We start from the raw sequence: 57,671 nt of genomic DNA, 5'->3' as shown, positions 1-57,671 counted from the left end.
CCAGTGTGTCCAACCGTGCTGATCGTATAAAAACACCGGCAGTGCTACCACAAACCACACATCCCGTGCCGAAAATAGGCAAAAGCGCGCCGCGGAGAGCACGTTAATAGCGCGCGATTTTGAGAAGATTTCGGAGAACTTGGGCTTTACTTTTTGGCGGCCTAAATCCGCCTTAAGCCTCAACAGTGAAAGCAGTAACACGCCGCCAAGCATCACCGCCATCACCAACACAGCGGCCTGGAAGCCAATCAACGTTAGCAGCAACCCGCCAACAAAAAAGCCTAGCCCCTTTAACGCGTTTTTAGAGCCGGTCAGCATCGCCACCCACCGGTAGAGTGAACTATTGGCGTTAGCACTCTCTTTTGGAACCAGCACTTTAACGGCGCTTTTAGCGCTCATCTTGTTGAGGTCTTTAGCGATCCCCGACAGCGCCTGAGCAGCCATCACCCAAGCAACTGTCAGCAGGCTAGCGGGCACCATCAGCATAGCAAGCGCAATAATTTGCAGCCCAAGTCCCACATTCATGGTGCGGTTGAGACCCAACCGCGCGCCCAACCAGCCGCCTACCAGATTAGTCACCACACCAAAAGCTTCGTAAAACAGAAACAGCATGGCGATTTCTAACGGCGAGTAACCCAGTTGATGGAAGTGCATGACCACCAGCATGCGCAGCGCGCCGTCGGTTACCGTGAACGCCCAGTAGTTGCCAGTAATCAGCATATATTGGCGCACCTCGAAAGGTAGCGCCTTTACCCGCTTTAACAACGATAAATCAGCCACGACCCACCTGCTCACCGCCTATCTGCCCACTACCTACCATCAGAGCCAACTCGGCCGTGCGGTTGGCGTAGCCCCACTCGTTGTCGTACCAGGCATAGAGTTTTAGCTGGGTGCCGTTGATAACCATGGTGGAGAGTGCATCAATGATGGAGCTGCGCGGGTCGGTGCGGTAATCAATCGACACTAGCGGGCGCTCTTCATAGCCCAAAATACCGGCAAGCTCGCCATCAGCGGCGGCTTTTAGCGTCTGATTAACCTCTTCGACACTCACTACACGCTCAAGCTCGAACACCATATCAGTGAGCGAAGCATTCGCCAGGGGTACACGAATCGCATGACCATTAAGCTTACCCGCTAACTCAGGAAAAATGGCTGTGATGGCTTTCGCGGAGCCGGTCGTGGTGGGGATCAAGCTCATACCGCAAGCACGCGCCCGGCGCAGGTCTTTGTGCGGGGCATCTAGAATTGTTTGGGTATTGGTAATGTCGTGCACTGTGGTCATTGAACCATGGCGGATACCGAAGGTATCCTGAATGACTTTGACCACCGGCGCCAGACAGTTGGTAGTGCAACTGGCAGCGGTGACGATCTTATGTTGAGTAGGATCGTAAAGGTGGTCGTTCACCCCCACCACCACATTAAGCACGCTCGCCTCTTTCATAGGCGCACTCACCACCACACGGTCGACGCCTTGATCAAGATACGCCTGCAGTTTATCGGTGGTTTTCATTACGCCCGAACACTCGATCACGATATCGCAGTTCGACCAATCGCTATCAGCAATTGCTTTATTAACGCTAAAGACGACAGTTTTTCCATCGAGAACGATAGCGTCATCGGTTGCCGAGATGCCCTTCCCTGGTGCCCAGCGCCCGTGAACTGAATCAAACTCCAGCAGGTGAGCAAAGGTTGCCGCATCGCCGCCCGGGTCGTTAATGCGTGTTATTGCTACCGCGCCAGCGTCTACCTGACCCCACAAACTGCGCAGTGCCAAACGCCCAATCCGTCCAAAGCCGTTAATGCCAATACGTAGTGCCATGAGTGCCTCCTAAGCTAACGGTTACACAATCTATTAAGAGAAAGCATAACGGCTATATACGTTAAAACATATATAAACACTTAAAAAAACGCTTACTAACAAACAGGCCCACCATCATGTAGTAGGCCTGCGTAGTAAGTATTAATTAGTAAGCTTTAATTAACCATAACGGCCAGAGATATAGTCCTCGGTCTTCTTCTGTGCCGGGGTTGAGAACATCACTTTGGTATCGTTGTACTCAATGATTTCCCCCAGGTGGAAGAACGCCGTGTAGTCCGCCACTCGCGCCGCCTGCTGCATATTATGTGTCACGGTAATGATGGTGAATTTCTCTTTCAGCTTGTCCATCAGATCTTCGATGGTGGCGGTCGAAATAGGATCAAGCGCTGAGGTTGGCTCATCCATCAAAATCACATCAGGCTGAACCGCAATAGCGCGAGCAATACACAACCGCTGCTGCTGACCACCGGACAGAGAGGTGCCTGGCTCATGCAGCTTGTCTTTCACCTCGTTCCACAACCCAGCGTCGCGCAGCGCTTTTTCAACCAATTCTTCCTGCTCGGCTTTACGGCTGACCAAGTCGTGCATGCGTGGTGCGTAAGCGATATTTTCAAAGATCGACTTAGGAAACGGATTAGGCTTTTGGAACACCATACCCACCCTGCGGCGGAGCGCCACTTCATCCATTTTAGGTGCGTTAACGTCCAACCCATCCATCTCGACCAGACCTTCGGTGCGTACGCTAGGAATCAGGTCGTTCATACGATTCAAGCAGCGTAAGAACGTCGACTTACCACACCCCGAAGGGCCAATCAGCGCCGTCACATTTTTCTGGAAAAGGTCAATATTCAGATTTTTCAACGCTTGGTTTTTGCCATACCACAGATTCAAATCGCGAACTCGGAAACTCAGGTCGTGGCACGCAGCTTCATTCCGTGTATAGGGTTGCCCAACCGCAGGTGTCTGCTGGCCGTTCATTACAGTTGCATGGCTATTCATAGAAATATCCTCTATAACGCACTGGCCTACCAGCGACGCTCAAATTTCTTACGCATCACAACGGCAAAAGCGTTGAGTGAGATGAGTATGGTGAGTAGCACCAAAATACCCCCAGCAGTTTTTTCCACAAACGCCTGCTCAGGTTCGCCGGCCCAGGTGAATATTTGCGCAGGCATCACTGTTGCCGCGTTGGTAAAGGAAACGCCCACATCGGGGATAAAGGCCACCATCCCCACAATAATCAGCGGCGCCGTTTCACCCATCGCTTGCGCCAGGCCGATAATAGAACCTGTCATAATACCCGGCATTGCTAATGGCAGAACGTGATCCCGCACTACCTGCCAGCGTGAACAGCCCACCCCAAAGCCTGCGTGACGGATGGATTCAGGCACGCTACGCAGCGCGGTACGCGTCGAAATAATGATCACCGGAAGCGTCATCAATGCCAGCGTCATACCGCCCACTAATGGGGAAGACCGCGGCACCCCGAAAAAGTTAATAAAGATCGCAAGGCCCAGCAGACCAAATAGAATCGATGGGATCGCAGCTAGGTTATTGATATTAATTTCAATAATCTGGGTTAAGCGGTTATCAGGAGCAAACTCTTCAAGATAAATAGCTGTCATCACGCCGATCGGGAAAGATATCGCCAGGGTGACGATCATGGTCATAATGGTGCCGACCACTGCCGATAAAATGCCCGCGTTCTCGGCAATTTTTGAATCACCTGAACCAAAGAAAGTGGTATTAAAGCGTAGATCCACTTGTCCAGATTCAACTCGGGCATCGAGGGCTTCCTGCTCCTCCTCACTCAAGCGATGCCGGTGCCCTTTTAAGTACTGATCCACCTCGCTATTCGCCAACACCCACTGTTCTTCGCTGGTGCCGATCATGTCAGGATTGTTGCGTAGTTCCATGGGAATCACGCGAACCACGGTGCGGCTGATTAACGGTAACAGCTCTTCGTCAAAGGCTTGTCGTCCGTCAGTCTCTGCTTCTTGTGTGTAGCTAATCTCGGTTTGTATATACGCCTGCTGGAAAGCAGGTAGACCTTTATTCAACATATCGGCAAAAAACAGCACCAGAAAAAGGCCCGCGAGACCTAACGATCCCATGGTGATCCATTTAAGGCGGGTAGACTTTCGGTGACGCCGCTTAAGCTGCTGGCTGATTTCGTCAAAAGAGTGGCTCATCGAAACAGTTCCTCGGCGTTACAGGTTATTCACGCGGTATTTTTCACGGAAACGACGGATCATCAGTACTGACACCAAGTTGAGTGCAAGTGTGATCACGAAGAGCACGAGTCCAAGGGCAAAAGCTGATAATGTTTCGGCACTCTCAAACTCCTGATCGCCGGTGAGCGCCGCCACGATACGCACAGTCACCGTGGTCATATCTTCCAGCGGATTAGCGGTTAAATTAGGCCGCATCCCCGCCGCCATAACCACGATCATGGTTTCACCCATGGCACGAGACATACCCAAGAGCGACGCTGAGATAATCCCCGGCATGGCAGCGGGCACTACCACATCGCGAATCGTTTCCCCTTTGGTCATACCCAGTGCCAGCGACCCTTGGCGCATACTATCGGGCACCGAATTGATCACATCATCAGATAGCGATGAGATAAATGGAATGATCATAATGCCCATTACAATACCGGGAGCCAACGCATTATTATAAGACGCATCGAGCCCCAGAAAACCGGCAATATTGACAATGATCGGCGCCACGGTGATGGCGGCAAAAAAGCCATAAACGACGGTAGGAATACCTGCCAATACTTCTAACACCGGCTTGGCGACGGTTCGCACTTTGCGCGGTGCAAATTCAGACATATAAATCGCTGAAAGCAAACCGATAGGCACCGCCACCAGCATAGCGATGGCAGTAATCATAAAGGTGCCGGCAAACAGCGGTACCGATCCAAACTCAGCGCCGCTACCATCACCGCGACCCGCGGATGCTAAAAAGCTCGCGCCAGGATTCCAAGTGGTGCCGGTGATGAACTCCCAGAAGCTGTGCATTTGGAAAAAGCGCAGCGCCTCGGAAATAATCGAAATTAAAATACCAAATGTCGTCAAAATGGAGATTAACGCTGCCCCAGCCAGGGTCATGCGAATGACCCGCTCAATGGCTTGACGGGCATGAAAATCGGGTTTTACTTGATTAAGACTCACCAGTAGCCCGATGGCTGCTATCACTAGGCTTGCCGCCAGCAAATAAAGCGTAGGAATGTCGGCGCCCATTAGAAGCAAAACGAAAGCGCCCAAGGCACTCACTACCACGGCCGGCCCGGCGGTGGAGAGTACTGTAAACCAAGCGTATTGGTCAGGCTGGGCGAACATCGCCGTACCCGCGCTACGTAACCGAGTGGCTTTTGAACGGCCAGCAAAAAAAGCCAGCAGCCCCAGCAGCAATAATGCACTGCAAAAAATCAGAAGAAGCTGGTTGGTCTGCATCGCATCTCTCTCACGTGGTCACCGGTTAAGAAACCTATCAACAATAACGGGTCGGCAGCTTGCGCTGCCGACCACTTTTACATCTGACCTACCAACTTACTTAAGAACGTCTGCTGTCATTGCAGTGCGGTCTGCGACAGCTTGGCGCCACTCTTCGCGCTCTTCTTCTGGCAGAACGATCAAGCCGATATCACGCAGATAGCCATCGTCACCAATCATCATTTCGCTCATAAACATGTCGACATAATCGTACATCGGTGGCACTTCTTCAGCGTGCTGGTTCTTCACGTAGAACCAAAGTGAGCGCGCGATAGGATATTCACCGGAGCTGATCGCGTCAGCCTCAGGATCGACGCCATCAATACTGGCGGCGCTGATAGTGTCAGTATTTTCTTCCAGGAAAGAGTAGCCGAAGATACCAAAGGCACCGGTGTCTTCTGAAAGGCGCTGAACAATCAGGTTATCGTTTTCACCGGCATCGATATACACACCGTCAGAGCGGATATCGGTATAGGCTTCATCGCCGTAAACATCCATTCCCTCAGACGCAGATTCCATTACCAGCTCTTCAAAAGCATCGCGGGTACCCGAAGTTGTCGGCGGCCCATAAATGGAGATTTCACGGTCTGGCAGCGAAGAGTCGATCTCACTCCAGTTGGTGTAGGGGTTTTCAACTAACTCGCCATCAACCGGTACCATGGCAGCGACTGCCATGAAGATCTGTTCGCGGGTTAAAGCAATGTCATCGTTTTCGCTTGATTGACCCAATACGATACCGTCAGAACCGATTTTAGCCTCGGTGATATTGGTAACACCGTTCTCTTCACAACGTTCAAACTCAGACACTTTCATGCGACGAGAAGCGTTAGTAATGTCGGGTGTGCCTTCACCAACACCGTTACAGAACAGACGCAAACCGCCGCCCGAACCAGTCGATTCAATAACAGGCGTCGGGTTACCAGTAGTCGCACCGAACTCTTCCGTTACATAGCTGGCAAACGGGTAAACGGTACTGGAACCAACGATTCGGATTTGATCACGGGCTTGAGCAACACCGGCAACGCTCATTACAGCAGCCGCGATAACGGTGGTTTTTAGAATACGGTTCATGCGAAATACTCCTGTTCATGTAGGGATCTGGCCTTCGCAAGGCATACCTTGCACTGGTTCTATGACAACTTCATGACAGCGAGCAAAACGTAGAAAAATTTCCGTTACATAGAGGCAACCAGGCCTCACATCACCACAAAAGCCCTAGCGCTGCGAGGGAACATAACGCCAGCGAGGCACCTTGTAGCAGGCGCCGGTCTAATCGGTGGGCTACGGTATCTGCCAGGGCGTTACCTATTAATACCGAGGGCAGGAAGGTAAGCGCGACCTGGAAATGCCAAAGCTGAATCTGGTCAGCCAAAGCGAGGGTGATTAAAGTTAACAGAGAGGTCAAGATGAAAAAGGCGGCTAGATTGCCGCGCACTCGATCAGCGGGCAAACCATGCATCAGCAGCACGATGGGCGGGCCACCAATAGCCGCAACGGTGCCAAAAATGCCAGAGAGCACCCCTGCGCCGAACAGCGTTATTCGGTTTACCGGCAACTGAAAGCGGCACAAGGTTACGAGTACCGCAAACAGGACGATGACCGCAATCAGCTTTTCTAACACAAACATGGGGGCGGCAAGTAGCAGCCAAATACCCAGCGCATTGCCGGGAAGGCGCCCCACTAGCGCCATACCAATGGAATCCAGACGCACCTCGTGCCAGTAGTGACGCACCATCATCAGCGAGACGGTAAACCCGAACAGCACCAGAGTGACCGGCACCAGGCGAGGCTCTAGCATCAACAATAGCGGTGCGCCGATAATGGCCAAACCAAAGCCGGTTGCGCGCTGCACAAAAGCACCCATTAACAGTACGGCGGAGCAAGCTAACCAAGTGCTCATTGGCATATTGACCCAAGCCAGCATGCTATCCATTCAACTTATCCATTCAACTTATCCATTCAAACTATCCATACGCCCTACCCATTTGAGAAACTATCCATCCGCAGCAGGTGCTTTAGTCAGTTTGCGTACACCGATATTGCCTAGCAACGCAGCGCCCAGCATGGTGAGCACCATGGGCCAAAGATGCTCTACCTCGAACAGCCCTACCATCACTCCCGCGAGGGCGCCGCAGGTAAACTGGATCCCGCCCAGCAACGCCGTTGCCGTGGCGCTGATATGGCCAAAATGATCCAGTAACGACGAGATCGCGTTGGGCGTGATCAGCCCGATCATACCGGTAAACAGCATAATCAACGGTACCACGATCACTAGCGACGCGATGTCCAGGGCGGTCACGGCTACCAACCCAAGCGCGGCCACCAGCTGTATAAGCAACCCTAAACGCAAATTTTGCTGAGGCATGCGCTTGCGGAGCAGATGAATATTGATCCGATTAGAGAGCGCAATAACGACAACGTTGACCCCAAACACTAGCGGATAAGTGCCGGGGGAGAGGCCAAAATAGTCGAGGTAGAGAAACGGCGAAGCGGTCACGAAGGCAAACAGGCCGGCAAAAGAAGCCGCTACCGCACAGATATAGCCCATGCCTTCACGATGCTTAAGCACGCTGGCATAGTTACGTATTACTTGCCGTGGTGAAGCTGCAGGCAGCGACATATCGCGAGTTTCAGGTAACCGCGTTCCCAGCAGCCAGAGCAAAAAGCCCGCGTAGACGGCCAGAAATACAAAAATCAGCCACCAACCGGCAATATGCAACAATAAGCTGCCCACGGTAGGCGCCACCAATGGAGCCAGCATCATGATCATCGCCATGGTGGACATCACTTTGGCGGCTTCGCGCCCGCTAAAGCAGTCGCGCACAATCGCCGCCGAGTTGACCACACAGGCCCCGCCCCCCAGCGCCTGGATAAAACGCCAGACCAACAGCGTGGGCAAGCTTTCGACCTGAGTGATAGCCAGGCTGGCGAGCATAAACACGACCAGGCCGCTCAGCAGCACGGGCTTTCTGCCCAAGCGATCCGAAAGCGGCCCAAAACATAGCTGGCCCAGTGCAAAGCCGAACAAAAACACGCTGATGGAGAGTTCAGTACGGTGAATGCTAGCACCGATACTTTCAGCGATGACCCCCATGGCAGGCAAATAAGCGTCGATAGCAAAGGGCGCCAGCGCCGTATTGGCGGCAACCAACAGTGCTACCCGGCGAGGATTCAGATCCATGGGTCTCCTTAAGGCGATAATGTACGCACTGGAATAGATAGGCCGCTAATCATAGCTGATTTTAAGGCCTTTGTCGGGATTGGAGACTATCGGTAGATAGCCCTTGGGCTTGGAAGTGACCAGGGGCTTATCAAGGAGAGGAGGAGCTTAGTGATGCGTAGTGGCGTCTTGCGACTCAAGCATGTCAACCAGTGGCTGAAACTGCTCACGGTTATGCTCGTTCATATGCATTAAAATACGGTGGGCTTCCAGGATGCGATCACGCAGCCCTTCTTCGTCTGCCGGCTCTTGGGGCAGCTCTTCAAGCTCATTGTTGAGCGTACTCGTCTGCTGTAGCGGCGCTTCCATCAGCGTGAAGAAACGCGCAAAGCCCATCACGTCCAACATCTGCCGCACATCAGGATTATCAACAATAATCGTCGGCGGCTGCTCCAGGCGCCCTTTCACCGCCATCGCGACCTTGGCCAGAAAGCCAAGTGCCGTCGAATCGACATTGGTGGCTTCACGCAGGTCAATCAATACGGCACGCAACCCCGGCGTCTCGGCAAGACGCTGGGCTTGAGTATCCAGTGTGGCACAGAGCGTCAAACGCACATCACCACACAGTTTTAGAACAAAAACACCAGAATCGAACGCCGCTTTAATGCGGCCCTCTTCAATCAGCATGACCAAATCCGCTCACCATCATGATTGTTAGATCATCGGGTAAAGCATCGCGCTCTTGGTTGGCATCAAACTCTGCATCCCCTTCGGCAAGAAGTGCATTCGTTTCTGCTAGCCGGTCGCGCAACTGCTCAAGCGTTACACTCTCGCTTACTAATTGCTCAAGCTCCTTGAGCCGCGTGTCGAGCGTTTTACCCGGCAAGCATTCCAATACTCCATCTGAGCAGAGCCATAGACGAAATTTATTCGGCAATGCACAACTCAGCGAAGGATACTCCACATCGGGGAAAAGGCCTACCGGCATTCCCTCGCCTTCTAAACGGCGTAGCTCTCCCTCTGCTGCCAACAGGGGCATGGGAAGCTGCGCGCCGAGCGAATAGTGAAGAGTATGCGCCTCGTGGTCAATAACACCGACAAATAAGGTGGCATGTTTACCAATATCGGTGCCCTGCAGCTCGCGGTTCATCGCCTTTAACCAATCAGGCGGCAGATTTTCCGGATGCTGGCCATCCCACTCACTCAGCCAGCGGTTGCATAAATATTTGAGCAGCACGGTAACAAACGCCGACGAGGCGCCATGCCCCGATACATCAGCGAAATAGAAAGCACTGTAGCGCTCGTTATAGCGCTGGTAATCGAGGAAATCACCAGACAAATAGAGCGAAGGGGCAAATACGTAGTCGTAATACACCCCGTTAATCACCTTGGGCCGCAGCGGTAACAAGCGCCGCTGGATATGCCCTCCGCTTTGCTGATCCATCCGCAGCAGCGCGAGGTGGGTCTCTAGGCTCTCGTTTAACTCCGCCAGCCGTGCATGGTCACGCTCGCGCTCCAGCGCCAAATCGTTGAGCTCAATGGCCTTACGAATCATTCGTCGCAACAGCTCGGCGTGTCGCAGCGGGTGGACAATATAGTCTACCAGCCCCACATCAATCGCTTTGATCAAGTCGGCATCCTGACGCGAGTCACTGACTACCAGTGTCGGTAGGCGTCGCGTTAGGTGTGTCCATTGCTGCCGCGGAACTGCTCGAGCATGGGCAACAATGAGCGCCGTGTCAGCGGGCAAATGCGCGATATCCTCCGCGGCAAACACCCACATGCCATCGCAGGTGATCGCTTCAGACAGCGCATCACGTTCACGACCAGGTTCGTCGATCACCGCGATCAACTGCTTAGAATGATCCATCATAAGCCTCAATCGGTGACTTCGTTGTCACCAGAGTCACTATCATCCTGACCACTGTTGTCAAAATCGCTGTCATCAAAGTCGAAGGTTTCGCTGGCAAAGGGGTCATCACCCAATTCTCCATCGCTCACCTCAAATTGGCGGCTCTGCAAGTAAGCGTCACGAATAAAACGGTAGCGATCACCACGAATTAATTCTTCCTGGTCAAGCAAACCCGCTCGAATATCGATCACATTGAGTGCAGTAAGGCTCACTCGCACAGTATCGTCTTCTACATAATTAACGGGGTTCGTTGCCATGTTAGCGGGCATACCGGTGGTATCCCTCAGCGTGCTGGGGCCAAAGAAAGGCAGCACCAGATAACGCGAATCTTCCCACCCCCACACCGCTAACGTTTGGCCAAAATCTTCCTCATCCGCAGTAATTTCCATTAGGGTGGCATAATCTAACAGTCCGCCAATGCCTACCGTGGAATTAATCAAAAAACGTGATGTGGCGAGGCCCGCGTTTGCCGGTTTACCCTGCAGCACGCTATTAAGCGCAGTACGCACTTCGCCTAAGTTGGAGAAAAAATTACCCACCCCCGTTTCCACTGGATCAGGGGTAATAGCGCGATAGCCTGTTGCCACCGGCTTGAGCGCGTAGCGATCCAACACATCGTTAAACGCAAAAACTTTGCGGTTAAAGCCTTCCCAAGGGTCTTCGGGAGCAGCATTTTCCGCCGTTTGCGTACTGGCACAGCCGCCGGTTGTGAGTAACGTCACCAGCAGTAGTGACAACCCTTTGCTACGCAGCGAAAGCGCAGGCTTCTCGTTATTAAACCACTGCCACATGACATTTTCCTTTTTCAATTCCCCTACACCTTTACAGACATTTATAAACGACGAATAACCACACTGCCCGCGCTATAGCCCGCTCCAAAGGAGCAAATCACGCCAATATCGCCCTCCACAAGCTCCTCGCGATGTAGGTGAAAGGCGATGATAGAACCCGCTGAACTGGTGTTGGCGTAACGATCCAAAATAATCGGCGCCTGTGTTTCACTCGGGTCATAGCCCAATACTTTGCGGGCAATTAAATCGTTCATATGCCGGTTAGCCTGGTGTAGCCACATGCGCTTCAGATCGCCACCGGTCAACTCTAAGGAGGCCAAATGATCAGTGATCAATTTAGCCACCATCGGGCAAACTTCTCTAAATACCCGACGCCCTTCCTGCACAAACAGCTTATCCAAGGCTAGTGGGTCACTGTCCGTTACACGGTTAAGGAACCCTGCATTATTACGGATCGCGTTGGAAAACTGGGTAACCAGACGCGTACCGAGAATTTCAAACTGCTCATCGGCCACCGCAATGGCGCTATTTTCTAGTACCACAGCAGTACAAGCATCGCCGAAAATGAAGTGGCTGTCACGGTCTCGGAAATTGAGATGCGCCGAGCAAATCTCCGGATTGACCACCAGGGCACGCTTCACACTGCCGGAGGCTATGGCGTTGGCAGCCGTTTCCAACGCAAACGTCGCTGAGCTACAGGCCACATTCATATCGAACCCGTAGCCACTTGTGCCCAAGGCCTGCTGCACTTCGACCGCCACAGCGGGGTAGGCGCGCTCCAGGTTTGAGCAGGCCACGATCACCAGCTCAATGTCAGCAGCATCTACCTTGGCAGTAGTCAGCGCCTGCTGCGCGGCAGCGGTCGCCATCTCGCACTGAGTTGAAGTTTCGTCATTGCCCCGCTGCGGCAGTTTAGGCCGCATACGCTGTGGGTCAAGGATGCCAGATGCATCGAGCACATAGCGGCTCTTAATACCGGAGGCTTTTTCGATAAATTCGCTGCTTGAATGTGCCAGCGGTTCGCTTTCGCCGCGCGCAATGGCTCCGGCATGATGTTCATTCTCGCTGTCTACCCAAGCATTAAATGCCGCCACCAGGGCCGCATTATCAATGGCGTGTTCCGGTGTATAGAGACCTGTACCGGTAATCACCACATGTGTCATGCCAATCTCCTCTAAGCGGCTTGCCGACGTGACCGGCCATCAATGTAGCGTGCGACTTACGGCGACCCCATCACGTTACTGTGTGCGTAAAATAGCGGTTTTTCCAGCAACTTTTTTCAACCCCTAGCTAAACGCTAGTGATCTCTTGCCAGCGTTTTTCAAGTCGTTTTACCGACACCACCATGTTAGTCCCCAATTGCTGCGCGAATAGCGACACCCTAAGTTCTTGCAACCACCAGCCAAAAGCGACCAATTCAGGGTCTTCCACCCTTCCACGTCGCTCGCTTTCGCGGCGCGCATCAAAGCGGGCCTCTAATGTCTGGACATCTTGCATCATCATTTGATCGCGACCGCGCTCACGGGCAGCTTTTTCAAACCGAATGAGCGCCGCCTCGGTGTAGCGCGGGTATTCGTCCAGCCAAGCGCCCGCATCGCGGATAAAGCCTGGATAGACCAGACGCTGCATCTGAGCGCTAACATCGCTATACACCAACGCCAGAGCAAAATTAAGCTTCCCTTTGAGCACCTTACTGACCGCCAGATGCCCTTTTAACGCGGCCTCTACGCGCACCAGCAGTGTTTTAGCTTCGTTTAAAAGCTGGCCTTGAGTAGCGTTCAGCCGCTGGCTAAACTCGCCTTCCGAGCGCGGCAGGGGATGCTGAGCAATCACCTGGGTAAACACCGCGAGCAGAAGATCGTCGATCAAAGCTTGTTTACTGCCCACTTTGGCGAACAGTAGCGCACACTTCTCAACACCCGGCAGTTGTTTAATCTCTTTAACCTGTTCAGGTAACTTGGCAATTGCCAGCCGGGCGATGCCCTCCTGGTGGGCAGCGTCAGCTTTTGCAGGGTGGTCAAACAGCGCCACCTTGAATTCGCTGGCGTCAATGCCGCTGGTTTTAGCATTCCTGGTTTCAGCGACCAGGGCAGGATACGCCTCTACGCGAATACCTGCCTGGGTGGTAACTCGCGAAGCTGGCAGCGGCGTCTTGGGTAGCCCGGCCACAGCTGGCTCTTGGCTAACCTGTTCAGCCAGGGCCTGGGCGCCTGCACTGGCTGCCGCTTCAAAGCGCTGCTCTAAAGCACGCAGATCGCGCCCCTGCCCTAAGGTTTCGCCCGCATGATCGACCACGCGAATATTCATGATCAAATGCGGTTCGAGCACGTCTAGGCGCCAGTCGTCGGGATGCACCCGGGTCGATGTACGGAGGCGAATAAACTCCCCCAAGGCCTCGGTTAACGGGCGCTGATCAGACACCAGAGTCTCCAGCGCCGCGTCCACCCAATCGGGAATTGGCACCACCTGGCGGCGGATGCTTTTCGGCAGCGATTTGAGCAGCGCAATACACTTTTCACGCAACAGCCCAGGCACCAGCCACTCCAGGGCATGCACCGGCACCTGAGGTAGCATGGCGGCGGGAACGGTCAGGGTAACACCATCATCCTCGGCTTCAGGGTCAAAGTGGTAGCTGGCCGGATAGGCCACGCCCGCCAGAATCAAATGATCAGGATACTGCGCCTGGGTAACGTCGTCCGCGTCGCGCGCTTTAAGTGAATCAATATCGAAATGCAGTAATTGCGGCTCTTGCTGCTCGGCCTGCTTGCGCCAGTGCTCAAAGCCCTTGCCGTTGACTATCTCCGCCGGGATCCGCTGGTCGTAAAAGTCATAGAGCGTGTCTTCATCGACCAGAATATCTCGCCGCCGAGCGCGGTCTTCCAGCGCTTCGACTTCGTCGATCAACGCGCGGTTATGGGCAAAGAAGGCACCTTTGGTGTGAAACTCCCCTTCCACCAGCGCACGGCGAATAAACAGCTCCCGGGATTCCTGGGGGGCGATAGGTCCGTAGTGCACCCGGCGTCGCGCCACAATCGGTAGGCCAAACAGCGTTACCTGCTCAAAGGCCGCTACCTGGGCGCGTTTCATTTCCCAGTGCGGTTCGCTGTAGCTGCGCTTAACTAGGTGCTGCGCCTGGGGTTCAATCCACTGCGGATCGATTTTGGCCACGGTGCGGGCAAATAGCTTAGAGGTTTCCACCATCTCGAACGCCATGATCCACTTAGGCGACTTTTTTGCCAACCCTGAGCCTGGATGAATCATAAACTTGCGATTGCGGGCGCCGAGATACTCGCGGTTCTCCACCAACGTCCCCAGATTAGAGAGTAGCCCCGAGAGTAGCGCCTGATGCACTTTGCCCGAGGTTTTACGCCGCGTTTGACGCGCCTGCTCTTCGCTCTCGTCATCATTGCGGGGCGGCGGAGCGGGCACATCGATGTCCATATCGCGCAGTAGTTGGCGCAGTTGGCGGAAGGTGTCGTGCCACTCGCGCATGCGCAGGTAGTTGATGTAGTGCTCGCGGCACCAGCGGCGCAGCTGATTACCTGAAAGCGCCTCACGGGCGTTCTCAATGCCGTGCCAGAGGTTCAGCAAGGCGATAAAGTCGGAATCCGGGTCGTGCCAGCGCTGGTGGGCCTGGTCGGCCGCTTGGCGCTTATCCGCCGGGCGGTCGCGGGGGTCTTGTATAGCGAGTGCCGAGACGACGATCAGCACATCGCGCAGGCTGCCGACTTCGGCACCCGCCAACACCATGCGCGCCAGGCGCGGGTCAATCGGCAGCCGTGCTAGTTTACGCCCGAGCGGAGAAAGACGCTGTTTTTCGTCCACCGCACCCAGCTCGAACAAGAGTCGAAAGCCGTCTTTGACGAAGCGACTATCCGGGGGGTCAACAAACGGAAAGGCCTCGATATCGCCGAGCTTGAGACCCAGCATCGAGAGAATCACCGAAGCAAGATTGGTGCGCTGGATTTCCGGGTCGGTAAAGCCGGGCCGGGAGAGAAAATCCTCTTCACTGTAGAGGCGAATGCACACGCCTTCGGCAATCCGCCCACAGCGCCCTTTACGCTGGTTGGCGCTAGCCTGGCTAACCGCTTCTACCGGCAGTCGCTGAATCTTGGAACGGTAGCTATAGCGGCTGATACGTACGAGGCCAGGGTCGATCACGTAGCGAATCCCAGGCACCGTCAGCGACGTTTCCGCGACGTTGGTGGCGAGTACAATGCGCCGGCCACGGTGCGGCGCAAACACGCGGTTCTGCTCTTCGTTGGAGAGTCTCGCATAGAGTGGCAGGATTTCAGTGCCTTTCAGCTCGGCGCGGCGCAGGGTATCGGCAGTTTCACGAATTTCGCGCTCACCAGGTAAAAACACCAGCACATCGCGAGGGCCATGCAACCAGCCTTTTTCGCGTTCAACGGCTTCAATCTCTTCCACCGCGTGCAGAATGCCCTCTTGCAGCGTGCGGTCTTCTTCATCGTCCTCATCGCGCACCAGCGGCCGGTAGTGCACTTCAACGGGGTAGGTGCGCCCGGTGACTTCCACCACCGGTGCAGGCGTCTTGGCGGTGCCGAAGTGCTTGGCAAAGCGCTCCACGTCGATAGTCGCCGAGGTAATGATGACTTTTAGATCGGGCCGCTTGGGTAGTAAGCGTTTGAGATAGCCGAGTAGAAAGTCGATATTCAGGCTGCGCTCGTGGGCTTCATCAATAATGATGGTGTCGTAGCGCAGCAGCAGCGGATCATGCTGGGTTTCGGCCAGCAAGATCCCGTCGGTCATCAGCTTGACCAGGGTCGTTGGGCTGCTCTGGTCGGTGAAGCGCACCTGATAGCCCACCTGCTCGCCCAGAGAGGCTTCCAGCTCTTCCGCCAGGCGACTGGCGACACTGCGGGCAGCCAAGCGACGCGGTTGGGTGTGGCCAATTAAGCCACGGCGGCCTCGGCCCAGTTCCAAACACATTTTAGGCAGCTGGGTGGTTTTGCCTGAGCCGGTCTCCCCCGCCACCACCACGACCTGATGATCACGGATGGCGTTGACAATATCCTCCCGGCGTTCAACCACCGGCAATTCTGGCGGATAGTTGAGGGCAACCTTTTGACTTTCGCGCTGACTGAGCTGTTGTTGGGCACGCCCAAGTTCGCGCTGCACCTCGTCCAAGCCACGGCTAATCGGCTTGTTATCACGCAGGCGACGGTTTAAACCGGTCAGCCGCCGCTCCAGCCGCTCTGCATCGCGCAGCATCACATCGCCCGCGGCCAGTTTCAGCGACGCAAGACGTTGGCTATCGGTGGGGGCTGGGGATGTGTCGGTGGTCACGATTGAGTCGGCTTCCATTCGCTTGGGCATTTAACAAGAGATATTAATAAGAGTTATAAAAAATCAACCCGCTCAATTGAGCGGGTCGTATAGTGTAACGCTTTCAGCGCCGCGACGCCTAACCACAAAGCAAGCAGGAAGCGGGCGAGCCCAGGTTTCCACAAGGGCGCTGTGAACCCATCCGTGGGCGCTACTTTCGCCATCTGACCGCCATGGATGGCGGAAATGCCGGAATTGTCAGGAATATTTTCCGGCCATGGCGAAAGACCCTTGTTACAACCTGCCCTCGCCCGCTAATCGAGGTTTATTAATGGCTATCTGATTACGTTTTTGAGGGCACTTCGTCACGCAGCTGACGGCGGAGTACTTTACCCACATTGGTTTTGGGCAGCTCATCGCGAAATTCTATGAATTTCGGCACTTTGTAGCCAGTGAGCTCTTTTTTGCACCAGTCGCGTAGCGTTTTTTCATCTAGCTGGTCATTTTTACTGACCACAAACAGCTTGATGGCTTCGCCAGCATTGTCATCCGGCACACCGACCGCCGCAGACTCAAGCACATCCGGGTGGGCTGCCACCACATCTTCAACTTCATTGGGATAAACATTAAAACCAGAGACCAGGATCATATCTTTTTTGCGATCAACGATGCGGATATAACCATCATCCTGCAGCACAGCGATGTCGCCGGTGTGAAACCAACCATCCTCATCGATGGCGTCACGGGTTTCATCTTCACGCTGCCAGTAGCCTTTCATCACCTGCGGCCCTTGCACGCACAGTTCTCCCGGCTCGCCCAATGCCACGTCGTTGCCATCAGCGTCGACGACTTTTACCGCGGTGCCTGCCACGGGCTTACCGATAGTGCCCAGTTGGATCGCATCGGTCGGGTTGAAGCTAACAATGGGAGAAGTCTCGGTCAGGCCATACCCCTCGGCAATTGGGCAACCGGTGGTTTTTTCCCAACGCTGCGCCGCTGCTTTGGTCAGCGCCATGCCGCCGGAGATCGTCAGCTTCAATTTGGAAAAATCGAGCTGCTTGAAGTCATCGCGATTACACAGCGCATTAAACAGCGTATTGAGGCCGATAAAAGCAGTAAAGGGCAGCCCCTTTAGCTCTTTGACAAAACCATCCAGGTCGCGAGGGTTAGTGATCAGCAAAGAGTGGTTACCGGTTTCCATTAGGAACAGACAGTTAACCGTAAAGGTATAGATGTGATAAACCGGTAGCGGTGCGATAACCAGCTCTTCGCCATCAGTCAGATGAGGGCCAATCGCTTCCCGCGCTTGCAGCATATTGGCGATGAGATTGCGATGGGTCAGCATTGCACCTTTTGGCATACCCGTAGTACCACCGGTATATTGCAGCGCGGCTAACTCATCGGGACTTCTCTTGACCTCGGTATGGCCAAGTGAGGTGCCTTTTTTCAATGCATCGCGAAAACTAATCGCACTGGGTAGTGAATAAGCAGGCACTATTTTCTTAACATGCTTCACCACTGCATTGATTAGCCAGCGCTTGGGAGCATCGTGTAAGTCGGCTAGCTGGGTGACTAAAACGTGTTTGATATCTGTTTTATCGAGCACTTTCTCCAGCTTGTCGGCCATATTGGCCAAAATCACAATGGCTTTAGCGTTGGAGTCCTTGAACTGGTTGGCCATTTCCCGCTCGGTATACAGCGGGTTGGTGTTGACCACTACCAAGCCTGCACGCAGTGCACCGAATACCGCCACAGGAAACTGCAGTACGTTGGGCAACTGGATGGCAATACGATCACCGGGAACGAGGTCGGTTTCATGCTGTAGCCAAGCAGCAAAGTCTGCGGAAAGGCGGTCAAGATCAGCGAAAGAGAGCGTTTTGCCCATACAGGAAAAAGCTGGCTTGTCCTTAAAGCGTGCTACTGCGTTATGAAAAACATCCGTGACTGAATCGTACTGATCCAACCCTTCAAGCGCTGGGCCACGTAAAACGGCGGCGTTGGCGTGTTCGCTCATGGGCAATCTCCGCTATTGGCGTCGGCGTAAGTCACCGACCTTGTTGTTGTCGCTAGGCTCTATCTGAAAAAAACAGGTTAAGAAGCCCAACGATATACGACCTCTAACAGGCTGTAAAACGATCGATTGAAACTAACGTTTCAACTTTAGCCCATAGTCGGGTTCACTTTATTTGCTGCTGCGTCCCTCATTCCAATTTAGTAGATCGTTTCTTTATGGACAGTAACGCGCCTGAATTTCTCCATCACGCCAGACCAATAGCTCACCCGGCACCATCCGCTGCCAGGCTTCATTGTGCGTGAGCGGTTCAGTGGCAATCACTGAAACGATGTCGTCAGGCGTGGTATGTTCGGCAAAATTCACCGTCATCTCGGCGTCGGAGAGCTCCGCCTCGCCAAAGGGCGCGCAGCGGGTAATATGCGCAAGCTTCGTGGCACAAAATGTATATAAGTAGCCCCCATCAGAGAGCAGCATATTGAACACGCCCAGTGCTCTTAGTTGCTCACATAGCTGATGCAAGCGCTCCCACAGCGTTGCGGGATCAGCGGGCGGGGAAGGAAATTCACGGCGAAGTTCGCCCATTAACCAGCAGTAAGCATACTCGCTATCGGTGCTGCCAACCGGGGTGTAGTTTCCTAACGTTAAACGCTCCCAGCCACTTAATTGCCCATTGTGAGCATAGCACCAGGGTCGCCCCCACATTTCTCGCGTGAAAGGGTGGGTATTGGCAAGCTTTACGCCCCCCACGTTGGCTTGGCGAATGTGACTGATCACTACATTGGACTTAATCGGGTAATCGCAAATTAGCCGGGCGATAGGGGAATCGACGGAGGGATGGGGATCGCGAAAATCGCGGTAACCGCCCTCTTCGTAGAAAGCAATTCCCCAACCATCGCGATGGGGGCCGGTGCCCCCACCGCGGTGCAAGAAGCCCGAAAAGCTAAAACAGATATCGGTGGGCACATTGGCGCTCATACCCAGCAGTTCACACATACGCTTCACACATACACTTTACACACACTTAGACACCCTTCGACCTCTGCAAAAGCATTGGATCTAAACACAGCCATTAACCAATCATCGGTTCGCGACGGCGTGGTGATTCGCTTTCATCGGCACTCTCTTCTTCCTGGACGACATACTCATCGTCCCCAGGACGGCGCCACCACCACAGAGCAACACCAATAAGCGCGCCTAATGCCATCCCCAACACCAGCCACATTAGCCCGCCACGAAGTGCCGCGCCGTTGTTTTCTAAAAAGCCAACCGCTGCCACCATCGCCGAAGGTGCCCAACCGGTATAGAATTCACCCTCTTCTATTAACGGCAGCCGGAAAGTAGCGGGTGCCCATATTGCCCCTGCCACCATCCAGGTCAGTACAAGACGTGGCAAGCGAGGCAGAAAAGTGAACGCAAAATAGACTGCGATAATCACTAACAGCGACAGCCCGTAATAACTCAACCACAGTAGTGGCGTTGAATTTGCAAACAGCATAATACCCCTCATATGGGTGAACTCACCCGACGTTGATTTCCCGTTATGGTACCTATCAATTTATGAAAGCACAGCAAGGCATACCTTCAGGCTTACCCGCTGCACGCTATTATCGCGCTAATGACCCGCAATGGCACTGGTTAGAAGAGCGCGACGACCCACAGGTCAGTGCCTTTTTAGAGGCCGCCAACCAGCAACAAGCCGCTTGGTTTGCCCCACTTGCCCCGCTGGAGGAAGCGTTATACCAGAGTCACCTAGCGCGCCGCGAATTAGCCGTGACCAGCCTTAAGACAACGCTTGACCACTTCACGTTCTGGAACGAAACCAGTGCCGAGGATGACTACCCCTGCTGGTGGCGCCACCCCAATCGCCAGCCTGAACAACAGGAATGCTTTTTCGACGTTAGAGCCCGTGCTGCCGAGCACGACTTTTACGACATGGGCGATATGGCGCTGTCTCCCGATGAGCAGTGGTTGGCCTGGACAGAAGATACTCAAGGCGACGAGCGTTTTACCCTTTGGTTGAAAGCGCTGCCTAACGGGACGCCTGAGCAACTATTAAGCGATATTGGTGCGGGGCTGTGCTGGGCAGAAGATCAAACTACTACTACAGCGACTCTGCTGTTCACGCGGTTTGACGACACTCAGCGCCCAGACAGCGTTTGGCGGCTTTCGCTTTCACTGATGGAGCCTGACGCTTCAAATGAGCCAGTATTAGTGCTAAGAGAAGAGGATCCTGAGTTTTGGCTCGGTATTGGCAAAACGCGCTCGCGGTCGTGGTTGCTGCTAGAAAGCGGCTCAAAAGACACCAGTGAAATTCACCTATTGGCCGCTCACTCTCCTGATTCAGCCCTGCAGTGTATTCAACAGCGCCAAGCGGGGGTTGAGTACAGCATTGATCACCGGCCAGGCAGCTTTTACCGCCTGCATAACCAGGCAGGTGCTCACTTCCAACTCGACTTCCTGCCCGAAAGTCAGCTTGGTCAGCCCCAATTGAATTGGCAAACGTTAATCGCCCACCGTGAAGAAGCCACCCTGGAAGGCGTTGATGCGTTCTCTTGGGGGCTGATGCTGGCTGAGCGCGACCATGCCCAGGCGCAAGTGCGTTTGCGGCGCTTACTTTTCGATGCTCAGCACAACTGCTCCCTGGATGAGACCCTGGCACTGCCTGAACAACCCTGCTCACAGATGCTGGAAGATGCGCCGCACTTCGATACCCGGGTAGTGCGCCTGCGCGAAGAGTCGTTTACCCAGCCGCCCAGCTGGTTTTCACTCGATCTAACCAGCGGCGAACGAACGCTACTGAAGCGGGTACCTGTTTACGGCAACTTACAGCCTGAACAGCTAGTCAGCCGCCGCCTTTGGGCAACCAGCAGCGATGGCGAGCAAGTGCCCGTATCGGTGGTGCTGCGCGCCGATCTGGCGGATCAGCCCTTGCCCACGTTGCTATATGGCTACGGTGCCTACGGCGATGCGCTTGACCCTTGGTTCTCGATTGCCCGGTTGGAACTGCTTGAGCGCGGTGCGGCCTTTGCCGTTGCTCATGTGCGCGGCGGCGGCGAACGCGGCGAACCCTGGTATTTAAACGGCAAGATGGCCCACAAGGAGAACAGCTTTGACGATTTCCTGGCCGCCCGGGATGCGCTTGTAGAACAGGGTGTCAGTGATTCACTGCGCATAGCAGCCTATGGCGCCAGCGCTGGCGGGCTGCTGGTCGGCACCTGCATTAATCGTGCGCCGGAAAAGTTTTGCGCCGCTCTGCTAGATGTGCCCTTTTTAGACGTACTGCGCACGATGCAGAACCCGGAGCTACCTCTGACGACCGCGGAGTACAGCGAGTGGGGCAACCCTGAAGAACCAGAGGTCGCCGAGCGAATAGCTGCTTACTCGCCCATCGATAACATTAAAGCGCAGATATACCCTGCACTATGGATTGAGGGTAGTTGGTTCGATACCCGTGTCAGCTACTGGGAGCCCGCCAAGTTTTATGCCCAGGTGGCACAACAGCAGCTGGGTTCAGCGCCAATTTTGATGCGCACCGATATGAGCAGCGGCCACGGCGGCGCATCCGGTCGATTCAAAGCGTGGCGCGATACCGCCCGCCAAGACGCTTTTATTCTCTGGGCGCTGGGACTGCACTCGCAAGCATCTTCAACTTCTGAGTAAAGTGCTCGAAGGGAACTACATCGGCAGCACGGCAATGATATGTGACTCCAATTGCTGCTCCGGCACCTCATCTTGGGACACCGCAAAGCTGCGTACGCTGACGCCTTTGCGGTGAACCCGCTCGGCGTCATTGCTTAACAGCGGGTGCCAACCCGCCAACTTGCGCCCTTCAGCCACCCGCCGGTAACCACAGCTCTGCGGCAGCCAGGTGAACTCTTTAACCAAGGCAGGCGTCAGTTGGGTGCAGTCGGGAACGGTTTCAAAGCGGTTCGCATAATCGCTGCACTGGCAGCTGTGAATATCCAGCAAGCGACAAGCAACGTTCAGTACTGCTAACTCCTGAGTCTCCTCGTCGTGCAGCTTTAGCAGGCAGCACTGTCCACAGCCATCGCATAACGCTTCCCACTCCTGGGGCGTCAACTCTTCGAGGGTAAAGCGCTCCCAAAAACGTTCGCGCATTGCGGTCTCCATCGTCTCCTGACTCATTATTTCGAAAAACTCATTATGATGGGGGTGTATCTTGGTGGCTTAATTCAGCCAATAGTTCGGGCCATAGTGTGTGGAAATCGTTCTCTAACCCTTGATAATCCTCATACAACCAAGGCACTAAAGCAGCCAACTGATTGGGGCCAGACAAACGCCGCCCAATCCCGGCAACGGCCCGGCAGGTAAACGCAAAGTCAGCATAGCCTCTTAGCCAGTCCTGTTCGACGAGAATCGGCATCATTCCGGCCAGGCGATTCGGCGCGGCACGGGCGGAGAGCAGTCTATAACAGCGCTCAACAATTGCTTCTTGATCCGCCTGCCCCGCCGTATCACGGGCCAGGAAATGATCCCACACCATATCCAGCGCTATCCCCGCATAGCGCCGCTGTCCCGTTGGCGCACGCCGCCGTGCATTAACAACGCTCGGGTGGTTATCTACCCAGGCATCCACTCGACGGTGATGGCGAATGCCCAGGGCAGTAGCAGCAGGCCAATCGGTCAAATTGCGCCCCTTAACACCATCGGCAATTAAATTACCGTAGAGAAAGTCATCGCTACCAGCGCTCACCAACCACGCATGGGCAAGAAAATTCATAACCGGATGGCGCTACTGTTCATCAGAACGAGCATCAGAGCGCGAGGCAACGTGGGCGCGATGCACGTCGAGCAAATAGGCCTCTTTGGGCGGCGGCATTTGCAGGTAGAACCCTTTGTCTTTAATCCCTTCCACCACGTCTGCCGCATTAACCCGTGACAATTTTTTGTCAGCGGTCAACAGCATGGTAAACACCGGCACAGGCTTGCCGAAGGTTTCAAGTAATTGCGTAGGGACGTCTGCAAATCCTTGACGTTTATCGACATATAAGTACATTTCATCTTTACGCGAGCTTTTAAAAACCTCGCAAATCAGCTTGTCGCTCATGACGATCGCTCCTCAAGGGCCTGGGCCAACGCAGTATTCAAACACTCGCCTCGCCAACCGCTCGGCCAGATCAATGGCTCCTCCGCCAAGTCTTGCATCACCAGTGTTTCAATATCACGGCGGCGCATGAGCATTTCCGGTGCCACACCCAAGTCATTAGCTTTAGCGGTTACCGCCTTCTTGAGTGCTTTAAAGCGTGACTTAAACGTCGGGTGCATGGGGTCTGGCCAACGCTTGGGTAGCACTTTTTCATCGCAGTGCTGGGCTTGTTTGACCATTGTCAGCAGTGCATCACCCTCTTTTTTGATCAGCATCGGTTTAACGCCTTCCACCTCAGCGAGTTCGAAGCGATTGCTGGGCATTTTTTCAGCGATCGCGAATAGCAATTTGTCGCTAATCAACCAGTTGCGCGGCAAGTCACGACGGCGTGTCTCGCCTTCACGCCAAGTGGTCATTAGCCGATACGCTTCCATCTGGCGGGGCGTTAAGCGCCATAATTGGCGTTGACGGGTGTACCACTGCTGGTCGTTATCGACGCTGCGGCCCGCCTGTTCAATCAAGCTAACGCACTCAGCGTCCACCCACTCGCGCCGCCCCAGCATGGCCAGTTTTTCAGCCTGAAGCGTCCAGACTTTTAATAAATAGATAACATCCAGCGCGGCGTAATGGCACTGTGCAGGCGACAGCGGGCGCAATAGCCAGTTTGAGCGGGTCTCCTCTTTAGGCAGGGTTTCGCCGACCCAAAATTCGACCAGCTTTTGATACCCCATTCCAGGATTTTCGCCTAAAAATCCTTGTACTACCTGAGTATCGATTAACGGTTCCGGCAATACACCTGCCCAGTGCTGGAAGACTTCTAGATCTTCACTGCAGGCGTGCAGTAACTTGATAGCACTATTTTGCAGCAGGGCTCGGAATTGATCAGTACACGGGACGGCTACCGGATCAATCAGATAAGCCTCTTCCCCCGCGGTGAATTGAACCAACGCCGGCACTGGAAAGAACGTGTTCTCTCGGAAAAACTCAGTATCCAGAGCAATTACAGAAGCATCGGCTACTTGCTCACACGCTGCATCGAGCGCCTCTGGAGTATCAAGCCATTGATAAGAGGGGGTCAGAGAGGACAAAAGCATTCTTCCAGGTTGGCGCAAATGCTAAAGCATTTGCGTTTTAGGTAGGCTTATTCACTGGCAAACGGCAGACGACCATTAAATGCACGGCTCAAAGTGCCGCCATCAACGTACTCCAGCTCTCCACCCATGGGGACGCCATAGGCAAGCCGCGAGAGTTTGACACCGTGTTCTGTTAGTAGCGAAGCAATATAATGGGCGGTCGCTTCACCTTCGATGGTGGGGTTGGTCGCCAACACCACCTCTTCAATGAGCCCTTCTGCAACACGCGCTTCCAGTAAGTCTAAACCAATCGACTCAGGCCCCACGCCATCTAGCGGCGAAAGGTGCCCGTGGAGCACAAAGTAGCGCCCCTTAAAACCACCGGCTTCTTCAATCGCCAATTGATCGGCAGGCGACTCCACCACACAAAGTAGGGCGTCATCGCGCCGCAGGCTTTCACACAGCATGCAGGTCTCTGCTTCAGTGAGCGTGCGGCAGCGCTGACAGTATCCAACTTCATCGATCGCTTGTTGAATAACCGCCGCCAGACGCTGCCCTCCAGGACGCTCACGCTCAAGCAAATGCATTGCCATGCGCTGAGCCGTTTTGGGCCCAACGCCTGGCAATACGCGAAACGCATCCATTAGCTGCTCAACGAGAGGAGAAAAACGCATTGCTTAGAACGGCATCTTAAAGCCGGGCGGAAGGTTCAAACCTGCCGTTGCTTCTTCCATTTTCTGTTTAGAACTGACTTCCAATTTGCGCACTGCGTCATTGACCGCCGCGGCTAGCAAATCTTCCAGCAACTCTTTGTCCTCTTCCATGACACTGGGGTCAATGGTCACGTTTGAAACGTCATGGCGACCGTTCATGGTGACCTTGACCATACCGGCACCCGCCTCACCCTGGACTTCGGCTTTGGCGACCTCTTCCTGGGCTTGCTGCATTTTTTCCTGCATCTCTTGGGCTTGCTTCATTAAGTTGCCCATTCCACCTTTAAGCATGGTCTGATCTCCAACATACGTAGTTAAAAGGTATAGCTAAAACGAGTGTTTCTATCACGCGTCTAGACAATGAGCTTAGCGCATAGCGTCGGCAGGCTTTACGCTGGATTCTATCAGCTTTGCCCCAAACGTCTGCTGTAACTTTTGTACATGGGGGTCCTGATTGAGTAGATCAACCGCCTGGGCATGACGCTCTTTATTAAGACGCTCTTCGCGCTGCCGTGGCGTCTCAAGGCTATTAGACAACTCAGCAACGTAAAACGCTATTCGCCTTGGCATGCCCTGCTCTTTAAGCGCCCGCTCAATGCGGGTTTGATGCACTTCTGCCTGCATGGCCTCTTGGCTGGGGTCGAGGCGAAGCGTCAGCAGCGTACCATCGTCACTCTCGACCAAGCAGTTGCCCGCCAAGTTACGGGTTAAGCCGCCCAAGCCAAGAGAATCAAAGCACTGCAACCACTGCGCATTATCCAGCTTGCCGGACTGAATTTCCGGCCGGTTTTCTGGAAAGGCTTCTGCCGCTACCGCCGTTGAGGGCTCCACCGTTTGGGGCTCGGGTGCAGGCACTGAGGCTGGCTCTGGCTCAGTAACAGGCTTGGGCTCAGTAGCAAGTTCTGATTCAGGCATAGCCTCTGGCTCAGGGGCTTGCTGGGGAGCTTCCACCTCAGCCGCTTGCGTATCCGCTTCAACTGCCCAAGGCGGTGGCTCTTGCAGTGGAGGCTCCTCTTCAGCGGCAGGCGCTGTCTGCTCAGGGTTTGGCTCTAATTGCGCTTCAGGCTGAGCGTCTGGTGTGGAATGAACTTCTGGTTTTGCATCAACTGCTGGCGAGGGCTGCGGCGCCGGTGATGGCGTCTCTGCCACTGCTACTTGAGCACTCGTTTCGGTCGCTGCCCCTTCTTGTGAAGGCTCGCGGCGAAGAGGTAGCGGGGTGCGCGGCGGTTTCGGTACGCCCTGAGGACGAAACGCCAACATACGCAGTAACGTCATTTCTAACGCGCTGCGCAGATCAGGAGCGTGCACCATGTCCCCACGCCCCTGAATACCAATTTGGTAATAGAGCTGAATGTCTTCAGCGGTGAAGCGGCTTGCTAGCTGCAGGATAACGTCACGATCACCGTGGCTGTTATCCACGGCATCCGGCACCATCTGCGCCACTGCCAAGCGGTGCAGTATGCTCGATAGCTCATCCAACACCGCGGCAAAGTCCGGGCCTTGCTCAGCTAATTCGGCCACTTCGGAGAGCAGGCGCTGTACATCCACATCGGCCAGAGATTCTGCCAGCCCAAGAATATGGCGATGATCCAAGGTACCCAGCATGGCGGCCACATCCGCATGGCGAACGGCCCCCTGGCCAAACGCAATAGCCTGGTCGGTGAGGCTCATGGCATCGCGCATTGAGCCTTCCGCCGCCTTACCCAATAGCCACAAGGCGCTTTCATCAAAAGCGACGCCCTCTTCACCCAACACATAGGTGAGATGCTCCACCACGCGCTCTGGTGGCATATGTTTGAGGGTAAATTGAAGGCAGCGTGAAAGTACCGTCGGCGGCAGTTTTTGCGGGTCGGTGGTCGCTAACAGGAATTTAACGTGCGGGGGAGGCTCTTCCAGCGTTTTTAGCAGCGCATTGAAACTGCTGGTGGAAAGCATGTGCACCTCATCGATCAGGTACACCTTATAACGCCCTTGGGTAGGCGCATATTGGACATTGTCCAGCAGTTCCCGGGTATCTTCTACTTTGGTTCTTGACGCCGCATCGACCTCAATAAGATCAACAAAGCGCCCTTCATCAATTGCCTGACAGCTATCGCACTGCCCACACGGTGTAGAGGTAATGCCTTCATCACCACGCCCGTTAGCCGTGCAGTTCAAACACTTGGCAAGAATACGCGCCAAGGTGGTTTTGCCCACACCGCGAGTACCCGTAAACAGGTAGGCATGGTGCAGACGCCCCTGATCCAGGGCATTGACCAAGGCGCGTTGAACATGGGCCTGGCCCACGAGTTCGTGGAATGTGCGAGGCCGCCACTTACGGGCCAGAACCTGATAGCTCATGAAGCTGTACTTCCTTCGGCGGGCAGACTTGCCCCACGCTGTAGCCAGCGTGGGGCAAAGGCCACGATGCATAACAAAGACGATGCGAGAACAAACGCCATTCTAACGGTTGCACCGCAGCCCGCCAACCGCCTGAATAAAGCGGGCTGTTAGACAACGCCTAGGCGTTATCACCACCTTCCGCCGCACCAGCACGCTCAGCAGCGGCTTTTACTAGTTTTTCCAGCTCGCCACTTTGATGCATCTCAACCACAATGTCGCAACCACCTACCAGCTCGCCTTCTACCCACAGTTGCGGGAAGGTCGGCCAGTTAGCAATTTTGGGCAGCTCGGCGCGAATATCCGGATTATCCAGAACGTTAACGAACGCAAAACGCTCGCCACAGCTCATAAGCGCTTGGACGGTCTGGGCAGAAAACCCACACTGAGGCAGTTGGGGCGAACCTTTCATGTAGATCAGGATCGGGTTTTCGCTAATTTGACGCTGAATGTTTTCGGCAGTCGTGCTCATACTATTTCCTCGCTGATTGATGACCGATGCCCTCTCACTCATCTACTTGGCTTAGCCCTTGAACCAGATCCTTGAACCTGATTCTAAAACCTAGCCCTTGTAATGGGTACTTGAGACTAGCACTTAAGAAATAGTACTTAGAATAGTACCTGAGTAGAGCGCTCGGCTTTAACGTGCATATGGCATTCTACGCATGCCGTTCGCGTTGCGCATCCCCTGCAGCCTAGCTAGGATAGTGTTTTTGCGCGGAGAGAAGCCCTTATGGCGACACGCCATTTCCTGACCTTGCTAGATTTGACCCCAGATGAGCTGGACTATTTGATCCAGCGTGCCATTACGATCAAAACCAATCTAAAAGCCCAAGGTCCTGTTTACACACCCTTCCCCAACCGTACCCTGGCGATGATCTTTGAAAAATCATCGACGCGTACACGGGTTTCGTTTGAAACGGGAATGGCACAGTTTGGCGGCCATGCACTCTTTCTCTCCCCCCGCGATACTCAGCTAGGTCGTGGCGAACCAATTGAAGACACCGCTCGCGTACTGTCTGAAATGGTCGATGCAGTGATGATTCGCACCTTCTCCCACGCTGGGCTGGAAACCTACGCCAGCGCCAGCAGCGTACCGGTGATTAACGCCTTAAGCGATGACTACCACCCCTGTCAGCTACTTGCCGACGTGATGACCTGGACTGAGCTACGCGGCAGCGTAAAGGGACGCACAGCAGTGTGGATTGGTGATGGTAACAACATGTGCCACTCCTGGATCAATGCTGCTCGCCAATTCGGTTTTCACTTGCGCATTTGCTGCCCAAAAGGCTACGAGCCCCGTGCCGACATTATGGCGGCCGCTGGCGATCAAGTAACGCTGCTGCACGACCCTCAGGAAGCGGTAAAGCACGTTGACCTGATCACCACCGACGTTTGGGCCTCCATGGGCCAAGAGGAGGAGCAGGCGAAACGTGAAGCCGACTTCGCAGGCTTCCAAGTTACAGAAGCAATGCTCGATCAGGCAAACCAAGACGTCCTCTTCCTGCACTGCCTCCCGGCCCATCGCGGAGAAGAGATCAGCCACACGCTGCTCGACGACCCACGTGCCGTGGTTTGGCAGGAAGCAGGCAATCGCCTGCATGCACAAAAAGCGTTGATCGAGTTTTTGCTTCTGGGTAAAGTCACTGAATAAACGATTTACTGCAAACAAAAAAAGCCTCGTTTAAACAACGAGGCTTTTTTCTAATATTGGGTGAAATTTTAGTTGGTGGAGCCTAGCGGGATCGAACCGCTGACCTCAACACTGCCAGTGTTGCGCTCTCCCAGCTGAGCTAAGGCCCCACGAGCTGTCTTTCCAACAGCGAGGCGGATACTACGGTGAACATTTACCGTGGTCAAGTTTTTACATCAGCAGCGGACAACTAATTCTCCTTTGTCGTTAGCTGTGGCACTCTATAATGCAAATGTAGTTAACAAGATAGAGTAGCGTCCAAGGCCAACGCCTGAGTCCATGATGTTTCCAAGCAGGAGCCTGTCCATTGATCAGTGTACTTATCGCCGATGATCATCACCTAGTAAGAACCAGCATTGCTCACCTGCTAAACGAAGAGTGTGACATTAAAATTGTGGGTGAGGTCGACGATGGCGAAAGTGCAGTAACACAGTGTCGCCATTTAAAACCCGACATCGTGTTGATGGATATTCGCATGCCGGGCATAGGCGGGCTCGAAGCCACTCGACGCATACACCGCAACATGGAAGACGTGAAGGTCTTGATCTTGACTGCACACATGGAAGACAGTGTGCTGCGCCGCATGCTCGAAGCGGGTGCCTCAGGCTTTTTAAGCAAAGGTGCAGATGCGATAGAAATGACCGATGCCATTCGCCAAGTGTTTCATGGCCGCCGCTATGTCAGTCAGGAAATTGCCCAACGCCTGGCGCTTTCGCACTTCACCGAGGAAGATAATCCGTTTAGCCACCTTTCCCACCGTGAGCTACAGATTGCCCTTATGATCGTTAACTGCCAGCGAGTGCAAGATATCTCCGATCGCCTGCACTTAAGCCCTAAAACGGTAAACACCTATCGTTACCGACTCTTTGATAAACTACAGGTTGCCACCGACGTCGAGCTTACTCACTTAGCGCTCCGTCACGGGCTGGTCGAGGGGTTTGACGCCACCCAAATATAACCCCTATTTTCCCTGCTGTTATCGGGTACCGACACGCTAATATGACCTTTGATTCAAAACAGTTCTTGAGCTCGGTAAGCTCCTCGCCCGGGGTTTACCGCATGCTCGATGAGCAAAGCAATACGCTCTATGTGGGCAAAGCCAAGCGCTTAAAGGCACGCCTAGCCAGCTATTTCCGTGGTCAACTGAACACCAAAACCCAGGCCATGGTGGGGCGTATCGCCGACGTTCAGGTCACCGTCACCCGCACGGAAACCGAAGCTCTTCTGCTCGAACAGACCCTGATCAAACAACTGCGTCCGCCTTATAACATTTTACTGCGCGACGATAAGTCCTACCCGTTTGTCTTTGTCACCGACCGCCACCCTTACCCGGCACTTGAGTATAAGCGCGCCCGTCAGCGCAGCGACGATGGTCGCTACTTAGGCCCCTACCCCAGCAGCGGAGCCGTGCGTGAAAGCTTGGCACTGATGCAAAAGATATTTCATATTCGCAATTGCGAGGACAGCGTCTTTGCCCATCGCTCACGCCCCTGCTTGCAGTATCAGATTCAGCGCTGTAGCGCTCCCTGCGTCGACTATATCTCCGCCGAAGACTACCGGCGCGACCTCGAACACGCAGTGATGTGCCTGGAAGGCAAAAGTGAGAGTGTTACACAAGAACTGATGGAGGCAATGGAAAAGGCCAGCCAGGCACTCAACTTCGAGGAGGCCGCCCGTCTTCGCGACCAGGTTCAGCAACTGCGCCAGCTTCAGCAACGCCAGTTTGTCGACACCGGCGGCGGTGATGCGGACATTTTCGCCCTCGCCCAGCGCCCCGGCGCACTGGGCGTTTCGGTATTGAGCGTGCGCGATGGTCGCCTGCTGGGGGCGCGTCATCACACGCCGAAAAACGATCTGGATCTACCGCTTGAAACGCTGCTCACCGAAGTAGTCAGCCAATACTATTTCGGTCAACCGCACAACGTGCCCAGCGAAGTGATTACCAGTCACCCGTTAGACGACAGCGAGCTGATTGCCGAAGCGCTGACCCAACAGGCGGGCAAGCGGATTCGCGTTACCAGCCAAGTGCGCGGCCACCGCGCCCAGTGGCAACAGCTCGCCATTACCAACGCTGAGCAGCAGCTAGCCTCTCAACTGGCCAACCAAACCCAGCTCACCCAGCGCTTTACCGCCCTGCAGAAAGCGCTAGGCTTAGCGGACACACCGCAACGCCTGGAGTGTTTCGACATTAGCCATAGCCACGGCGAGGCGACCGTTGCCTCCTGCGTGGTGTTTGATCATCAGGGCCCACGCAAAAGCGACTACCGCCATTTCCGCATTGAAGGGGTGGCCGCCGGTGATGACTACGCTGCCATGCAGCAGGCCCTAACCCGACGCCTTAAGCGCGTGAAAAGCGGTGAAGCAGTCGCTCCTGACATCCTGATCGTCGACGGTGGCAAGGGCCAGCTCAATATGGCCCGCGAGGTATTTAAAGAACTCGACATCGCCAACATCATTCTATTGGGTGTCGCCAAAGGCACCACGCGTAAGGCGGGACTTGAAAGCCTGTTTGTGGAAACAGCGGACAATCCGTTAGATCTGGATCCCGCCTCCCCCGCCCTACACTTGATCCAGCATATTCGTGACGAATCACACCGTTTTGCCATTGCTGGCCACCGCGCTCAGCGCGATAAAGCGCGACGCACTTCAACCCTACAAGATATTCCCGGCATTGGCCCTAAACGTCGACGGGAATTACTGCGCTTTTTCGGCGGCTTGCAGGGCGTGCAAAAGGCCAGCCGCGATGAACTCGCTCGCGTGCCGGGCATTAATGCGTCGTTAGCCGAGAGTATTTACCGAGCACTCAACGGATAAACGCCCGTTTGGCATGGATGCCATCGGCCAAGGGGGATAGAATGAGGCCCAGACACTTCGAATCCTCTGATTTCCCGGCAAGGATCGCTCTCTGCGATGAATATACCCAACATACTAACACTGGCGAGAATCGCCTTTATTCCACTGCTAGTGGTGCTGTTTTATCTACCCTTCAGTTGGAGTATGCCCGTGGCGGCCGGCCTATTTGGTCTGGCCTCCATTACCGACTGGCTGGATGGCTATTTAGCGCGTCGCTGGAATCAATCAACGCCTTTTGGCGCTTTTTTAGACCCAGTGGCTGACAAACTCATGGTGGTCGTCGCCCTGGCGCTATTGATCGAGCGTTACGACACCCTGGTGCTCACGCTCCCTGCGCTGGTGATTATCGGCCGGGAAATTGTCATTTCGGCGCTGCGCGAATGGATGGCTGAAATGGGCAAACGCGGCATGGTGGCGGTTTCTTGGGTAGGCAAGCTTAAAACCACTCTGCAAATGGTGTCGCTGCTGATCTTACTGGCGCTACCTCCAGCGCACGAATTTGCGCTGTTAGGCGTTGTAGTACTGTATACCGCCGCTATCCTAACGCTGTGGTCGATGATTCAGTACCTAAAAGCCGCCTGGCCGCATCTTAGCCGTTCCATGTAAGCTGCTGATAAGTAAATAAGGAACACACGCTAATTCATTGATTGACAACACGGCGGCGATCCGTATAATTCGCCCTCGAGTCGAGCGGGAATAGCTCAGTGGTAGAGCATCGCCTTGCCAAGGCGAGGGTCGGGAGTTCGAATCTCCTTTCCCGCTCCATCTTGGATAGCGTGGTAAAGCAAGAGAGGGTCGTGAGCTGGAACGCCAGCCCGGTCGGATCTACTTTCCCGCTCCAACGACTTTTGAGGCTGGATGGCAGAGTGGTTATGCAGCGGACTGCAACTCCGTGTACGCCGGTTCGATTCCGACTCCAGCCTCCATCTTTGTGTAGCAGTGGTGTTTTAAGTAGAACGAAACAGCATTGCGATGTGATTTTTTTGTGATGTATAGCCCGGATGGCGAAATCGGTAGACGCAAGAGACTTAAAATCTCTCGGGGGCAACCCCGTGCCGGTTCAAGTCCNCGCATTGTTTCGCTTGATAAGTTAGGTGCTGGCTCCGGGCACCATTCTCTTAAACCATATCTCTCCGAATCAATCATAACCCTCTGAAATGCCTTTCTTTTCCCTCCAAGCCTAGACCATATCTCCCCAGATCAACCCAAATAAATAACTTGTATTGTGTATCCTCGCTTGTATCCTTCGTTATTCTGGATACATGGAGATCACGATGAAGCGTTCCCAGATAAAGCGCCGCCCTCTTGCCGACACCGTGCTTGCTTCGCTAGAGCCGGAAGAAGCGGATTATCAGGAAAAGGACAGCAGCGGGCTGTACTTTCGCGTGCGCGCTAATGGCTCTAAGTCGTGGAACCTGCGTTACAAGCGGCCTAACGGCAAATGGGCTTGGCATGGCATGGGTGCCTTCCCCTCTGTATCCGGCAAGCTGGCCCGCAAAAAAGCACAGGAGCTTTTAGCCCTAGCTGCCGATGGTCACGACATCAAAGGATACAGCGACGGGATACAAGATAAGCCGCTTTTTTCCGAAGCGGCCGAGAACTGGTACCAGCGAAAGCTAGATGCCGGTCGCGCATATGGCACCACTCGCCAGATGCGCCTTTACCTGGATAAGGATATCCTCCCGGCACTTGGGCACATGCCGCTAGATGAAATTACCCGCCGCGATTGCGCTGAGGTTCAAGCGACGTTTGAAAAGCGTGGCGCTCATGTCATTTCAGGAAAGGTGCGGTCATGGCTTAGTCAAATCTTTTCGCTAGCCGTGGCGCAAGGTAAGTGCGAAGTGAATCCCGCTAGTGAGCTTCGACATATTGCCGCCGAGCCACCCAAGGCAAAGCACTACCCTCATTTATTAGAGCCAGAGCTGCCCGACTTTCTGCGTGCCCTCCGCCAGTCTAAAAGCCGAGGCATTGTGGTGAAGGCGGTGTGGATCATTCTCTATACTGCTTCACGCCCGGGCATGGTTCGACACATGGAATGGCCGGAGTTGGATATTGAAAACGGCGTCTGGACCATCGCCGCCGAAAAGATGAAGGCGCGGCGCGACCACTTGGTGCCACTCCCGCGTCAGGTTATCGAGATACTACATGAAGTGCATGAGGTGACCGGTCGCCAGCGCTGGGTATTCCCTGGTCAAGGCGCTGTGAATACAATCATGAGCGACGCCACCTTCAATAAAGTAATTAAGCTGGTGGGATACAAGGATAGGATGGTGGGGCATGGATCGCGGCATACGGCATCGACGCTGTTGCGCGAACACGGCTGGAATAAAGACTATGTAGAAGCCCAGCTAGCTCACAAGGAAGCGGGGCTGGCTGGGGTTTACAATCAGGCGGCGTACTTCGCTCAACGCCAGGTAATGATGCAATGGTACGCGGACTACTTGGATGCGCTAGCGGAAGGCATGAGCGATGAGAGTAAACAATCATTTAGAGACCAGGTGATGGCGTAACCCCGCGCTGCTATCCTGAAAAAAATTATCTTATCAGGAGCCTGCCATGGAAAACCCCGCCGACTACTTCCGCCGAAAATTGACCGATGAAGAGCTGATTGCTGGGTTGCGTTCAAGTCCAAGCCATCGTGTATGTCGTGAAGCTGCCGCACGCATTGAAGAGCTGTCTGGTGTGTCGGTACCGAAGCCTGAGTTTATTGAACGTCTGGACGACATGGCCGATGAGCGAAGAAACCGAGGCCAGTAGATACCGCGCTACGTTATGGCGTAAAGCTCTGGAGCGCCGGGGCTGGAAGAATCTGCGTAAAGGCTTCCCCACGAACATCGTGATCGAGTATCACGTTCTTTATCGGGGCTATCTATATAGTGGTAGGTGCAAACCATCATGGCTGAATAGTAGCGATGTGATGACTGCAGGGACTACTCTGTTTCTATTGCGACGTACTGATATGATTCAGGAAGGTGTGTGGCGTAGGGCTCGCAATCAAGGTGCTGAGAAAGGTAGGACGGCGAGAAGATTTGAGCCGTAATAAATTGTCCGTAGGCGGATCTTCTGACTCAGCATAGATCACGTATATACCCCCCTTAAGCTGCGTGCCCTCCCCAGCTGGGCATTGAAAAATAGAAACAAGGTCAATTTTAAGATCTAATTAGCCTTTTAGAATCTGCTTATTATGCCCACATAGTCTAATTAGCCTGCGGAAAACAACATGACAATCAACATCGCACTAGCCACCTCAGAAGCAATTGTTTTGGGTTGTGATAGCCTCTCGAGTATGGCAGAACCAGTTTTCAAAGCCCGCGATGTGGAGCTCGTTATGGATGACAATGGGCGCCCGGTTCAAGATGAGCATGGCAACTTCGTCTTTAAAGGCATGGCATCGACGGCTGTAACCACAGTATTCGGCGGAGTTAGAAAGATGTTCTGCTTAAGTGAGCAGAATATACAGGTTGCTGCTGTGACGGCTGGGCTAGCTATCCTTGAAAACATGACCATAGCTGAACACGCCAATAAATTTCGTCGAGAGAGTGGGAATAATCTAACCACGGTAGAAGAGGTCGCAGGCGCTTTTCTCCAGTACGTTCGAGATAAGTGGGAAATTACTGTTGGGTATGTTGAGTCGTCAACCGGAAAGTCATTCCATGAGTACCCGAACGTAGAGTTTCTAATTGCTGGCTTCGAACCTAATGGTGAAGGACGTGTCTATAGGGTCGATGTATTGGAAAACAGTATGAATCTGCAGTACGATGGCCAGCCTGGGATTGCATGGGCAGGACAAGCAAATTTCGTCCACCGGCTCCTCATCGGTGCAGACGGCTCTCTTGAGCATGATCTGGTTCATAACCGAGGAGTTGATCCCAATGTTTATAATGAAGCTTTGCGAGTTAGTAAAACAAATATAGATTTTGCGAATCTTCCAACGCAATATGCTATCGATTTTGTAGAGATGTTGGTCAATACTCAGTCAGGCATGCAGCGCTTTGAGCCAGGGATTGCTACAGTTGGCGGAAGAACCCACATCGGAGTCCTGAGACGAGGTGAAGAATTCACCATGCTCAATGAGCCACAGCTCATCCACAAACACACGGGATTCAATCATGATGATTAACCTGTCGAATGCTAGCAGCTCTGTGTTTTCGAATACTTCTAGACCTCGCGATCCTAGCTTCTACCAAAGCTCTGGTTACGTTTCTACCGCTACGCAATCATCTGGAAAAGAGCGCCAACAGCCCTCAAGGCAAGAAACAGAAGCTGCTATGCGAGCAATGAAAAAGGCTGTTAGCAAAAAATAACATATCGATACTATATAAAAGGGCCGCTGATGCGGCCCTTTTGCTGCTTACCGATAGCAGGGCCCTCGCCAAGCCTAGATGCGCATATTAATTCTGGCGAGTAAAGCTCACCCCCTGCCCATTAATCCCCTGAGCAACCCCCATCATCTGCTCGATTTTGCTCATGCAGCTTGAAAGATGGTGCCGCAGGCTGAGCACTTCTAACCGGCAAGCATCCAGGTTGTGCCCTTCTGCTTCCAATTCTTTGACCAGTCGCAGGGTTGGAGAACAGTACTCCGAGTCAACGAGGTATTTAGGCGTGATCAGCACGCGCCGCGAATCCATCTGGCGGTGCTTGATGTAAAAATTCATATCAAGCCATGCGTCGAGATCCAGCACCTTAACCTGTTTGGTTTCAGGCAGCGCCTCGGCCTCTAGGAAGTCGCCGTTGAATGAGTATGACTCGACCGCGCCCAGCGCCTCGGTATAACGCTCGTCGGGAATCTGGTCATACTTCGCCACGCCAAAGCGATCCTTTAAGTGTGAATAGATGCGCTTGTAGGCTTTGGGTCGCGCTGGCTCTGGGAAATTAAAGCAGCGGCGCCCTACTGCTTTTTGGATGCCCCGCTGGTGGGCTGGAGTAAGAGGGTTTGGTAGGGCCTCGTAAGTGGGCTTTGTTTCTGCCTGTTGCAGTTTTCCCATGCGGTAATCGAGGAACACCTGGTTAACTTGAAGCTGAAACTTGGGGCTGATCCATCCGGCGTAGCTTATGGCTAGCAGTTCGTGAGCGTAGGTGCCTGGGTTTCTGCCTCCGTGCTTTGCTTCAATGGGGGCTAAGCCAAAATCCTGGTTTTGGTCTGAGTCGGCAAAGCAGGAATTCCTGCTTTGGTCGATCATCTCAGCAATCAGCTCTTTGGTTTGCAGATTCTGAATCCATAGGGATGGGCGCTTACGTTTTTCAGCTCCCCCTGCCTTATGAATTGCATTTAAGCTGAATCGACCTTGCTCGTCGGTCGTAATCTCATACCCAGCAATAACAGGCAATTTAGTATCGAAATTGCAACTTTGAACTGAATTGATGCTAGAATTCATAGCGTCACCTTTCGTAGATGTTTGGTGTGGTATCGAAGCCTCAGGTGTTCCAGCACCTGGGGTTTCTTCGTTTTTAGCCTGCTGCTTTTTGCTCACTGTCTAACCCTCTTTTGATAAGATGCAAAATTTGAGCGTTCATGGAGCGCTGCTGACTTTCAGCCTCTCGCTTGATACGCTCAGCCAAAGATTGATCAGGGAAGCGGACTTGTGTCCGATATGTGTGCATTGGAACCTCTTTTTAGTGACACTTTGTCACTATACGAACCGGATTTAATAGTGTCAAGCTGTCACTATGAAAAAAGATGATACCTTCAGATCGCAATTCCGCCTTCCCTACGAGCTTTACGAAAAGCTCAAAGAGGAGTCAGACAAAAATCACCGCTCATTGAACGCGGAAATTGTTGCGCGCCTACAGGAAAGCTTCGAGCTGTCTTTGAGCAGCCGGGATAAAGCCGAAGATGAGCTTGAGAAGGTGGTGGGGGAATTCGGGAAGATGCTTGATGAGCTGAAAAATAATTTTGAGATCAAGCGGAAAGACAATAAGTAACCTAAACCTTCACTTTATTCATCTATCAAAACCGCTCGAATTTAGCTACTGTTAAAACATGCAAAAAATCACCCTCAAGCTCAATGAGGCTCGCCCCGATAGCCTGAATATTAAACGGCTAGGTGAGTACCTCAAAAAACTAGCTGACCTCTACGGTTCAGCGGATACGCTGTATCTAGACGGCGTAGATGAGGGTAGCGCCTGTTTGAATTTCATGGTGGACGATGATCATGCAGACATGGTTAAGAGTCGCGTCGTCAATGCGAGCCGCAATGTAGGTGCTCAAACCTACCGGAAGGCCTATCAGAAAGTAGTCAGCCTAATGGATGCCGACGGCTACTCAGGCTCATTCAGCGTGAATGACCAGGAAATTATCCGGTTAGCCTCGCGCAATGCTCGACCCAAAAAGGACGAACTTAGGCAATCAATGCCTACCTCTATCAAGGGTAAAGTATTCCGTGTTGGCGGCACTGATGACACTGTACCGGTTCGCCTTTCATCATTAGAAGGTGAAATCATTTATGCCCAAACAAGTGTAGCGCTATCAAAAGAGTTGGGAGCTTCACTTTACCAATACATTCACGCTCACGGTGAAGGCGAGTGGGTTTCAGAGAAGCCTGGTAATTGGCGGTTAGCCAAAATAACAATAGAGCGTTACGAAATCATCGAACACATGTCGGCTAAAGATGCGCTGCTTAAGCTGAGGAAGCTTGGAGGTATCAAGCAAGAGCCTGCCGACCAGTCTCACGCCAACATCTTCGACTACAGGAGGTAGCGTGAAGGCAGCGCTAGACGCCAATGTACTTATGCAGCTTCTTGGAATTATCGGTAACAGCCTGTATTGCCCAAGAACAAAACAAGAAATCACTAATGCTGAAGGACGTGCAGATGCCCTCTTCGAGCGGTTTAGCGAGCCTGGCTTCCAGCTACTAATTCCTGCTCCAGTGATGGCCGAAGTGCTGGTGAAAGTCGAACCTGAGCATCAGCAAAGCTATATCAATTTCGTCAATGGCGTCACTTCGCTATCTATCGTGCCTTTTGATACGAAAAGTATTATCGAATGCGCAAGACTGTTTGATGCCCAAGAGTCTAAGCAGTTGAAAAAAGGCGGAGAATCTAAAGCCAAGATCGCGGTTGATCGGCAAGTAGTAGCCATTGCTATATCAAATGGTGCCAAAGAGCTTTGGACGCACGATAAAACAGTATTCAAAAAAGCAGGCCGTGTTGGATTGGTCGCTAAGTCGCTAGCAGATATTGAACCAATACCAGCACAGAAAGCTATGGAGTTTTCTGAGCAATAGCAGGCCCTCGCTGTTCACCTCTCTGTCTATTAACCTTCAAACGAATGCTTAGCTTAATAAGAGGCTGCTATGGATAAGAACGGCATAATTCTATTGCTATTTTTTGCTTCAACGCTTTTTGCAGGCCTGTATTTTGCTGCTAGAGAAGACATATCGGAGCTACGCCAGCAAACGCAAATGCTTTTCCAGATGCTGCCAGAGAGCCAGCAGCGCCGACTGGTTGACGACTGGGAGACGCGGATGGATATGCTAGATACAGGCCCTCACCAAAACCAATGGGATCGTTGAGGGCTGCACTCTTTCCTCACTACAGCTCGTTATACCGCCGATTAAAGTCATCTACTCGGCGCTTCATCTGCTTTTCAATCAACTCTATCCGGTTCTTCTTAGCCTCATCACTGAGCGTTTCGGTTTCTTGAATGCGGTCTCGCCGTTTGCGATCCTCTTGCAGCTGCTTTTCGATATTCTTGGCGCGGTTAAATAGCCGGATTTGCTCAATATTATCGCGCCGAAAGTCGATACGCTCCCGGCCTTTTAGTGCGTCGGCCTCATTGGCGATTTGCCCGAGCTCATCGCGGCGATCATAGAACAGCCCTTGATCTCGGTAAGGCGAAGTACTGCTGGCAAAGCGTCCCACAAATGGTATCCGGTACCGCTCGATCTCCTCGCCAGTAGCTACGCGGGCAGCAAAGCTTGACGTCTTTTCGACAAAGCCCCAGGCGCCGCCGCCGTAGTAGTTGACCAGGTGCTGCATGACATCGGGGTTGATATCCACACTGCCGGTTCGGTACTCGCTACCACCGGTCACGTTATTAAGAAAGCTTGCAATAGCCTTATAGGGTTCTGGCGTGCTGGGCATGGCGCGCGAGCTTTCCGGCGTGGGCGTTCCAAACGGCAAGTCATCTTTGTATATCAGCCTGCCTGCAAAATCTTCATTGAAACCCACTTGAGCGAATGAGCGTACCAGAGTTGGCGTCAGATTCTTCATAAGCAAGCCAGTCGCGCTGTCTGAATCTTCCCAGCCGATGGGCGAGAAGCTGCCGAGAATTGCTAGGCCTAGATTTTTAGCCGCCTCGGCCGCATCGAGCGTACCCGCAGTAACCGCTTCGGCATGGGTGCCAATCACTGAGAACACGTTATAACCGTAAGGCAACGGGATCGACACGAAGTCGTCAGGCTCGCCGCCCCACAGGCTGCTCATGATGACGATATTGCGCTCTTTGACATAGTCGGGAACCTTGTCATAAAACAGCACTCCATCCTCGTCCTCTTCAGATGCCCACCGGTTGAGTAAGCCCAAGGCAAACGCACCTGACGCCATGCCAAACGCTAGCTTCTGCGCCATATTGGCGCGCGCCCATACGTTCATCGGGCTTTTACCATCCGGCGTGTTCTTAGCCGTTACCATGGTGCGAGCGAAGTTCATAGTGCCTTGGATAGAGGCGTTGGCAAACATATAAGCCGCATTGAGTGCCGTGCCCGCTTCCCCGCGACGGTTAAAGTTGACCGTCATATTCTTGGCCAAGCTGGCCGCCTGTTTACGAGAAACGCCTGCGCGACGCGCATTGGCATAGGCCGAGAGGCGCACCGCGTTCTCAACGGCTCCGTTCATGTTTTCAACAAAGTCAGCGGTTTTCTTACGCGCCTTCAACATATGCGACATGGTGGTGCCATCAGAGCGGCGCACCATAGATTGAATTTCCTTTGCCTGTGAGCTGATATCCTTCATATCGAAGTAGCCCGTTTTGGCGCCGTCTTCCTGAAACTCTTTAAACCAAGTGTCCCATTCGCGGCCACTGTCGTTTTTACTGGGCTTGTTTTGCAGGCCTCTCCAGGCGGCCTTCATGGCAGGGCCAATGTCGCGCGCCGTTTGGCGAACGATGGCCTCACCTTTAATCTTGCCGTCGTCACGCGTCTGCTCTGCTGTTAGATTCAGCAGCGCAGTTTGCACATCCCGAGTGAAGTTAGTCAGCATGAATTCAGGGTTATAACTGGTCATCATGGCCGACATTGCCCGCGTGGCGGTGCTGGCCATACGGATTAGCAAGCCATTATTCTCAGGCCCCACATTGCGCATGGCGTTCATTAGGCGCTCATCGTGGATCTTCAGATAGTACGTGCGCCCTGCCCGCTTCACTTTGAAGTACTTGTCGTTACCCGTCATATTTACAGGCCGCTCTTGCACCTCAATACGACTCTTGCCAGTGTCGGGATCGGTAATGGTTACCGGGGTACGTTGCGTGTCTGGATTGCTGTCGGTAAAGACTTCCCACAGTGAAGGATTGGGATGATCTGTCACTAATGAGAGAAGCGACTGCGCGACTTCGTTCTTGCGCCGGCGGATAAGCGACTCGTTGGCATCGACGATAACTTGGGATGAGGGTGAGTCAGCGATGCTCTTACGGCCTGCTGCAGTACGTGACTCCCGACCACTAACCTCAAAGCCGCGCCCTGTCTTAGGGCGACCTGGCTCATCGGCAGCATTGCCTTTTAACGGCACGTAGTACTGCCACGACGCTTCCCAAGCATCCACAACCGTGTCATCTTCCAGCCCACCTTCTCGTATCGCGTCACGCCGTAACCGGGTCATGTCATAGACTATCTTGGCCAGGCGGTCGTATTCAGCCTGCTTGCCGGATTTGGTCACCTTGTCGATAATCTCTGCCGCCCGGGCGTTGGTCATGCCAGACCCGCCATCCTGCATGTCAGGCTTATCAGGGTTGCGCTCTGCGATAGTCGCGTTACGCTCAGGGGCGTGGCGTGCGTAGAGATAATCATCAAGTTCAGACTGACTGATTTTATAGTTCGCCAATCCTTCCGCCAGTGGCTCCACGTACTGCTCACGCAACTGACGCAGGTCATATTCGGCCTTGCCGTGAAAAAGTTCCTCAGCCAGGTAAGCATCAGCCTCTTCTTCAACCGTGCGCCCACTGCGCCGAATTGCGTCTTCCAATATTTTAAGCGGTCGCATTTTATCAGCCATCTTGCGAATGGCAGTGTCTGCTAGCGCCTCATCCGGCATCGCAAACTTGGTGCTATCAGTGTTGGAGAACTTGCCGCCAATTGTTCCTGGCGGCGCGCTCAGGCTAAAGCGCTGCTCACCCACGCCGTGGTCAGGCTCCCGGTACATGGTCTCGCTGATTTCGTAGTCTTTATTGCGGCCCTTGTTCTCAATGAAGCCGAAGCGCTTATAGAACTCGCGTAGACGATTAACATTACCTCCAAAGTCAGCAGAGGGTGTCAGCGCGAGTGTCTTGCCGCTAGCATCCGCCCAATGCGCTAGGCGCCGCATTACTTCGGAACCAGTGCCTTCGTTTTGTGCGGGCGAGACAATGCGAGAAATAGTCACACGTTGGCCGCGGCCAGCCATATCTAGCTTTAAGCCGGGGTATTCATCACGCAGTTGTTTAGAGAGTTCACGGTGCGTGATCGAGGACTGCTGCTCCATCAAGCTATAGAGCGTTTCATCTTGCCAGGAGAGGTCACGCTGTGCCTGCTGGCGACGCAACCAGCGGCGTGATTGCTCACCCAGCGCCAGAATGTCATTGGTGCGCCACTCGATGTTAGGAAATAGCTTGCGCAGTAATCGGCGAACAGTGGACTTGATGCGCTGGCTTAGCGTTGGACTGCCATTGCTGTCTTCGATGTAGTGAGCCACCAACTCTTCGGCTAGCGTCACTTTCCCCTTATGGGTCGTTACATCGATAAACGGATACGCTGCCTGAATGGCGGCGATATTGTCCCGCCCTGCCTGGGATCGAGTGTGGCTTTTGTAAACCTCTAGCATCAGAGGCTCAAGCTCAGCGCCCAGCACGCCTCGCATCCCTTTGTGGCCCACTGATTCATGCATGGCGGTGCGTACCGCCTCGTCCACGCTGGACATGTTATCAGCGACAACATACAGCTCACCGCCAACAAACATGCCGCGTACGTCTGTCGGGTTAATGCCGCGAAGCACCATGCCCATAAGCGCATCAGAAGGTAGTTCGGTGGCTGATTGAATGACGCGGGTGTCTGCAAACTCAGGCTTGCCCTTTAACGCTGCTGTTATGTCAGCCACTCTGGGCGCTTGTGACACAGCGGCGCTCTCAGTAGCCATTGAATAGCGAGCATCATCTTGATCGGCTTTTCTAACGACGTCCGAAATGGGGGCCTTGGTGCGCCGTGTTGCCAGCGTCCAATCGCCCTGGCTTATCAGCACCGAACTGCCACGCTCAACGTTGGTGGCTTGAAGCGTTCCGTCTTTGTTGATCGAATCAATGACGTAGGCGTTACCCGCCTTGGAGTAGCCGACATCGGTGAGCAGGTTGATAGTGTCGCCAGCCACAGCGCCGCCAAACGCTTCGCTTACACGCATTTGGCGTGGTGTCAGCTCATTTCGAGGCTTACGGGCACTGGTTGAAGCTACAGGAGGCGCAGGTTGAGAATCGAAAATATCATTCTGCCCGCGTGATTCAGCAATATCGTTAGGCCGGTTGCTACCACTTAATACAAAGTCATCGGCGTCCCGGTCTGCCTGGGCGCGCTGCTCTTGCTCTCGGCGCTGGTCGGCTTCCGTTTGCTCGGCCTGTTGTACTTGCTGCTCACGCTGCGCAAGGCTTTCTTCTGTCTGGGTTTCAAGTAAGGTTTCTGGTTCAGCCGCGGCAATGTCAGCGGGTTCTTGCGTAGCATCTTGCACAGCAAAACCCCATCCGCCATCTACTTCAACGGGCTGCGCATTCGGCGTATCTCGGAACCGCTTGGATAGTTCGACCGCGCGGCGTGTCTGGAAAGGGCTGCCGTCAGATTTTAGGGTTAACGCTGGTTCTGCTTGCGCTCCTGCTCCAGGGCGTGAGCGTTGTTCTCTTGCACGCGCTGTTCGTGTGTCGTTGACTGCAGGTACTGGTTCACTTCGTCCAGCGTCTTGCCCTGTTTGATCAACCTGTCCGCTGCTAGGTGCTGGTGTACGTCCTTCGCTCGCTGCTGTGCTGTCAGTGCCATTAAGTAGCGTCTCCTTTAATTCCCGCGTCACGCTGGCCAGTGTTTCACCGTCTTTAACACGGCGCGCGGCATCATTAATCTGCTGGTTGATTACTGGCGTAGTGGTTGCCCGCTCAAGCAGTGCAATCGCTTCTGCGGAGGTTTCCTGTAAGGCGTTGTTGCTATCCTCGGCAATGCGGTTACCTGCCTGCTCGGCGGTTTGCGCATTGTCATTAAGCGTAGCGAATAGACGACGATCCCGCACCAGGGTTTGGCGTAAGCTGTCCATCACCTTGACGCGCTCACCGATCAGAGATTCTGCCGGGTCATCACCGAACAGGCCGCCTTGCCCGCCTTGGCTTTCGGTAAAGCCTGCCTGGCGTACTTCGTTGGCCAGCAATTCGCGCTGATTATCGTTGGTCGGCTTCACTCGCTGGAATACGCTTACGGCAGCAAGCTGCTGGTCGGGATCAGAAAACGAACGGCCTATGACAGCGCCATCCTTTTCAGTAATCACCTTGTTGAGCACAGCACCAAACGACTCAGTATCGAGCTTGGCAATGTTAGCACCATCACGCACAAGCCGGGTGCGTGGCAGATTGCTATCATGAATAATTGTATCCGTGTCTCCCTCGCTATTACGGAACACCTTGGCGGCATCAATCGCCGTAGCGCTGCCAGCGGCAATATTGGCTTCTGCGGCCTCCCGCCGCGCATCCTCTACCGTCACGCCATCGGCTTCGCGCAGCACAATGGCATTCACGTCAGACTGCTCAAGCTGGCGGGCAAGGTTAATACGGTGGTGTCCATCGGCGGCATACAGGGTGCCATCGGTGCGCTCATGCAAAATCAGATTACCAGCACGTATATCGTCCCACTTTTGAACGCCCTCAAGGCGGTTGTCCACGCCTTGCTCGTTGACTTCGGTTCTAAACTGGTAGGCCTGTGGATCTACCTGGATGCTTTCGACGGGCACACGGCGCGGTGTCTTGGTATCAGGGTCTACTGAAGGCTGATCAGGGGCAAGAGCGGGTTCGGTGCTAGCTTGCGGAGGCGCGGATTGTAGCGCTTCATCTGACTGCTCATCTTGGCGCGGTATGCCGGGCGCTGCAGGCGAAGATAACTCACTGTCAGCAGCCTGCTGGCCATCAATATCAATCGTGGTGTCGGGTAGATTGGCATTGGGATCATAGTCGGCAATGCCGTCTTCAGCCGCTTGTTCACGCCATGCCTCTTCCCACTGAGCATCACCCTCTTCGTTAGCGGTGGATGGGCTGACTTCACTGTTGGCCTCAGGCGTATTCAGGCGATCCATTACACGTGTGAATCGCTCGGAGGCGCTTTTCAGCTGCTCACGAATAGGCGTAAAGGCCTCGCTATCGTTGCGCGTGCGCGCCATGGTTTCCGCTTCCAGTGCAGCAGAAACCTCACCACTAACGGCGTCCAACTCGGCAACGGCGTCGCTATCGCCACGCTCTTCAGCGGCAGCGCGCAGGGCTTTAAAAGCATCGCCATAGCTTATGGAATCGCGCACCTCGCGCTCAACTGATGATAACTCAAAGCGAGGCTTGGCGATTAGTTCGGCAGCGGTACCGATGGCCTCAACATTGGCGGTTTCAGCTCCTGGGGACGGCACTTCCTGTGGGTCGGGAGAAGACTGTTCAGCGGGCGCGTCGCTCGGCTCTGATTGTTCGCTTGCTTTCTGATTATTTCCGCGCATTTCCATGGCTGCCGTTGCACCTCGTACAGCGCCGCCGGTGGGCGCACCGACGATCACGCCGCCCGCGGCACGGCGACCAGCGGTAACAGGATCCCAGCCTGCCTCAGTGCCTACGGATTCTCCCGCGTATTCAATGCCGCCCTCTTGAATCGCCTCTGTCAGGCCTTCCGTGCCAGCAGCGCGCCCAACGGCGCCGGGGATTTGCCGCGCGCTGGTCACTGCATTCTTACCCCCCGGCAGTAAGCGACCCAATGCAAAGCGGTCTAGCAGCACAGAAGCCGCAGCCGTGGGGCCGGAGACAGCATAATCGCGGCCTTCCGGCATTCCTTCGCGGCCATCGTTGCGGACACGACCTTCGCCGATCTCTTGAGTACGAGCTGCCAAGTAGGCGGGCAAGCTAACCACTAACCCTGCCATATCTGCCAGCGCGGCTGGGCCTTGTTCAGCAGCAGCGCCTGCGATGGTTTTAATGCTTGGCTTATCCAGAGCGCGGTCAATCGTGTAATTGGGCTGGTAGCCAAGGGTGAGATCCTCAACCGATTGGCCAGTGTCAATAAGTCCTGTGCGGGTGTCCTCTGGCTTGGCGCGCATCGTGAAGTCGAGCCCGTAACCACCCAGCTCAACGTCCGGCTCATAGCCGCGCGAGCGCATTTCTTCTGCGCTGCCACCAATGACACCAGGGTTAATGCCGCCCAGGGCTTCGGTGATACGCTGCTCGCCCTTTTCGGCAACATTGCCAGCGAACTGAATAGCGTTGCCGACCAAATCTAGACCTCGCTCCCCCGCATTGCGCAGCGCGTTGCTGGCTAGATTAGGCGTGTCGGGCTGGGTTTCATCAGCGCTGGCCTGCTTTTCTCGCTCACCAAAAACATCTACCTCAGTGCGGGTAAAGAACTGGCTTTGAACATCCGCCCGCAGTGACTCAGGCACTTCAGGCTCAATTGCGCGGCGATAGAACTCGCCGCGCACACGCTGTTTGGTTTGCCAATCAGCAGCTTGGAAATCCGGATCGTTGGCAATATCCGTCCATTTTGGCGGGGTGCGATTTTCGGCGGCGTTCACACGCGGCTCCTTCGTGATTAGAAGTACTTGTTCAAAATGGCGGCGGCGGGATCTTCGTTAGTCTCTCCGCTAGGCGCCGGGCCGGGTCTTAAGCCGCGCTCTCGCTGAGGTGGCGAGGTCTCGCCTTGTTCTTCCGGGGCTTGGGATGAAGGAGCAGGCTGACCTTGGCCTGGCATCACGATGCCGTATGTTTGGTTTTCGCTTTCTCGAATCATTTGATTAATGGATTGCAGCTCTTCTTGCGCCTGGGCCATCTCTTCATCGTCAGGCATCCTTGCCGCATCGCCTTGGATAAACTTTTCCAAGTCCCCAGCGCGGTTCCGGAGCGCGTCAATGCGGTCTTCTGAGCGAGAATAGTCATTGTTCTGCCCGGCGCTTGACTTAACGGCGGCATAAGCATCAGCAAAGGTTTCGTAAACACCCTCTTCGACAAGCAGCCGGGCCTCTGTAATGTTGCTTGGCTCGCGATTCGAGTAGCCAGCCCGCGGCTGAGGCGCACGTCCAAGCACCTGCTTAGTTTCACCGGTTCTTGTATTTCGCTGAAGGATCGATCCGCCCGGGCCTTCTACTTGCTCCCACTGCTCGTTGCTGTCACCACGCAGCAGGCCTAACACTTGAGTAGCGCGCTGCTGTGCTTCTGGAGAGCGCATCGTATTACGTAGCATGCGCATGCCCTGCACCTGCTCTACCAGCTTCTCAACGGGCACATACTTCACCAGGTCATCATCAGCGGTTCCACGACCCTCGGTCATAGGTGCGCGGTAGGTGTTACCATCTTCGCCAGTTACCTCCAGCTCAAGCGCGACACTTTGCCCATCCGGCGCCGGATACATGCCGACCACACGCTTTTGCCCGCCTTCGCCGCGGTTAATCTCGGCGCCAAACATCTGATTGAGTGCGTCCAGACTCTCGGGGTCGTTGGCATCCACTGGGGTGTCAGGGTCAATGATCGACATTGCCTGATTAATTGAGTTATCGGTTTCAGGATCGAGCGCTGACCAAAACTTGGGATATTTGCGCAGGGTTTCTAGCTCGTCCTCACCGACTTCCATGCCAGATCCAATTTTCCCAAGCATGAACTGAATATTTTCCATGTCGCGCTGCCGGGTTACGTCTTCCTGCTGGGCGCTGAACTGTTCGCGCTGCATGTCCATGCGCTCTTCCTGCATGCCCATTTGCTGGTCAGCGCGCTCGTCTGCCTTCTGGCCGCGCTGAAACTGATCCATCAAGCCAAAGCCTTGCGCGAAACCACTTGCCAAGCCACGTGTATCGAGTCCTCTCATGGTCTTCTCCCTAGAAAATCGAACTGGCAAGTAGGCCTATACCCGCACCAATCGCAGCACCCACAGGCCCGCCAACGCTACCTGCCTGCATACCGGCCATCATGCCAACGCCCGCCCCCGTGCCAACGGCGCTCATCTTTTGGGCCTTCTCTGCCTGCTGCATTTGTTCTTCCTGCATTTCGGCCTGACGCTGCTGGCCAGCGAGGTCGCTTAGCCCCTGCATGGCCTCGCCTTCCATTTGCTGACGAAGGCCTAGTAATCCATAGCTCATTGGTTCATCACTCGGTCAGGAATGTTGGAGAGGCCCATGCCGCCAGCAAGTATCGCGTCCTGCCTGTCTTGGGCAGAGATGCGCGCTTCATTGCCTGCGCTCACCATGGAGGCGCTGCGCTCGATACTGGTACGCCGCTGCTCGGCGGCTTGCTGCTGAGGCGTTTGGTTGATGCCGTACCCTTGGCGCTGCTGGTCAAGCCCCTGCTGGCTATTGTCGTAAGCCAAACCAACGGCACTGCTGGCATTTGCGGCGGCTGTCCCGGGCGCGCTGCTGTCTTGCGCGACATTCGCCAGCTCATCAACGTAGGGTGAGAAACGGTTGAGCCAGTCATTCCACTGGGCGCGATTGAGTTGGCCAAGAAGCTGTGAAGCGCCCTGGTCACCGCGCATGGCTTGGCTCGGGTCGACACGCTGCTGGGCAACTTCCGAGGGCGCATAATTGATTTGGCCTAGCGTGGGTTGATATTGCATCGCCTATACCCCGCCTGTGCTTGCTTGGTTATAGAGATTTAGCCCTTGAGGCTGGCTGGGCTGGTTCATATAGCTAGCGGTACCGGCACCGGCGACCTGGCCGAGAAGCTGCAGGTTGGCACTTTTACGGTTGAAACGATTCGCAGCGGTCTGTTGTGCATCCTGCGCTGATTGTGCAGCCACACCTGAGAGCCCTGCCTGTGCCTGACCGCTTTCCCCTTGGCCGATGGCCACGATGTTTTGCAGCCCCTGAATCTGCTGATTCTCTTGCTCAAACTGAGCGCGGCCCAAGGTTTCACCGCCGGCACTGGCACCACCTAGTGCAATATCGCTCATGGCCGTTTGGTAACGACCGCTAGAAGGGTCAACGCCCGCTTGCCCTAGCTGCATGCCCGCCTGTTCGCTCGCATCACTTACCGCCTGCTGCTGGCTTTGCAACGTGCGGCCCGCGATATAGCTCATGTTGGCATCGCTGGTCATATCGCCTACGGATTCCATGTAGGCGTTCTCAAGCGGCGCCAGGTTCTCTTGGGCGTAGTTCCATTTTTCCGCCGCTACCTGGGCAAGCTGACGCTGCTCGGGTGTGTCTTTTACTTTGCTATCACCACCACCGCCTCCGCTCATGAGTCGACTCCCTCTTTATCTGGTTCTGCTGGTTTAGCAAACCCATCGAGGTACGCTTCCAGCGTGTCTTCGTGGAAGTGATCACGAATAGAAAGGCTGACTTTATTCATCCACTCATAGCCACCAACCAAGTAGGCACACTGGGACACCATGCCGGTTAGTTGGTCACGGAGAACAAAGGCTAGGGTTTTGTAGTGGTGGTTATCAGAGCGCTCCAGGCACGCGCTATCGCGCCAGTCTTGTAAGGCGCTGGCCATGAGTGGGCGAAGGTAGGGTTCGTGTTGACGATAGAAGGGATTCGCGGGCAGCTCGATCAGCGCTTCCCAGAAGGTGCGAATCAGCACGGCATCGGTGACCGGCTTATCTTTATCGATGAGGTCATCAAGCGTCTGAGAGATACGAAACAGCATCTCGCAATAGGCTGCGGCCGCTTCGTTATTGCAAAGCACACTGCGTAAAAAAGCAGCTTCATTTTGACGTGGCATGGGCACCTCACGGTGAGCCAGTTTAAAGGATCAGTATAGCAGGATTGGCTGGACGCTTAGAACGATTGCCTACGAGTCAGCATATAACCAGGGGTTACATCGGTGTGTGAGCCATAGAAGCCAACCGTTGCAGAGAAACGGCGATGCTCCCAAGCAAAATAAAGCCGTACAGTATTACCCACCAGAAAGGGTCGCATCTTGTGTTGTCGGCCGTAGACGCCCATCAGCGGGTAAAAATCAATCATCGTGCTGTTGGGCAATGACAGCACCACATTACCCTCTCGGGCCTCGAAATAATTGTAAGAGTTGAGATCAGACGTGTTCTGCCGCGCTTCAAATTCTGAAATGCCGGTATTCACCTGGCCAGTGCTGATAATTGCCTGGTTGATTAGCCGAGAGTCGAATACTCGCCCGCCTCCCGCGTCATTGACTAATATGCCGTGCGTGGCATCAAACCAATATCCCGCGGCAATGGCGGCACCAATAGCATTCTGGGCATTGATATACACTTCGTATTCAATGTTGCTGCTGACCGATGAAGTGACCCTATCTGGGTTGCCAGTAAAGTTGGTGCAAGCATCGAAGCCACGCCAGTTGCCTGGCGATCCGATAAGCTTCGTTATTCCAATAGGACGCCCGCCAGTATGCCTAAGGCACAAGTAAGGCGGCATTTGCGTAGTAATAGTGCTGGGGAAAAATACCGTTTTCGGAAACCAGCCATTCTCAATATTGTCCGGCTTCCGGTTAAACGTTACCGTGATCGCCCTTCTTAGTATTAGAAAGTAGTTTTGATTTTCACCATCAATCAGAACGCGACCATTACTGTTTCTTATATCGATGCCGTAGGCCATGACTCATCCTGTTGAAAAAATTGATAAGTACGCATACCCCGCAAGATCATAAGAGCTCTGCCAGTAAGCGCGGCCTTGGTAAAACGTCACTGTTATTCTGGGAGGCAAAAACCCGCTTGCGGGCATGTTATCGACGGCATCCATGTATTCAGGCCCCACCTGATACGCAATATCACCGGTGTAGTAGTAGGTAAAGGCGAGGGAATAAGTAGCGTTTGGGTTAATGGCAGCGTTGTAAATATTGCCACTGGTGCCAAAAAGCCTAAACGAGCCCACGGTGCGAACCGTTAAATCATTGCTACTTAACCATAGCTGGCCGCCGGGGCCGTATATTTCAAAGCCAAAGCTCATAGTTGACCGATCCTGACCCTTAACCGACTGCTAGAGTCATAAACGCTCATGCCGTCACCATTTTGCTCAACTCTTCCCCCGGTGCTGACTGATTTAAGACCAAAGTCACCGTTAGGATTAAGCGCCCACCCTGAGTTCGGCCAATCGCTTGAGGCAGCAAAACCATAAAATGTTGCCGCTTCAGCCACACTCAAATTATCAGCGTCGATAGCGTCGGCACGGATTAGGCCGCCGACAGTAGTGACCGGTGACCCGTCATTGAGGAAGAACTTGCCAATGGTGATAGCCCCCAACTGTCCTTCCTGGATAGAGCCGTTGCGAATCATGGCGTTGTTCATGTACACAACGTCATTATCCATGATGAATGGACGGCGCTTGTTAGCGTTGGTGCGGCCTAAAAAGAAGCTGTCCACGTCGAAACCAGCATCTACCTGGGTGCCATCGTTATAGATGCCAAAACCACCTATCAAGCCATTCACCTGTACTTGGGCAGTATAGAGAGCTCCGATGCTGACCAGCTCACCATCAACACGATTTATATTGGTGTTAAGCGACTGCTGAACCGATGCAATATCGCTGTCGAGGCTAGATTGCACAGCAATCAACGATTGCGCCTGGGAATTTATGCGGCCATCTAGGCGGTTTACTTCAGTGCTGATGGTTTGCTGAACCGCTGATAAATCACTGCCGAGCTCGGAGGCCACGGTGGTAATCTGGTTGGCTAGTGATTGTGATTCAGACGCCAAGAGGCTCTGCGTTTGCTCTATCGCCGAGAACGCATCGGCCAGCTCCACTTCTACGCCATTAATACGTAATGCCGTCGCCTCATTATCGTCGATGCGCACTTCTTCAAGGCTGTAGAACGTCGCCGACGCGGTGCCCCGGGAGGCAGAGATAACGCGCTGTACCGCCGCCAGCAGCTCATCCTCTGCCGCCCTCGCCTTTGACTCCTCCGTGATAAGAGCAACGTCGTCACCAACGGCCGCCATCAACCCTTCAACTTCGACTGCTAGCGCATCGACGGCACTTGACCATGCTTCACGTTCAGCAACGATATCTGCCGTGTTGTCTTGTGTCTGGACGGTGAGTGTTTCCAAGTCGCTTGCCAACGCATCGTATTGCGTGGCGCGTGCTTCGCTTTCGTTTTGAATGGACGCCGTATTGGCATCGAGCTGAGATAGAAACGCTTGTAGTTCACTGGCAACAGCTTGCTCTTGGTCGGCAAGGGCCTGCTGAACCTGCTCAATCGCTGCCGTGACCTCGGGGATGTCTGTTTCAGCAAACGTGACCAGCACCCGATCCACCAGCACGCCATCGCCTCCCCCTGACGTATCACCCCATATCACTAGCTCATGGTCTAGCCCTTCAGTGTCAGCGGGCACCGTAATGACTACATCATAAAATGCGTAATCGTTAGTCGCGTTAAAATGCACCCATTCACCAAATACGCCATCAATGCAGTAAGCCACCGCAAATTCAGCGCTGGCACTACTCGCGGGCTGTTTGGCATAGAGCGAAAGGCGTATTTCGTTACCCGCAAACTCACTTGTTGTGTCTGGGCTAATCGTGCGGCGCACGCCGTCAGATTGCGGGTTTGCACTCGGAAGCGTTGACGCGATAAGCGCCGCCTGCTGCCCCGCGTAAACGTCACTTGTTTCAGGGCTTAGGCTGCTGCCAGTCGATGCATACCACGCATTGTAGTCACTGCCAGGCTCAAAGCTGCTTGCCAGCGAGGGTCGCGCTTCGAGTCGCGCGGAGAGGATTCCGACCTGGGTAGACAGCGAGCTAAACTGATCAATGCGTATCTGCTGCTCGTTGAGAATTAGCGCTTCGTTGTCGCCCACGCTCCCAAACAGCTGGTTAATCTGAGTAGCAAACAGTTCGTTATCATTGATACGCACCTGGGCCATCGAGTAGATCGAGGCGGCATTAGCGTTGTACGTGGCAGCCATTACGTCTTGCTGCAACGCGAGCAGACTGTCCTCAAGCTGCAACTGCTCGGTCGCTTGCGTGATGGTTGTCGTCAGATTATCGGTCGCTTCCTGGATCGCTTGCGCGCGCGCCTGCGCTTCAAACGTCAGGCTTTCAATGCGCTCGGCCCGCTCCCCATCAAGCCCTGCAATTCGTTCTTCCCGTTCCTCGGCGAGACGATTTGCGACGGTGCCGTCCAATGACTCTGGGCCGTTCAGCACAGTGTCTAACTCACCGATACGGGCAATCTCGGTTTGCAACGTTTGCGCTAATACGCCTTCATCAATCTGACCCGTGATTAACTCGATCACATAACCAAGGTCAGCCAGTGGCGTGGCATAAGTGCCGTTCGGGCTGTTGGGCGGGCCTTCGATGTCGACTACCGACGTGAAGGTAATCCAGTAGTAATAGCCCTTGAGCTTAGTGGGATCGTCAGGATCAACAGCATCATCACGCACGTAATCGGTATAGAAGCCGCCCGCTTCGCGGCCAATTATTTCCGCATTAGAAAAATTATCTTCCTCGCTACGGAAAATGTTGGTGTAGGCATGGTTGCGGTACTGCTGGCCGGGAATGGTCCAGCTCAGGTTGATCATGCCGTAGAAGCCGCCCTGAGCATCAAAACCCGACGGCGCTGGCGGTATGCTTAAATCAGGCGCTGGCGGCAGTAAGCCCGAATCTAAATTGCCATCTTGATTGGGGCGCATCCCCGGCTTTAGCTTTCCAATGCCGCTATCCAGTAGGTCGCGTAGGGTTACCTTGCGATCAAGCGGATCGCCGCGCACACCTTCACCGGTTTCAAGTATCTCGGTCATGGCGGCAATGAGGGGGCGTAGCTCGCTCGGTGCCTTCGGAGGCACTGGCGGTAATGTCCGACGGCGTCGGTTCATGGGCACCTCACGGTGGGCCAAAGAGGTTTAAACTAATTCGCTGGGCGAGGTCGCTATTTGCATGGATTGCACTTCGTTGGTGCCTTGAATTTCAAGCTCCCAATCACGGCAAAGTGTGTAGCCAGGCGGCAGGCGAAACATAGAAGGGCTCACTATCTCGGCATCCATCACCTGGTTGCCGTCAGCCCAGATAATCAGTCGCACCGGGTAATTGGATGCAATAACCTTGCCGCAGCTAAAACCAGCACTGCCAGGCGCTGCCTCATGTAAACGAGAACGCCATGTGAACGTCATCGCATCTCCCTGCCCCCATGCACTGATCGTGCTGCCCTGGATCAAGTAAAGCGTACCTGCTGCAATGTCGTAATAGCCTCCGCTCGCATTGATATCCAGGAACTCCACGCCCTCGCCGGGCGTAAACACCATGCACCCGCCTTCATAAAACGCCAGATAGCGACCATCATAACGGTAGGCGTGCATGCTGGACGGATTTAGCGCCTGCCATTGCTCGCGGGTAAAAACTTCGGCGGTCACTACACGCGCATCGCGGCCACCGGCTGCCACAAGCCCATCATGCCCGGCATAGATGATGTACTCGCCCATATCGACCAGCGAGCGAGCTGATAGACACGGCTGGTCAACATCCAGTTGCATAGGCGACATGGCCTCGGGGCTCGATCCGCTGACAAGATAGGGTTGCCCTTGGGTGGCCACGATCAGTCCTGACGACGTTGCACCAATCGCGACGATGTTATCTTTAAACGCTAACTGGTACGCCACTGGCCAGGCGTGAGGCAAGTACGCTTCACTAAGGCACAGCGTGTTATCAAAGAAGCCCGCCAGAATACCACCAGGAAGCGCCGTTAATCCTTGCAAGCGAGCATCCGGCATATCCCATTCAACCGACGGCAACGAACGTCCTAGCTGCGCGCTGGTAATGCTATCGCTGTATTGGCTAGTAGCGGCACTGACGTCAGCCACGTATTGATACACGCCACTGGACTCGGCGCGGTAAATGCGTTTCGTCACAATGTCATGGCTACCGCTGGGCACGCTCGGGAGTGCTAGCTGCACCTCACCACCTGCAGGCGCACCGCTAACCATATCCCAGCGTTCAATGATGTTACTTGGCGCGCTGGGTGCACCTTCTTCGCCAAACCTCGATACCAGGGTCACTACATAAGAGGTTTCTAGCATCGTGGTCGGTCGCTCGCCGGCAGGTGCGCGGTTGCTAGGCGCGGATGCATTAGGCCCGCTGTTTGGCAAAGGGATGCCCAAACGGTAACTACTGCCCGGGTACGGCGGTGTACCGCTGGTAATATCGCTAATGCCGCCCATCTTTGGTGGGCCGTCCCCCGTCCAGTACACTCGGGAAAAGTCGTCATTAGCCAGCGGCGATTTTACAACATTAACGTTGCGCCCCATGCCCCACGTCAGCCAGAAACCTTGTCCGTCATTGCCGCTGGGATAGCGGTAAAGCGTCGAAGGGTTTACTACCGAAGACAGTGACTCAATGTTAAGAGGAGCGCGCTCAGGCTTAAGCGTACCGCGCTTTAAATAGACATTACGCGCCTGCTGGGCGTTATTCTCTGGCAGCAATCGAGCATCAAGAATAGGTAGCTCGCCACGAAAGGCGCTGTGTTGGATTTTCAATGGGCCCACCTTTCAGGCATAAAAAACCGCTTCCGCGGCGGTAAATATTGTGAGGTAGGCTTAGGCTTCGATCGTCAGCGCGTGCCTGAACAGTTCATCAAGCTGCTCATCGGTTAACCCCAGCACTCCAGCCAGCTCTAGCACCGTAGGACTGAGGCGGCGAAACTCGGTGGCCATGCGCCACGCCCGGCGGGCTTTGGTGGCGGTCGCGGGGTCATCCAGCAATGCTTCTACCTGATCGATCAGACTAAAATCATCAAGGGCCTGGTGGGCCTGGAAGGCGCTGGCGACCGTAGTAGCGCGCCATGCTTCTAGCGCCTGTTGGGCTTGCTGCTCTGGCGTAATACGCCACGTGGCTTGGGCTTCGCTCATGTTGTGGGCTCCTCTTCTGTTTCGATCATGCGAACCGTCCATTTCCCATCTGACGGGTCTTGCCAGTATTCAGCCGCTCCACTTTCTATCAGCGCTAACGCATGGTGGTTGGTAGCCACTATGTACCGCTGCGAGGGGTCGTAATCAGTCGCGTCGATCCATTCACCCTCTCGTGCTGACCACGGTGTATCAGTTGTTTTAGTGGGCTGACCTAGTACGATATGCTGGTCGCCATCCCGCCAGAACATATCGTAAATACCCGCATCGCGCGTTTCCTCACTACCGATAAACTGGCTTCCTTCTACAAATAGACCGGTGTCGATATTGTTAATTAATGGGCCGTTTACATTGTATGAAGTAGGTGCCTTGCTTTTAGCCAGAAAGAGTAATTTCATTAGATATAATCTCCCTCAACTTCAATGAAAACAGAGCCAACTTCTCCCGAGGTAGGTGAATTAAAAAAGTTTGAATCCGCAAGCACGTTGATCGAGCCAGCATTATTAAACCGGCCATTAGCCCTAAAAGATCCCCTATCCGCATTCGATGACCACGCTGTTAAATCTGTGTCAGTGGTTACACTGATAGTCGCTCCTGTGATAGTAGCCAGCGGCTTGGGAAGATCGAAATGATTTGTAATACCAGTCGTTATCCCTTTTTTCATGCGCATTTTAATACGACCAGTGGCCAATATTTCCCAACTACCATCACTGTTGCTATCGCTCTCCATCAATCCGCCGCTGGGTACTTCATCATCGAAACTAATAGGGCTAAGGATGTTGCCGGCATGGAAGATAGGCACGAAATGGTTATAGTTGCCTGGCCCGCCGTCTCGGATTAGTGCCTGCCTGCTGCCGCCCGCGCGAAACAATAGTTGAGTAGCATTTGCTGCTGTATTAGCTGGCAAATGCAGAACAACGCCAAGACCGGTAACAAGCGGTAAATCAGGATCGTTAGCAGCTACATGAAATAGACCAAACTGGCTTAACGTAGCTAAAGTATCACCGTCGGGCATCGGCCGTGCATTTGTACCAAGACTGCCATAGCCCCTCGCCACCAGATCGCCAGAACCGCCCACAACCCCACGACCTCCCAGTACATCGACTAAGCTTTGCACTTGGGCTCGATCAGGAAACTCAGCGATCAACTCAGAGCTCGTACCCTGCCGTCGATACAGTCGCATATA

General features: G+C 54.1%; 51 protein-coding genes and 4 tRNA genes (2 of these 55 only partly in view). 15 read left to right on the top strand and 40 right to left on the bottom strand.

The genetic code is table 11. From position 1 onward, the window contains the following. From arsJ to HZU72_RS17910, 16 genes are all read right to left on the bottom strand, one after another. On the bottom strand, positions 1-720 hold the 5' portion of the coding sequence (gene arsJ / locus HZU72_RS17985; RefSeq protein ID WP_208458145.1) for an organoarsenical effux MFS transporter ArsJ. The gene continues 459 nt to the left of window position 1, outside the view; 720 of the gene's 1,179 nt are visible here — the first part of the coding sequence; the start codon lies at positions 718-720; its stop codon lies beyond the left edge, outside the window. Between the two features lie 52 nt (positions 721-772). Continuing rightward, on the bottom strand, positions 773-1,819 hold the full coding sequence (locus HZU72_RS17980; RefSeq protein WP_180094593.1) for an ArsJ-associated glyceraldehyde-3-phosphate dehydrogenase: 1,047 nt from the start codon (positions 1,817-1,819) through the stop codon (positions 773-775). 159 nt (positions 1,820-1,978) lie between these two features. Further along, positions 1,979-2,818, bottom strand: a complete 840-nt coding sequence (gene pstB / locus HZU72_RS17975; protein WP_009288023.1) for a phosphate ABC transporter ATP-binding protein PstB — start codon at positions 2,816-2,818, stop codon at positions 1,979-1,981. A 26-nt stretch (positions 2,819-2,844) separates the two neighbouring features. After that, positions 2,845-4,011 carry a phosphate ABC transporter permease PstA gene (pstA, locus tag HZU72_RS17970; protein ID WP_180094591.1) on the bottom strand — a complete coding sequence of 389 codons (1,167 nt, stop codon included), beginning with the start codon at positions 4,009-4,011 and terminating at the stop codon, positions 2,845-2,847. 18 nt (positions 4,012-4,029) lie between these two features. After that, positions 4,030-5,280 (bottom strand): phosphate ABC transporter permease subunit PstC, encoded by a 1,251-nt coding sequence (gene pstC / locus HZU72_RS17965; RefSeq protein WP_009288021.1) that lies wholly within the window; start codon positions 5,278-5,280, stop codon positions 4,030-4,032. 96 nt (positions 5,281-5,376) lie between these two features. Beyond that, entirely contained in the window at positions 5,377-6,390 is a 1,014-nt protein-coding gene (locus tag HZU72_RS17960; RefSeq protein WP_180094589.1) for a substrate-binding domain-containing protein, read from the bottom strand. Positions 6,391-6,520: 130 nt separating this feature from the next. Continuing rightward, positions 6,521-7,252: a sulfite exporter TauE/SafE family protein gene (locus HZU72_RS17955; protein WP_180094587.1), complete on the bottom strand. Its 732-nt coding sequence runs from the start codon at positions 7,250-7,252 to the stop codon at positions 6,521-6,523. Positions 7,253-7,312: 60 nt separating this feature from the next. Further along, on the bottom strand, positions 7,313-8,500 hold the full coding sequence (locus tag HZU72_RS17950; RefSeq protein ID WP_180094585.1) for a Bcr/CflA family multidrug efflux MFS transporter: 1,188 nt from the start codon (positions 8,498-8,500) through the stop codon (positions 7,313-7,315). Positions 8,501-8,647: 147 nt separating this feature from the next. Continuing rightward, a complete protein-coding gene (locus HZU72_RS17945; protein ID WP_180094583.1) occupies positions 8,648-9,166 on the bottom strand; it encodes an STAS domain-containing protein in 519 nt (172 codons plus the stop codon). Next, positions 9,156-10,349, bottom strand: coding sequence for a PP2C family protein-serine/threonine phosphatase (locus HZU72_RS17940; protein WP_180094621.1), 1,194 nt, complete (start codon positions 10,347-10,349; stop codon positions 9,156-9,158). Before HZU72_RS17940 ends, HZU72_RS17945 begins: the two co-directional genes overlap by 11 nt. Positions 10,350-10,357: 8 nt before the next feature. Beyond that, positions 10,358-11,182, bottom strand: coding sequence for an MlaA family lipoprotein (locus HZU72_RS17935; RefSeq protein ID WP_180094580.1), 825 nt, complete (start codon positions 11,180-11,182; stop codon positions 10,358-10,360). 41 nt (positions 11,183-11,223) lie between these two features. Then, the gene (locus tag HZU72_RS17930; RefSeq protein WP_180094578.1) at positions 11,224-12,345 is read right to left on the bottom strand and encodes a beta-ketoacyl-ACP synthase III; all 1,122 of its coding nucleotides are present in this window, start codon (positions 12,343-12,345) and stop codon (positions 11,224-11,226) included. Positions 12,346-12,472: 127 nt separating this feature from the next. After that, positions 12,473-16,507, bottom strand: a complete 4,035-nt coding sequence (gene hrpA, locus HZU72_RS17925) for an ATP-dependent RNA helicase HrpA (RefSeq protein ID WP_180094575.1) — start codon at positions 16,505-16,507, stop codon at positions 12,473-12,475. Between the two features lie 304 nt (positions 16,508-16,811). Then, positions 16,812-18,482 (bottom strand): AMP-binding protein, encoded by a 1,671-nt coding sequence (locus HZU72_RS17920; protein WP_180094573.1) that lies wholly within the window; start codon positions 18,480-18,482, stop codon positions 16,812-16,814. Positions 18,483-18,695: 213 nt separating this feature from the next. Beyond that, positions 18,696-19,475 (bottom strand): class II glutamine amidotransferase, encoded by a 780-nt coding sequence (locus tag HZU72_RS17915; RefSeq protein WP_180094619.1) that lies wholly within the window; start codon positions 19,473-19,475, stop codon positions 18,696-18,698. A 76-nt stretch (positions 19,476-19,551) separates the two neighbouring features. Beyond that, positions 19,552-19,977, bottom strand: a complete 426-nt coding sequence (locus HZU72_RS17910) for a hypothetical protein (RefSeq protein ID WP_180094571.1) — start codon at positions 19,975-19,977, stop codon at positions 19,552-19,554. Positions 19,978-20,039: 62 nt separating this feature from the next. Here HZU72_RS17910 and HZU72_RS17905 point away from each other — a divergent pair, with 62 nt between their 5' ends. Continuing rightward, positions 20,040-22,142, top strand: a complete 2,103-nt coding sequence (locus tag HZU72_RS17905) for a S9 family peptidase (protein ID WP_180094568.1) — start codon at positions 20,040-20,042, stop codon at positions 22,140-22,142. A gap of 15 nt (positions 22,143-22,157) precedes the next feature. Here the strand turns inward: HZU72_RS17905 and HZU72_RS17900 are convergent, their stop codons facing one another. The 8 genes from HZU72_RS17900 to grxD form a co-directional block, all read right to left on the bottom strand. Beyond that, positions 22,158-22,613: a YcgN family cysteine cluster protein gene (locus HZU72_RS17900; protein ID WP_180094617.1), complete on the bottom strand. Its 456-nt coding sequence runs from the start codon at positions 22,611-22,613 to the stop codon at positions 22,158-22,160. 31 nt (positions 22,614-22,644) lie between these two features. After that, on the bottom strand, positions 22,645-23,223 hold the full coding sequence (locus HZU72_RS17895; protein WP_180094566.1) for an acyl carrier protein phosphodiesterase: 579 nt from the start codon (positions 23,221-23,223) through the stop codon (positions 22,645-22,647). A gap of 12 nt (positions 23,224-23,235) precedes the next feature. Next, complete coding sequence (locus tag HZU72_RS17890) at positions 23,236-23,550, bottom strand: YcgL domain-containing protein (RefSeq protein ID WP_180094564.1); 315 nt, start codon at positions 23,548-23,550, stop codon at positions 23,236-23,238. Next, positions 23,547-24,683, bottom strand: coding sequence for a ribonuclease D (rnd, locus tag HZU72_RS17885; RefSeq protein WP_180094562.1), 1,137 nt, complete (start codon positions 24,681-24,683; stop codon positions 23,547-23,549). The genes HZU72_RS17890 and rnd overlap by 4 nt, the downstream gene beginning before the upstream one ends. A gap of 47 nt (positions 24,684-24,730) precedes the next feature. Beyond that, on the bottom strand, positions 24,731-25,336 hold the full coding sequence (recR, locus tag HZU72_RS17880) for a recombination mediator RecR (protein ID WP_180094560.1): 606 nt from the start codon (positions 25,334-25,336) through the stop codon (positions 24,731-24,733). Positions 25,337-25,339: 3 nt separating this feature from the next. Then, on the bottom strand, positions 25,340-25,666 hold the full coding sequence (locus HZU72_RS17875) for a YbaB/EbfC family nucleoid-associated protein (protein ID WP_022522912.1): 327 nt from the start codon (positions 25,664-25,666) through the stop codon (positions 25,340-25,342). Between the two features lie 75 nt (positions 25,667-25,741). After that, complete coding sequence (dnaX, locus tag HZU72_RS17870) at positions 25,742-27,715, bottom strand: DNA polymerase III subunit gamma/tau (protein ID WP_180094558.1); 1,974 nt, start codon at positions 27,713-27,715, stop codon at positions 25,742-25,744. A gap of 160 nt (positions 27,716-27,875) precedes the next feature. Continuing rightward, on the bottom strand, positions 27,876-28,226 hold the full coding sequence (gene grxD, locus HZU72_RS17865; RefSeq protein ID WP_022522910.1) for a Grx4 family monothiol glutaredoxin: 351 nt from the start codon (positions 28,224-28,226) through the stop codon (positions 27,876-27,878). Positions 28,227-28,487: 261 nt separating this feature from the next. On the opposite strand from grxD, the gene argF reads away from it, so the two are divergent. Next, a complete protein-coding gene (gene argF, locus HZU72_RS17860; protein WP_180094556.1) occupies positions 28,488-29,408 on the top strand; it encodes an ornithine carbamoyltransferase in 921 nt (306 codons plus the stop codon). Between the two features lie 73 nt (positions 29,409-29,481). Here argF and HZU72_RS17855 read toward each other — a convergent pair. After that, positions 29,482-29,557, bottom strand: a tRNA-Ala gene (locus tag HZU72_RS17855). Positions 29,558-29,754: 197 nt separating this feature from the next. On the opposite strand from HZU72_RS17855, the gene uvrY reads away from it, so the two are divergent. From uvrY to HZU72_RS17810, 9 genes are all read left to right on the top strand, one after another. Further along, on the top strand, positions 29,755-30,405 hold the full coding sequence (gene uvrY / locus HZU72_RS17850) for a UvrY/SirA/GacA family response regulator transcription factor (RefSeq protein ID WP_009288007.1): 651 nt from the start codon (positions 29,755-29,757) through the stop codon (positions 30,403-30,405). Between the two features lie 41 nt (positions 30,406-30,446). Then, positions 30,447-32,261 (top strand): excinuclease ABC subunit UvrC, encoded by a 1,815-nt coding sequence (gene uvrC, locus HZU72_RS17845; protein ID WP_180094554.1) that lies wholly within the window; start codon positions 30,447-30,449, stop codon positions 32,259-32,261. 96 nt (positions 32,262-32,357) lie between these two features. Continuing rightward, a complete protein-coding gene (gene pgsA, locus HZU72_RS17840; protein ID WP_180094552.1) occupies positions 32,358-32,906 on the top strand; it encodes a CDP-diacylglycerol--glycerol-3-phosphate 3-phosphatidyltransferase in 549 nt (182 codons plus the stop codon). Between the two features lie 84 nt (positions 32,907-32,990). After that, a tRNA-Gly gene (locus HZU72_RS17835) sits at positions 32,991-33,065 on the top strand. A gap of 87 nt (positions 33,066-33,152) precedes the next feature. Continuing rightward, positions 33,153-33,226: transfer RNA gene (locus HZU72_RS17830), tRNA-Cys, on the top strand. A gap of 69 nt (positions 33,227-33,295) precedes the next feature. Continuing rightward, positions 33,296-33,413, top strand: a tRNA-Leu gene (locus HZU72_RS17825). 161 nt (positions 33,414-33,574) lie between these two features. Then, complete coding sequence (locus HZU72_RS17820; RefSeq protein WP_180094551.1) at positions 33,575-34,810, top strand: tyrosine-type recombinase/integrase; 1,236 nt, start codon at positions 33,575-33,577, stop codon at positions 34,808-34,810. A gap of 46 nt (positions 34,811-34,856) precedes the next feature. Further along, a complete protein-coding gene (locus HZU72_RS17815; RefSeq protein ID WP_180094549.1) occupies positions 34,857-35,057 on the top strand; it encodes a hypothetical protein in 201 nt (66 codons plus the stop codon). Positions 35,058-35,520: 463 nt separating this feature from the next. Next, positions 35,521-36,420 carry a hypothetical protein gene (locus HZU72_RS17810; protein ID WP_180094546.1) on the top strand — a complete coding sequence of 300 codons (900 nt, stop codon included), beginning with the start codon at positions 35,521-35,523 and terminating at the stop codon, positions 36,418-36,420. A gap of 271 nt (positions 36,421-36,691) precedes the next feature. On the opposite strand, the gene HZU72_RS17805 is transcribed toward HZU72_RS17810, so the two are convergent. Both HZU72_RS17805 and HZU72_RS24250 read right to left on the bottom strand, forming a co-directional pair. Beyond that, positions 36,692-37,771, bottom strand: a complete 1,080-nt coding sequence (locus HZU72_RS17805) for a KilA-N domain-containing protein (RefSeq protein ID WP_180094544.1) — start codon at positions 37,769-37,771, stop codon at positions 36,692-36,694. Then, positions 37,749-37,901, bottom strand: coding sequence for a ribbon-helix-helix domain-containing protein (locus HZU72_RS24250; protein ID WP_371829551.1), 153 nt, complete (start codon positions 37,899-37,901; stop codon positions 37,749-37,751). The genes HZU72_RS17805 and HZU72_RS24250 overlap by 23 nt, the downstream gene beginning before the upstream one ends. 66 nt (positions 37,902-37,967) lie before the next feature. Here HZU72_RS24250 and HZU72_RS17795 point away from each other — a divergent pair, with 66 nt between their 5' ends. The 4 genes from HZU72_RS17795 to HZU72_RS17780 all read left to right on the top strand — a co-directional run bounded on the left by HZU72_RS17795 (position 37,968) and on the right by HZU72_RS17780 (position 39,811). Next, a complete protein-coding gene (locus tag HZU72_RS17795; RefSeq protein WP_180094540.1) occupies positions 37,968-38,222 on the top strand; it encodes an Arc family DNA-binding protein in 255 nt (84 codons plus the stop codon). Between the two features lie 58 nt (positions 38,223-38,280). After that, positions 38,281-38,997, top strand: a complete 717-nt coding sequence (locus HZU72_RS17790) for a hypothetical protein (RefSeq protein WP_180094538.1) — start codon at positions 38,281-38,283, stop codon at positions 38,995-38,997. 1 nt (position 38,998) lies between these two features. After that, the gene (locus HZU72_RS17785; protein WP_180094536.1) at positions 38,999-39,523 is read left to right on the top strand and encodes a PIN domain-containing protein; all 525 of its coding nucleotides are present in this window, start codon (positions 38,999-39,001) and stop codon (positions 39,521-39,523) included. 69 nt (positions 39,524-39,592) lie between these two features. After that, on the top strand, positions 39,593-39,811 hold the full coding sequence (locus tag HZU72_RS17780) for a hypothetical protein (protein ID WP_180094526.1): 219 nt from the start codon (positions 39,593-39,595) through the stop codon (positions 39,809-39,811). 19 nt (positions 39,812-39,830) lie between these two features. Here the strand turns inward: HZU72_RS17780 and HZU72_RS17775 are convergent, their stop codons facing one another. The 13 genes in view from HZU72_RS17775 to HZU72_RS17715 are tightly spaced (at most 60 nt apart) and all read right to left on the bottom strand, a layout consistent with a single transcriptional unit that may run on beyond the window. After that, positions 39,831-47,264 (bottom strand): LPD38 domain-containing protein, encoded by a 7,434-nt coding sequence (locus HZU72_RS17775; RefSeq protein WP_180094524.1) that lies wholly within the window; start codon positions 47,262-47,264, stop codon positions 39,831-39,833. 17 nt (positions 47,265-47,281) lie between these two features. Beyond that, positions 47,282-48,547 carry a hypothetical protein gene (locus HZU72_RS17770; RefSeq protein ID WP_180094522.1) on the bottom strand — a complete coding sequence of 422 codons (1,266 nt, stop codon included), beginning with the start codon at positions 48,545-48,547 and terminating at the stop codon, positions 47,282-47,284. Positions 48,548-48,557: 10 nt separating this feature from the next. Continuing rightward, positions 48,558-48,818, bottom strand: a complete 261-nt coding sequence (locus HZU72_RS17765; RefSeq protein ID WP_180094520.1) for a bacteriocin — start codon at positions 48,816-48,818, stop codon at positions 48,558-48,560. Beyond that, entirely contained in the window at positions 48,815-49,291 is a 477-nt protein-coding gene (locus HZU72_RS17760) for a hypothetical protein (protein WP_180094518.1), read from the bottom strand. Before HZU72_RS17760 ends, HZU72_RS17765 begins: the two co-directional genes overlap by 4 nt. Positions 49,292-49,294: 3 nt before the next feature. After that, positions 49,295-49,915 carry a hypothetical protein gene (locus HZU72_RS17755; RefSeq protein ID WP_180094516.1) on the bottom strand — a complete coding sequence of 207 codons (621 nt, stop codon included), beginning with the start codon at positions 49,913-49,915 and terminating at the stop codon, positions 49,295-49,297. Next, complete coding sequence (locus HZU72_RS17750) at positions 49,912-50,400, bottom strand: hypothetical protein (RefSeq protein ID WP_180094514.1); 489 nt, start codon at positions 50,398-50,400, stop codon at positions 49,912-49,914. The genes HZU72_RS17755 and HZU72_RS17750 overlap by 4 nt, the downstream gene beginning before the upstream one ends. Positions 50,401-50,456: 56 nt before the next feature. Further along, entirely contained in the window at positions 50,457-51,251 is a 795-nt protein-coding gene (locus HZU72_RS17745; protein ID WP_180094512.1) for a hypothetical protein, read from the bottom strand. A gap of 3 nt (positions 51,252-51,254) precedes the next feature. Further along, positions 51,255-51,602 carry a hypothetical protein gene (locus tag HZU72_RS17740; RefSeq protein WP_180094510.1) on the bottom strand — a complete coding sequence of 116 codons (348 nt, stop codon included), beginning with the start codon at positions 51,600-51,602 and terminating at the stop codon, positions 51,255-51,257. Next, positions 51,599-54,463 carry a phage tail tip fiber protein gene (locus HZU72_RS17735; protein ID WP_180094508.1) on the bottom strand — a complete coding sequence of 955 codons (2,865 nt, stop codon included), beginning with the start codon at positions 54,461-54,463 and terminating at the stop codon, positions 51,599-51,601. The genes HZU72_RS17740 and HZU72_RS17735 overlap by 4 nt, the downstream gene beginning before the upstream one ends. Before the next feature lie 27 nt (positions 54,464-54,490). Beyond that, entirely contained in the window at positions 54,491-56,116 is a 1,626-nt protein-coding gene (locus HZU72_RS17730) for a hypothetical protein (RefSeq protein ID WP_180094506.1), read from the bottom strand. A 60-nt stretch (positions 56,117-56,176) separates the two neighbouring features. Beyond that, a complete protein-coding gene (locus tag HZU72_RS17725; protein WP_180094504.1) occupies positions 56,177-56,488 on the bottom strand; it encodes a hypothetical protein in 312 nt (103 codons plus the stop codon). After that, positions 56,485-56,883, bottom strand: a complete 399-nt coding sequence (locus HZU72_RS17720; RefSeq protein WP_180094502.1) for a hypothetical protein — start codon at positions 56,881-56,883, stop codon at positions 56,485-56,487. The genes HZU72_RS17725 and HZU72_RS17720 overlap by 4 nt, the downstream gene beginning before the upstream one ends. After that, positions 56,883-57,671, bottom strand: the 3' portion of a protein-coding gene (locus tag HZU72_RS17715) for a hypothetical protein (protein ID WP_180094500.1). It continues 174 nt past the right edge of the window; the window shows 789 of its 963 coding nt (coding positions 175-963); its start codon lies off the right edge, out of view — the gene reads right to left on this strand; it ends in the stop codon at positions 56,883-56,885. The genes HZU72_RS17720 and HZU72_RS17715 overlap by 1 nt, the downstream gene beginning before the upstream one ends.

The sequence above is a fragment of the Vreelandella sedimenti genome, assembly GCF_013416325.1.
Lineage (GTDB): Bacteria > Pseudomonadota > Gammaproteobacteria > Pseudomonadales > Halomonadaceae > Vreelandella > Vreelandella sedimenti.
Note: the sequence above shows the minus strand (reverse complement) of the source record. Positions and strands in the feature narration are given on the sequence as shown.

Excerpts from the sequence above, each read along its gene's own strand:
- HZU72_RS17980 (WP_180094593.1), bottom strand. The coding sequence starts at position 1,819 with ATGGCACTACGTATTGGCATTAACGGCTTTGGACGGATTGGGCGTTTG.
- pstB (WP_009288023.1), bottom strand. The coding sequence starts at position 2,818 with ATGAATAGCCATGCAACTGTAATGAACGGCCAGCAGACACCTGCGGTT.
- pstA (WP_180094591.1), bottom strand. The coding sequence starts at position 4,011 with ATGAGCCACTCTTTTGACGAAATCAGCCAGCAGCTTAAGCGGCGTCAC.
- pstC (WP_009288021.1), bottom strand. The coding sequence starts at position 5,280 with ATGCAGACCAACCAGCTTCTTCTGATTTTTTGCAGTGCATTATTGCTG.
- HZU72_RS17960 (WP_180094589.1), bottom strand. The coding sequence starts at position 6,390 with ATGAACCGTATTCTAAAAACCACCGTTATCGCGGCTGCTGTAATGAGC.
- HZU72_RS17955 (WP_180094587.1), bottom strand. The coding sequence starts at position 7,252 with ATGGATAGCATGCTGGCTTGGGTCAATATGCCAATGAGCACTTGGTTA.
- HZU72_RS17950 (WP_180094585.1), bottom strand. The coding sequence starts at position 8,500 with ATGGATCTGAATCCTCGCCGGGTAGCACTGTTGGTTGCCGCCAATACG.
- HZU72_RS17945 (WP_180094583.1), bottom strand. The coding sequence starts at position 9,166 with ATGCTGATTGAAGAGGGCCGCATTAAAGCGGCGTTCGATTCTGGTGTT.
- HZU72_RS17940 (WP_180094621.1), bottom strand. The coding sequence starts at position 10,349 with ATGGATCATTCTAAGCAGTTGATCGCGGTGATCGACGAACCTGGTCGT.
- HZU72_RS17935 (WP_180094580.1), bottom strand. The coding sequence starts at position 11,182 with ATGTGGCAGTGGTTTAATAACGAGAAGCCTGCGCTTTCGCTGCGTAGC.
- HZU72_RS17930 (WP_180094578.1), bottom strand. The coding sequence starts at position 12,345 with ATGACACATGTGGTGATTACCGGTACAGGTCTCTATACACCGGAACAC.
- hrpA (WP_180094575.1), bottom strand. The coding sequence starts at position 16,507 with ATGGAAGCCGACTCAATCGTGACCACCGACACATCCCCAGCCCCCACC.
- HZU72_RS17920 (WP_180094573.1), bottom strand. The coding sequence starts at position 18,482 with ATGAGCGAACACGCCAACGCCGCCGTTTTACGTGGCCCAGCGCTTGAA.
- HZU72_RS17915 (WP_180094619.1), bottom strand. The coding sequence starts at position 19,475 with ATGTGTGAACTGCTGGGTATGAGCGCCAATGTGCCCACCGATATCTGT.
- HZU72_RS17910 (WP_180094571.1), bottom strand. The coding sequence starts at position 19,977 with ATGCTGTTTGCAAATTCAACGCCACTACTGTGGTTGAGTTATTACGGG.
- HZU72_RS17905 (WP_180094568.1), top strand. The coding sequence starts at position 20,040 with ATGAAAGCACAGCAAGGCATACCTTCAGGCTTACCCGCTGCACGCTAT.
- HZU72_RS17900 (WP_180094617.1), bottom strand. The coding sequence starts at position 22,613 with ATGGAGACCGCAATGCGCGAACGTTTTTGGGAGCGCTTTACCCTCGAA.
- HZU72_RS17895 (WP_180094566.1), bottom strand. The coding sequence starts at position 23,223 with ATGAATTTTCTTGCCCATGCGTGGTTGGTGAGCGCTGGTAGCGATGAC.
- HZU72_RS17890 (WP_180094564.1), bottom strand. The coding sequence starts at position 23,550 with ATGAGCGACAAGCTGATTTGCGAGGTTTTTAAAAGCTCGCGTAAAGAT.
- rnd (WP_180094562.1), bottom strand. The coding sequence starts at position 24,683 with ATGCTTTTGTCCTCTCTGACCCCCTCTTATCAATGGCTTGATACTCCA.
- recR (WP_180094560.1), bottom strand. The coding sequence starts at position 25,336 with ATGCGTTTTTCTCCTCTCGTTGAGCAGCTAATGGATGCGTTTCGCGTA.
- HZU72_RS17875 (WP_022522912.1), bottom strand. The coding sequence starts at position 25,666 with ATGCTTAAAGGTGGAATGGGCAACTTAATGAAGCAAGCCCAAGAGATG.
- dnaX (WP_180094558.1), bottom strand. The coding sequence starts at position 27,715 with ATGAGCTATCAGGTTCTGGCCCGTAAGTGGCGGCCTCGCACATTCCAC.
- grxD (WP_022522910.1), bottom strand. The coding sequence starts at position 28,226 with ATGAGCACGACTGCCGAAAACATTCAGCGTCAAATTAGCGAAAACCCG.
- argF (WP_180094556.1), top strand. The coding sequence starts at position 28,488 with ATGGCGACACGCCATTTCCTGACCTTGCTAGATTTGACCCCAGATGAG.
- uvrC (WP_180094554.1), top strand. The coding sequence starts at position 30,447 with ATGACCTTTGATTCAAAACAGTTCTTGAGCTCGGTAAGCTCCTCGCCC.
- pgsA (WP_180094552.1), top strand. The coding sequence starts at position 32,358 with ATGAATATACCCAACATACTAACACTGGCGAGAATCGCCTTTATTCCA.
- HZU72_RS17820 (WP_180094551.1), top strand. The coding sequence starts at position 33,575 with ATGAAGCGTTCCCAGATAAAGCGCCGCCCTCTTGCCGACACCGTGCTT.
- HZU72_RS17815 (WP_180094549.1), top strand. The coding sequence starts at position 34,857 with ATGGAAAACCCCGCCGACTACTTCCGCCGAAAATTGACCGATGAAGAG.
- HZU72_RS17810 (WP_180094546.1), top strand. The coding sequence starts at position 35,521 with ATGACAATCAACATCGCACTAGCCACCTCAGAAGCAATTGTTTTGGGT.
- HZU72_RS24250 (WP_371829551.1), bottom strand. The coding sequence starts at position 37,901 with ATGCACACATATCGGACACAAGTCCGCTTCCCTGATCAATCTTTGGCT.
- HZU72_RS17795 (WP_180094540.1), top strand. The coding sequence starts at position 37,968 with ATGAAAAAAGATGATACCTTCAGATCGCAATTCCGCCTTCCCTACGAG.
- HZU72_RS17790 (WP_180094538.1), top strand. The coding sequence starts at position 38,281 with ATGCAAAAAATCACCCTCAAGCTCAATGAGGCTCGCCCCGATAGCCTG.
- HZU72_RS17780 (WP_180094526.1), top strand. The coding sequence starts at position 39,593 with ATGGATAAGAACGGCATAATTCTATTGCTATTTTTTGCTTCAACGCTT.
- HZU72_RS17770 (WP_180094522.1), bottom strand. The coding sequence starts at position 48,547 with ATGAGAGGACTCGATACACGTGGCTTGGCAAGTGGTTTCGCGCAAGGC.
- HZU72_RS17765 (WP_180094520.1), bottom strand. The coding sequence starts at position 48,818 with ATGAGCTATGGATTACTAGGCCTTCGTCAGCAAATGGAAGGCGAGGCC.
- HZU72_RS17760 (WP_180094518.1), bottom strand. The coding sequence starts at position 49,291 with ATGCAATATCAACCCACGCTAGGCCAAATCAATTATGCGCCCTCGGAA.
- HZU72_RS17755 (WP_180094516.1), bottom strand. The coding sequence starts at position 49,915 with ATGAGCGGAGGCGGTGGTGGTGATAGCAAAGTAAAAGACACACCCGAG.
- HZU72_RS17750 (WP_180094514.1), bottom strand. The coding sequence starts at position 50,400 with ATGCCACGTCAAAATGAAGCTGCTTTTTTACGCAGTGTGCTTTGCAAT.
- HZU72_RS17745 (WP_180094512.1), bottom strand. The coding sequence starts at position 51,251 with ATGGCCTACGGCATCGATATAAGAAACAGTAATGGTCGCGTTCTGATT.
- HZU72_RS17740 (WP_180094510.1), bottom strand. The coding sequence starts at position 51,602 with ATGAGCTTTGGCTTTGAAATATACGGCCCCGGCGGCCAGCTATGGTTA.
- HZU72_RS17735 (WP_180094508.1), bottom strand. The coding sequence starts at position 54,463 with ATGAACCGACGCCGTCGGACATTACCGCCAGTGCCTCCGAAGGCACCG.
- HZU72_RS17725 (WP_180094504.1), bottom strand. The coding sequence starts at position 56,488 with ATGAGCGAAGCCCAAGCCACGTGGCGTATTACGCCAGAGCAGCAAGCC.
- HZU72_RS17720 (WP_180094502.1), bottom strand. The coding sequence starts at position 56,883 with ATGAAATTACTCTTTCTGGCTAAAAGCAAGGCACCTACTTCATACAAT.